Source organism: Zhihengliuella salsuginis (assembly GCF_014651715.1).
Lineage (GTDB): Bacteria > Actinomycetota > Actinomycetes > Actinomycetales > Micrococcaceae > Zhihengliuella > Zhihengliuella salsuginis.
On sequence record NZ_BMXK01000012.1, the window covers coordinates 1 to 57,671 of the forward strand.

Consider the following 57,671-nt stretch of genomic DNA (forward strand, 5'->3'; position numbering starts at 1 on the left):
TGCGCCCGTCGAACACCGAGCCGTTCCTGCGCTACAACGGCGAGGCCGCCGAACGTGACACCATGGAAACGATCCGCGACACGGTTTTGGGAATGGTGAGAGGCTAACGACATGGTGGACCTGCCAGATGATTTCTTTGAACTCGACGCACACTATGTGCCGCGACTTCGATTCGGATCGGAAGGAGTTTCGGAAGCTCTGTCTGACCAACTCCTCTATGGGCACGACGAGATCACCAGATTAATTCGTGTCAGTAACCAGGCGATCTCCGCGGGTGGCCAGTCGCCCAAGTTGAGTTCGCCACTTGACGGCGCACAGGCTGTGACGGCATTAGTCAGGAAGGGAGATTATGATGGAGCGATGCTCTGGGCCTGCATCCTGGCTCCAAAACATTGGAATCACATCTCATTCCTCAAGGCACTTCGCGACTTGTTCACGAAGAGAGGAATGCCGGAAGCGGCCCTTGCTATGACGAATGCGGTCGCAAACAAAGACCAGGGGATTAGCCCGCAGGCGATTCGCCGTGTTGAAGGGCGCCTGCGTGAAACGTCAGGGTGGTATCCGCGTCTTGCAGGTCCCCTTGTTCGCGTGGCTGACCCAGTCGCTGGCCGTGTCCTGCATTTGGTCAAGGAATCACGCCCATACCTGTCCAATGGCTTTACCTCGAGAAGTCACCAGAACTTCTTAGCTGAGAAGCGTGCTGGGCTGGAACCCATGGTCCTTACGGAGCCTGGTTTCCCACGAAGCGTGACCGGTAAGGAATCCCGTTCTAGTGAACTAGTAGATGGCATTTACCATTCGCGCTTGGACGTGGGAAACATCGAGTACTCGAGTATGCCGAATGATACTTTTCTTCAACTATTCGCGGAGCTCGCCTATCAGCGAATTCAGGAGCTACGTCCATCCATCATTCATGTCAGCTCCGGACGACGCGGGTACGAGACGGCGCTCGTCGGTTTGGCATTACAGGAGAAGACAGGCCTGCCGCTTGTCTATGAGGTTCGGTCGTTCTTCGAGGCAAACTGGACGGCGGATATTGAGTGGGAGACTCGCGGTGAACTCTTTAGTAGGCGCATAGAGGCGGAACGAATGTGCATGGAAAGAGCGGATCGGGTTCTAACAATTGGTTCGTCGATGAAAGGCGAACTTATTGCTAGGGGGGTGCCAGCCGAGAAGATCGGCGTGATCCCTAACGCCGTCCAGGTGGAGAGTTTCACAGTTCGTCAACGTTCGAGAGCTCTGGAAGATCAACTAGGAATACGCGGTGTGCCCACATTTGGATATGTTTCCAATATGGACCACTACCGCGAATCGCAAGAGACGTTAATTGAAGCGGCTTCTCTTCTCAAACGCGCAGGGTCTAAAATGCATTGCATCCTCGTGGGTGACGGGCCTAGGCGCGCCCATCTCGAAACGCTTGCTTCAGAACTCGGCGTAAGGGACCGTGTCCTGTTTGTTGGAGCGGTTGACCACGAAGTGATCCCAGACTATTACGGTTTAATCGATATATTCGTTGTCCCGAGGATCCGCGAACGCGCAGCGACGTACGTCACGCCCCTTAAGCCGTTCGAAGCTATGGCATTGGGGCGTCCGCTCGTGGTCGCCGATCTACCTGCCCTACTTGAGATTGCGGAGCCGCCTCTTCGCGGACACTCGTTCGAGTCTGGAAACGCGGCCGACCTTGTGGAAGTTATATTGCGTCTCAGCGCCGACCACGAAGAGACCGAGCGGTTGAGCGTGGCTGGCCGTGTTTGGGTGGAGAACGAACGAACGTGGGACCACAACGGAGAAAGGTATGTCCGTGAGTTTTCTGAGGTGGCGGAAGCCTTGAAGGGTACTGATTAATGCGAGTCAACTACGCAGGGTTTCAAGCAACGAATCATAGCCCGGCTGCCGAACTCCTTGGCGGGCTCCGCCAAGTTTCGCACACACACGCGAGACCTCATTTACTGGGCTACACACCCGTAGCTAGGATGAATCCTTATCAGGCATTGACGTACAGGCGATTTGCGGAGGAGGGGATCGCCGCAGCACCGATCCTCAAGCCTGCCGATTTTCGTGATTTGCGACATATCGCACCCTTGGCGAGTCGAACTACTTTGCACCTTCATTGGAATTCATGGATTATTGGCCAGCAGGCGGATGAGGAAGCGGCGCAACGTGTTGGGCGCGGGATGATCGGGCGCATGGAGGCGTTACGGGCGGCCGGCATCAACCTAATGTGGACGGTCCACAACGTATTTCCGCATGATGCGCGATTCCCAGACCTCGAGGTCGAGCTCCAGAATTCTATTGCGGAGTCCTCTAACATCATTCATCTGATGTCGCCTGGCACTATTGAAGATATTGAACCCTACGTTAATATCGATAAACGTAAGGTTATATGTTCACCGCATCCGAGTTATCTCGGCGCCTACCCAGATGTCACAAGTCGCGCAGAAGCGCGATTGGTACTCGGTATCGACCCTGATGAATACGTTTTCGTCATGTTCGGCGCTATCAAGGCGTACAAAGGCCTTGGGCGCCTACTGGATGCATTTCACGAGGCCACGAAGCGTGCATCAGAACAAGGGCAACGGCTGCGACTGGTAGTTGCTGGAGGTGCCGATCAAGATGAAGAGTGTCGCGAGTTTATTGCTCGCGCTCGAGTACACCCTCAGGTTCTGATTGAAACTAACAAGATCCCCGCGGATAAAATTCAGTATTTTTTGCGGTCTGCCGACTGTGGGCTCGTTCCATACGAGCGTATGTTAAACAGTGGGGCCGCCCTGCTGTATGGTACGTTCGACCTTCCAATAGTCTCCAGTGATCGCGCCACGATCAGGGGAATATTTGGTGACGACATTGTGGAGTATATGAAGACACCCGATATCGAAGGATTGACCGCTGCCCTATTGTCGGCCACCGAGCGATTCCCATCGGGGAGTTCCCCTGTCGACTCAATACGTCGGGTTATGAGCTCGTACGATCCCGACCGAGTGTCGCTAGATTTCGCACGACAAATCACGGAAAAGGTCCTCCAGCAGTGAGTATGATTTCTCCCGCTCCGACGGTCTCCATCGGAACGGTTCCTCTCCAGGGTTTCCCAGCGCTCCGAATGTGACTACCATGGTCCTGGAGGCTAAAATTTCGCAGAGGACCGGAAACTAAGTGGTCAGGGTTGCGTGAAGTTCTCTAATCCGGATGGATTCTGCAGGGGTGGATAAGGGACGATTCGTTCGTCCTTCGCGAATGGGGGGAATATTGTCTAATTACTTGTTGCTGGTTGCTCGACGAGAGTGGCGTGACCGGTGTCGTTCTATGCTCGGTGGCGACTCGGAATCAACACAACATGTGACACTTTCCTTGAATGCAGGATTCGACCTTCATTATGTTTCTAGGGGAGCACAGGGGGAGCTGGATGCAGACGCTAGGATGATCTTTCGGGGTCACGCAATCGATGCGGATCACGAGAGTATGGTCTTCGGCCTGCCAGGTGTCCAGGAGTTCGAGGCCTCGACTGGCCTCAGATTTGACCTTCAGTCCTATGAGGGCTGTTATGTGCACGCTCGATGGAATGAGACCAAGCTGACGGTTGTCAATGACCTTTTTGCTTTATGCTCGATGGCGCATACGGCCGGGAGCGGCTTCGCTGCGATTTCTGATTCTGTATTCACGCTGACTCGAGTTCGCGAAGCATTCGGCGCAGGTAACAAATTAAACGCCTCGTCGGCTATTGCCAGAACGTGGGGCAACGCCATGGGCGGCCAGTTGTTGAGCGATAGCACCGTTTTTGATGCGGTTAATTATTCATCTGTCGGATCCAAGGTAGTAATTGAGGCGGGATCTGACGCGAGTCTGCATGTCGTACGGCTCCCTTGCGACAACGTCTTTCCGCCCCTCGAGGGTGATTACAGCGAGTCGCTCCGTCGAGCAGCCATCAACTTCTCTGCCACGTTGCGTGCGGCGGCTTCGACGGGTGAGTATGCGCTGAGGTTGGCATTATCTGGTGGCCTGGATTCTAGGGTCTGTCTCGCCGCCGTACTGCTAGACCAGCAGACTCGCAAGAATACGGTGTTGAACTGTACAAACACCAATCCATCGCATCGGCGTGACTATGAGGTTGTCTCGGCTCTCGCGACACATTTCGATTTCCAGCTCGGAATGCCAGATGGAGCGCCGCGCCCGGCACCGGTGAAAAGGTTCAACGAAACACTGGGTTTATGGTATCTCTCCAACGCAGGAATATACGACTTCTTGGTATTGCCCGGATATGAATCTTCCGGAGCTGGAACATTTACGGTGGGCGGGCATGGCGCCGAACTACATAAGGGTAACTTCGGATGGCGGCCGGTACAAAGGATAATCCAGAATATCGGAGAGCCGAACGTGGCTGCCGCCGTTGGCCAAGAGGTTGAAACGGCCTTGGCTGCCTACGGCGTCGATCCGTATTCGGATATCGGATCCGAGTGGCATTACCTCTACTATCGAAATGCTCTCCATTCAGGGAGATTCAGTGTGACGAGTATGACGGGGCTCCGGCCGTTCATGAGTCGAGAGCTTGTGCGACTGAGTAGATCGGAGCGAGCGCCCTATTCGAAGCCGACCAAGGCAGATTTGAGCGTCATCAACGAAATGCTCCTGCTCCTTTCACCTGACGCTGCTGCCTTTGAGTTCGATGATCGAGCGAAGAATATGGACCATGATTTCGTGAGAACCCGCGTCCGTGAGCTTGGTGGGCCGATCGGTCTTGGCGAGATACCCGAGTACCGTACTTATGGGGATCCAGCGTCGGTTAACAGCGGCTTTGCTCAACCGCTCGCCCGACTGGTGAGTGATGTTGGACTCTGGCACCGGGCTACGCGGGAGCAACTGACTGAGGCTTGTCGGGACGGATTCGACGGGATTACGGTGCCCGAGATTAGAGAAGCATATGAACCTGTTCTCCGAGAGGCCGAGGCTAAGCTGGGCGATGAGGGCCTGTCCTTTATGCAAATGCGCGGTTCAGTCGGAAAGCTGCTAACTCTTGGTCTCGCTAATTCTTGACATACTGGGGCCGAGTAAAGGCGAACGACCGGTCACCGGTTCACTTAACTCCGAGGTGACCGGTCGTGCTTGCTCTAGACGTGCTGGTTGATGGCGTGCGCAACTGAATGAACGCCTTCGAAGGCCTCCATGCGCATGAGTTTGAGTGCATCGGGGGAGTACGGCATACGCGCCAACTTGACCTTTTCGTACATGGATTCATCGTTCGGACCCGAGAGCAGTGGCGCGCGTCCGAGGCGGCGGTACAGGTTCTGTGATTTGGACGTCGCGGAGAGAACCACAGAACCGACCTGGTACGTCGTCGCGACGACAGTCCCGTGAAATTTGTTTGAGATCAATGTGTCTAGACCGCCAATCGTTGCGCTAATGTCGTCGACGGTCTCGCTCTCGTAGATCTGCTGGCCTTTGAGAGGAAATGACTCGGCGACTTCGAGGTCTGCTGCTCGGGTCTTGCCTGTGCCCATGACCACGTTGGCGATGTCGAACCCTTCGGCCTGGAGTCGCTGACAGGTGTCAAGCAGGACCTTAGGATCTGCGTTGGCCGAGTGGGTCCGGACATTGATTCCCACCGTAGGATTCTGGAATTTGCGGGCGGGCGGATAGAAGTTGGCGTAGGCCAGATCTGCGTGGTGCAGCACGGGAATCCGTGGCCGCAGCTTTTCACGGATCCACTCCGCGCTTTCCGCATCGCGCGTCGAAATGTACTTGACGTTGGGGTGCTGGAAGAAATTTCTCAACCTCTCCATGACATGGTCATCTTCGACTTTGACCCAGCGAGGCACACCGATACCGGAAATGAAAATCGGCTTTGCTAGCCATGCCCGATTCCAGTAGAGCGGGGAAATCTTGTTGGGTATGACCAAATCGCCGCCTCCGATAACAATCGCGTCGACGCCTGCAGCTACTTCCTTTGCCGGTCGACTGAAATAAGGGTTCTGCGTGAGATCGTTGAGAACGGTCGTTTCGTGAATCGATCCCAGGGACCGTTCCCACACCATACGAAAGATTTCATCGCCGTAGTTGCCCCAACCGAAGAATCCTACCAATCCTACCTTTGCCATACTGCTCCTTAGCTGGTGAGTTCGTTGAGAATTTGTCGAGCGTATACGTTCCCGTATGAACGATTCATGTGATAAAAGTCACCTCGTTCGTAGAAGGCTCTGGTGGAACCGTTCGGGTCGCCCAGTGAGTACTCGTCCCGGGTGAACCAACAGTCTGTGATCGTGTCGATCGGCTGTTCCGCGACGAGGAAGCCGGACTCAGAGATTCGCTTCGTCTGCCTCTGGTATTGGGAGAGCAAGAACTCCCTGGCCGACTCATTTTCTGAAAGAAGTCCGTAGGCAAGCGAGCGTTCTCGGGTATCAGAAGCGACCCAGCGCGCCGGGTGAGGGGCTGGAACAAGGACAATGTCGGCGGTGGTGTGTGCGCGTAGCCGGTCCAGGATACTTCGGGCTGTGGTCGTCGTGAACGTGTGGTCGACATAGTCGTCGAAATCGCTGTCCGCGAGAAGCTGAGGTGCAAGATCCAGGGACATGGATTCCGGCTGGTACAACTGAACTGCCTCTATCAGGTGGATCAAAGAGAACTGGAATCCGCAGACGTAGAAGCGGTCGTAAACGCGCGTATCAAGTACGTCAGGAACGCCGTTGTCGACGTCGAGCTGGACGTCCTCGACGATGTCTGCGTGGGTGCCGGAGACGATCTTGAGTTGCTGCTGGCCGTACGTGCGTGAGATGAAGTACGTGGCATTGACGTCGTAGGCGTCGGTCCTTGTGAGTCCTGCAAGTTCCGGTGCGATGGGGCCAAGGTGGGAATTACCTATGAGGGCGATTTTCATTGGGCGAAGTTCTCCAGTAGGGCTTCTTCGCAGAATAGCTGCTCGTGGTCGACCGCTGCCTCTTCCTTGCGTTTCCGTTGGGGGTGATGTTCGGCGAAGAAGTACGTCATGACATTATTTACGACTTCCGGGCGAACATTGCGACCAGTCGAATCGAACGGTTGATTGGTGATGTGATTTGTGGTCACGAGTTCGTATGAGGGGAAGTAATCGACATCCGGACAACGTCGGTGGATTTCTGATGCAACCGTCCGGAGAACTGCCTTTGAGTGTGTTGTGGCAGTCAAGACGTGCTCACCGGTTGCAGTCGCAGCGAGTGGTACAGGCGAAACTGTGATCACGAACTTGGCGCGGCGGTTGACGCGCCGAACTAGTGTACGGAACGCGAGGAAGCTGGCTAGGACATCCTGGTATCCGTAGTTGACGAACCGATACTTGTCGGAATCGTAGTCCCCGGCGATAGTTCCGGGCGCTGTGGGATAAGCGGTACCGTCGGTCACCGACTCCCACCCTTCGGTGAGGCCGAACGTGAACACGAAAACGTCCATGGTGGTCAGCATCTGCCTGACGGCTTCTACGTGGCGCTTGCGGTGTCGGAGAACGAGATCCGGTGACTTGAAGCCGTTTGGAAAGATGTTGGGTCGAAGGGCGTCGTAGTACCGTCCGCCGCTTTCCCAGACGACCTCGTTGGGTTCTCGCCCCTCGAGGGCCTCTCGTGCCAGCTGCTCGAGCTGCTTGGCGTAGTAAATGTTACCGAAGCGGGCGGAGTAGATCCCATAGCCTTTGGCAAGGGACTCTTGTAACGAAAAGTGACCCGGGGCCGGTTCGGCGTCGATGACAGAATATCCGTTGGCCCGGAGGTGCCTTGAGATGTGCTGGGCAAAACAGCTGCCCGCGGTCGCAATACGTTCCAGGGGACGGATCTCGAAACGCTTCTGGTAGAAGTCGGGGACGTCGGCGACGGAGCGGCCGGTCATGGCCGACTTCCAGTAGGTTCGGGAAGGATTGCTGCGGTAGGGTGACGTCGGATTTCGAGATGCGCTCATTACGTCCGGTTTCTCCTGTACTTTCCTGACTCGGCGGACAATGTGAAATTCTGGCATAGATCGGCCGATTCCTCGTTATTCTGACCTAAGGATTTCGGAGGTCTGCCTCAGTGCAGCACTCAACTGAGAGGCCCCTTTGACGACCGTCTCGGCGTGGATTTTGCCAGGTTGACGGGTGAGTCGTTCAATCGGACCCGAGATGGATACGGCTGCGATCACACGTCCGTTGGGTCCTCGGACGGGCGCCGACACGGATGCTACACCGGGCTCGCGCTCTCCAAGGGACTGTGCCCAGCCACGCCGTCTCACGCCGGCCAGGATCGTCGGTGTGAAGCGGGCGCCGTGCAAGCCGTCGAGCAAACGTTGGTGGTCCTCCCAGGCGAGGAGAACCTGGGCGGCGGATCCAGCCCGCATCGACAGTTGTGTGCCGATAGGGATGGTGTCGCGCAACCCGACGGGTCGTTCGGCGCTGGCCACGCAGACGCGGTTGTCGCCCTGTCGCCGGAAGACCTGCGAGCTTTCACCCGTCGTGTCGCGGAGCTGCACAAGCAGGGGGCCCGCGGCCGCGATCAGTCGATCCTCACCGGCGGCCGATGCCAGCTCTACGAGGCGGCTGCCCAGGACGAATCGACCGTGGATGTCCTTGCCGAGGAGGCGGTGATGGACCAGGGCCTGAGCGAGACGGTGCACCGTAGGTCTGGAGAGTCCCGTAGCCGCAACCAGTTGCGCCAGGCTCGTGGGCCCGGCTTCCAGCGCGTCCAACACCATGGCGGCTTTGTCCAGCACGCCGACTCCACTAGATCCGTCCATGCTTTGATATTAGCGTCTCAACATCTGAGATGCACGCCGAAAAACTAGCGCCATGACGGGGCTGGTGTTTGAGTTGAGTCATCGGCACTACCTGACGGAGGAAATCATGGGCGATAGGCAAACCAGTCTGACGCTGGCGGAGAAGGTCTGGAACTCGCACGTGGTCAAACAGGGCGAGGGTGACGGAGCTGGACGCAAGCCCGACCTCGTGTACATCGATCTTCACCTCGTCCACGAGGTCACCTCCCCTCAGGCGTTCGAAGGGCTGCGATTGGCAGGCCGTCCTCTTCGACGGCCGGATCTGACGATCGCGACGGAGGACCACAACACCCCGACGCTCGACATCGACAAGCCGATCGCCGATCCGACGAGTCGCAAGCAGATCGAGACCTTGCGAGCCAACTGCAAGGAATTCGGTGTTCGGCTGCACCCGCTGGGGGACGCCGAGCAGGGGATCGTGCACGTCGTCGGACCGCAGCTCGGGCTGACGCAGCCGGGCATGACGGTTGTCTGCGGCGATTCGCACACGTCGACCCACGGCGCATTCGGCGCACTGGCCATGGGCATCGGCACCTCCGAGGTCGAGCACGTCATGGCGACCCAGACGCTCTCACTCAAGCCGTTCAAGACCATGGCGGTCAACGTCGAGGGCAGCCTGAAGACAGGCGTGACGTCCAAGGACATCATCCTCGCCGTGATCGCGAAGATCGGCACCGGTGGCGGCCAGGGCTACGTTCTGGAATACCGTGGATCGGCGATCGAAGAGCTCTCGATGGATGCCCGGATGACTATCTGCAACATGTCCATCGAGGCTGGTGCCCGTGCCGGCATGATCGCTCCCGACCAGACGACGTTCGACTATGTTCAGGGACGTCCCCATGCGCCCACCGGGGCCGACTGGGATGCTGCCGTCGAATACTGGAAGACCCTGCGGACGGACGACGACGCGTCCTTCGACGCCGAGGTGTCCATCGATGCGGACGAGCTCGAGCCGTTCGTCACGTGGGGGACCAACCCCGGTCAGGGCGTCTCGCTCTCCGAGTCTGTGCCGGACCCGGAGGATTTCGGAGACGAGAACACGAAGCTCTCCGCGCAGCGGGCGCTCGAGTACATGGATCTGAAGGCCGGAACCCCGATGAAGGAGGTCAGGGTCGACACCGTGTTCCTCGGTTCGTGCACCAACTCGCGGATGGAGGACCTGCGGGCTGCCGCCGAGATCATCCGCGGGCGAACGAAGGACCCGGACGTGCGGATGATCGTCGTCCCGGGATCGGCACGCGTGCGTCTCGAGGCCGAAGCCGAAGGTCTGGACAAGGTGTTCGAGGAATTCGGCGCGGAGTGGCGTTTTGCCGGATGCTCGATGTGCCTGGGCATGAACCCCGATCAGCTCGAGCCCGGTGAGCGCTGTGCGTCGACCTCGAACCGCAACTTCGAGGGCCGCCAGGGCAAGGGCGGGCGAACCCACCTCGTCTCGCCGCTGGTGGCGGCTGCGACGGCCGTCCGAGGCACCCTGAGTTCCCCGTCCGATCTCGACGAAGAGCCCGCTGCTGCGGCAGCCGCGTAAGGAGACAGCATGGAACAGATCATTCGCCATACCGGCATCGGCGTGCCGATGCGCCAGAGCAACGTCGATACCGACCAGATCATCCCGGCGGTCTACCTCAAGCGGATCACCCGCACCGGGTTCGAGGACGCGCTGTTCGCCGCTTGGCGGCGCAACGACGACTTCATCCTGAACAAGGAGCCGTTCAACCGCGGCTCGGTCCTCGTCGCGGGGTCGGACTTCGGCACGGGGTCTTCGCGTGAACACGCTGTCTGGGCGCTGAAGGACTTCGGGTTCAAGGTGGTGCTGTCGACCCGATTCGCCGATATTTTCCGCGGAAACGCAGGCAAGCAGGGACTCGTCGCCGGCCAGCTCCAGCCAGAGGACATCGAGCTGCTCTGGAAAGAGCTGGAGAACAATCCCGGCGCCGAAGTAAGTGTGGATCTCGACACACGTCAGGTGACGTGCGGCGCGATTACGGCCGACTTCGAGATCGACGACTACACCCGCTGGCGTCTGATGGAGGGTCTCGACGACATCGGATTGACGCTGCAGTCCGAGGAAGACATCACCGCCTACGAGGCGTCCCGCCCCGCGTTCAAGCCGGCTACGCTCCCAGCGAAGCCCTGATCCCTCGAAACTGCACTCGGCCAGGCCTCCGGCCCCCTCACCACGTGCTCAGGTGAAATTGAGCAGGTGTTGAGGGGGCCGGTGCAGTCCGAGTGGTGCCCGGGAATCAGTACTGTCAGTTGTATGCTTACGAGGAGCTCCCGGTGACATCCGGGCACCCAACGAACGCGAGGTTTTCATTCATGGGCAAAGTCCTGACTATTCACGGCGGAGTACCACTCAAGGGCACCGTCAACGTCAGGGGCGCCAAGAATCTGGTGCCGAAAGCCATGGTCGCGGCGCTTCTGGGCGACAGCCCGTCTGTGCTCCGCAACGTGCCGGAGATTCGCGATGTCGAGATCGTCACGAGCCTGCTCCAGATCCACGGCGTGACTGTGGAGAAGGACCCGGAGACGGGTGACCTGACGCTCGACCCGCGCGGAGCCACGCGTGCGCCGTCGAAGGAGATCGACACCCACGCTGGCGACTCACGCATCCCGATCCTGTTCTGCGGGCCGTTGATCCACAGCATCGGCGAGGCGTTCATCCCTGATCTCGGCGGCTGCCGGATCGGCGACCGTCCGATCGACTTCCACCTGAACGTGCTGCGGGCCTTCGGCGCCGTCGTCGACAAGCGTGTCGAGGGCATCGCTATCAGCGCCCCGCATGGACTGAAGGGCGCGAAGCTGGAGCTTCCGTTCCCCTCCGTCGGCGCGACCGAGCAGGTGCTGCTCTCGGCCGTCCGGGCAGAGGGCATCACGGAGCTGAAGAACGCGGCGGTCGAGCCCGAGATCATGGACCTGATCGCGATCCTGCAGAAGATGGGTGCCATCATCCAGGTGCAGACGGACCGTGTCATCCGGATCGAGGGCGTCCCCACGCTCACCAGCTACAACCACATGGCCGTACCGGATCGGAACGAAGCCGCTTCCTGGGCGTCCGCTGCCCTGGTCACCGAGGGCGACATCTTCGTGGCCGGCGCACGCCAGCCGGACCTGACCGCGTTCCTCAACATCTACCGGAAGATCGGCGGCGCCTTCGACGTCCACGACGACGGCATCCGGTTCTACCACACGGGGAAGCCGTTGAAGCCGCTGGTGCTGGAGACCGACGTGCATCCGGGCTTCATGACGGACTGGCAGCAGCCGCTCGTCGTCGCCCTGACGCAGGCAGCGGGCGTGTCGATCGTGCACGAGACGGTCTACGAGAACCGATTCGGTTTCACGGAGGCCCTGATCCGCATGGGGGCCACGATCCAACTGCACCGCGAGTGCCTCGGCTCGGTGCCCTGCCGATTCGGGCAGCGCAACTTCCTGCACTCGGCTGTCATCACCGGACCGGCCCCGCTGGTCGGGCGCGACATCGACATTCCCGACCTGCGCGGCGGCTTCTCGCACCTGATCGCCGCCCTCGCCGCCGAGGGGACGAGCAACGTGACCGGAATCGAGCTGATCGACCGGGGCTACGAGCGCTTCCTCGACAAGCTCCAGGGGTTGGGCGCAAGCGTGGAAATCAGCGAGCGGGGTTAGCAGCTCTTGCCTGTGAGTTTGAGCGAGCGCTGCGCATTCGGCACGCTGGCGGGTCTCGTCCTGCCGGCGCTGAACGCCATGATCGGCAAGCGCTGGGAAGGTTTCGACCGTCTGCCCGAGGGCGGGTTCATCGCCTGCCCCAGCCATTCCACCGAGATCGATCCACTGATCGTGGGGCACGCGATCTACCGGTCGGGCCGCCTGCCCCGGTATCTGGCGAAGGAATCGCTGTTCCGGGTCCCGGTTCTCGGCTGGTTTCTGAAGAAGACGCGGCAGATCCCGGTGGCCCGCAGCTCACAGGGTGCAAAGCGGTCGCTGCAACTGGCCGGAGAGCTCCTGAACGAGGGATCCGTGGCCATCGTCTACCCCGAGGGCACTCTGACGAGGGACCCGGACATGTGGCCAATGAAGGGTCGGACCGGTGCGGCGCGTTTGGCCCTTCAGACGGGCGCGCCCGTGATTCCGATCGGCCATTGGGGCGCTCACGAGCTCCTCCCGCGCTATGGGAAGCGGCTTCACCTCTTCCCCCGCAAGCAGGCGCGGGTCGTCGTCGGCGAGGCGGTGGACCTGTCCGATCTCCGGGGCAAGCCGATGACGAAGGCAGTGCTCGTCGAGGCCACCGAACGCATCATGAACGCTGTTGCGGAGCTGGTGGGCGACCTGCGCGGCGAATCGCCGCCCGAGACATTGTGGGATCCCTCGGCGCACGGCCAGGCGCTCTCCGGGCGTGACTACGAACAACGCGATCCGGGCGCGTCCCGACGGCCATCCGGCACGGATGGGCCGGCCCCCACCAACCGAGCGGGAGAGCAGGGATGACAGTCACTTCGAAAATGGCCGTGATCGGTGCCGGCAGCTGGGGCACGACCTTCGCCAAAGTCGCGGCAGATGCCGCCACGCGGGTTGACGGCCACGGCGATATCGCCCTCTGGGCCCGTCGCGAGAGCGTCGCTGATGAGATCAACAGCTCCCACACGAACAGTCAGTATCTCGGAGACATCGAGCTGCCCCAGAGCATCAGGGCGACCGGCGATCTGCAGGAAGCGCTGGCGGGGGCCGACGTCGTCGTGCTGGCGGTGCCGGCGCAGACCCTTCGGGCCCAACTTCGCCAGATGCGCGACGCCATCAGCCCCGACACCGTTGTGATCTCCCTCATGAAGGGCCTCGAGCGCGGCACCGATGCGCGCATGAGCGAGGTCATCGCGGAGGAGCTCGGACTCGAAGACGCCCAGATCGTCGTCGTCTCCGGCCCGAACCTGGCCATGGAGATCGCGCGCGAGGAACCCACCGCCTCAGTGGTGGCCTGCTCCGACGAGGAGGTCGCGACGCGAATCGCCTCGGCAGTGAGCGCTCCGTACTTCCGCCCCTACACCAACTCCGATGTCGCCGGTGTCGAAATCGGCGGCATCGTCAAGAACGTCATCGCCCTCGCCGTCGGGATCTGCGACGGGCTCGGCATGGGCGACAACACCAAGGCGTCAGTCATCACCAGGGGACTGGCGGAGACGACTCGCCTGGCCATCGCGCTCGGCGGGCAGTTGGAGACCATGGCCGGTCTCGCCGGTCTCGGAGACCTCGTCGCCACGTGCTCGTCCCCGTTGTCGCGGAACCGCACGGCCGGCCGCCTGCTCGGGGAGAACCTCAGCGCCGTCGAGGTCGGCGAAGCGATGACGCAGACCGCCGAGGGGATGAAATCGGCCCACGCCGTCCTGGACCTGGCCCGCCGAAACGACGTCGAGATGCCGATCGCAGAGGCGGTTGTCGGGGTCCTCGACGGGCGCCTCACCATCGAGGGCATGGCGCGCCAACTACTGGGCCGCGATCTGAAATCCGAAACGAACCATGGCCGAGAAAGCGACTAGTATGCCTGCTACCACCAAACCGCGTGTCCTCTTGCTCTTCGGTGGCCGGTCCTCTGAGCATTCCGTCTCCTGCGTGACTGCGGCGAGTGTGATGAAGGCGATCGATCGGCGCAAGTACGACGTCATTCCCGTCGGCATCACCAAGGCCGGCAGCTGGACGCTCGTCGATTCCAGCCCGGGCGACTGGACGCTGACCTCGGGGGAGCACCCGGAGGTGGCGGCAGGGTCGAGTCAGCTCCACCTGAGCGACGGCGAGGGAACCGCGGAGATCAGCGTCGCCAAGGAATCCCGCCTGATGTCCGGCGCGAACGGCGAGATCGAGGACCTGGGGCGCGTCGACGTCGTCTTCCCCCTGCTGCACGGTCCCTTCGGCGAGGACGGGACGCTGCAGGGCATGCTGGAACTGGCCGATCTGCCCTACGTGGGTGCCGGAGTGGCCGCGAGCGCCATCGGCATGGACAAGCACTACATGAAGGTCGTTTTCGAGTCCGCCGGGTTCCGGGTCGGGCCCTACGCAGTCATCACCGACAAACAGTGGCGCCGTGACCCCGAAGCGGCGCTGGCCGGCACGCACGGCCTGGAACTGCCGTTGTTCGTCAAGCCCGCCCGCGCCGGCTCGTCGATGGGCATCACCCGTGTGGATGATCGCGACCAGCTGCGGACGGCGGTCGAAGCCGCGCGCGAGCACGATCCGAAGGTTGTCATCGAGGAGGGCATCACCGGCCGCGAAATCGAGTGCGGCGTCCTCGAGGGCCATGGAGACGAGCCGCCGCGCGCGTCCTTCCCCGGAGAGATCGCCGTCCCCGAAGGCGCCCACGCCTTCTACGACTTCGAGGCCAAGTACGTCGACGACAGCGCCGCCCTGAGCTGCCCTGCAGATCTGCCGGAGGAAGACGGGGAGGCCATCCGCCGCCTCGCGGTCGCGGCCTTCGACGCCGTCGGCGCCGAGGGGCTGGCGCGCGTCGACTTCTTCTACACTGACGTCGGCGAGTGGGTCATCAACGAGATCAACACGATGCCGGGATTCACGCCGAGCAGCATGTACCCCCAGATGTGGGCCAAGACCGGGATCGCCTATCCGGACCTGATCGATGAGCTGATCGAGCTGGCGCTCGAGCGTCCGCTCGGCCTCCGCTGACAGTCAGGGCAGATTGGTTTCCTGTTCGGTGGACAGGCACTCCGTCTCTGCGGGATTGGCCTGTACAGCTGCCGCGAGCTCGGGCAGGACGTTGCTCGATGGAACTTCCAGCGGATCGAACAGGACCTCGGTCGCAGGGGTCCGGCCGAACGTCGTCAGCGTCCAGGCGGTCTCGCCCTCCCGTGCGATCCAATCGACTCCATTCGCAGTCACGCACGGATCGGTCGTCACCCGGCTCGGGCTCGCCACCCCGCAACGCAGCACGATTGCGGCCGGATCTCCCCAGACGGCCGTCGCCTGACTGTTGGTATCACGGCGTTCGTGGCCCGAAACCTCGTCCGGCAGGATGACCATCGTGTCTGCACACGACGGATCGTTGGCGTTGGGTGCCGGATCGACATCGACGGCGGGGGCACAGGCCGACAGCGACATGACCACAAGCACTAATGCGCCCGTGCGTGTCAAACCGGTGTATCGTTGCCGCGCTGATGCTTTGGCGGATCTGACAGGAAAGCTGAAGGAAAGCACTTTAGGATTCTATCCGGATCGTCTGACTGGTTGCGCCCACTCCTGGGGGCGGTCGACGGCGTGACGGAACCGTATACAAGGAGCGAAACATGGCCGGTCTTGACGGCATGGGGGATGGGTACAACGACGAGCCGAAGCGGCGGAAGCGGCGTTCCGGGGTCATTGCGCTCATCGCCGTACTGACGGTGGTCGTGATGGCCGCGGGACTGGCCCTCGGCTATCTCTTCAGCCTCAAGAACAGCTTCGATCAGAAATCGCAGTCCATCGAATCCGCATTTCCTACCGCGGATCGGCCAGATCGTTCCGAGGAGAGCGAAGACGCGATCAACTACCTCGTCATCGGCTCCGACAGCCGCGGCGGGAGCGGCGAGACCGAGAACCTGCCTGATGTGCCCAACGGCGGACGTGCCGACACGATGATGCTGGTCAACATCCCCGGTGACCGCAAGAGCATCAACGTCATGTCCATCATGCGCGATACGTGGGTTGAGATCCCCGGTCATGGGGAACACAAGATCAATGCGGCGCTCGCCCTGGGTGGCGTCCCCCTGCTGGTCCAGACGATCGAATCCGTGGTGGATGCTCCCGTCGACCACATCGCGATCATCGACTTCGAAGGCTTCAAGTCGTTGACGGAATCCCTCGGCGGCGTGGAAGTGAACAATCCGCGGGCCTTCACCGTCAGCGGGGGCGAGCAGTCCTACTCCTACGAGGCAGGCCCCATCACACTCGAAGGCGATCGTGCCCTTCGCTTCGTCAGGGAGCGCAAGCAGTTCACGGACGGCGACTATACGCGGGTCGCGAACCAGCAGCTCTTCCTGAAGGCCGTCATGGCTCGATTCCTCACGCAGGAGACGCTGACCGACCCCGGTAAGATCTCGAGCATCGTCGACAACTTCTCGCCCTACGTGACGGTCGATGAGGACGTCGACGCGTTCGGGCTCGGTCAGCTCGGTTTGAGCCTGCGGAACGTCCGGACGGGCGATGTCCACACCTTCACCCTGCCGAACCGGGGGACCGGCCGTTCGTCCGATGGGCAGTCGATCGTCCTCCATGACCCCGCGGCTACACACCAGGTCTCGGAGGCTCTCAAGTCGGACACGTTGACGACTTACATCGAGAATCAAGGTCTCGAGAACTAGTCCCCGGGGTGGCCTATCTGGCCGTTCTCCGAGACGCAAGATATTCTCGACGAGTTGCTGTGACACGAAAACGGCAACTGGAGGCCGTCCTCATGTCGATACGGCCGTCAACGGAAGGCAGTGCGCTACACGTGCTTGAACACGAACGAGGCCGGGAGATTCCGGGCCGAGGTGATGGCCCCCGATGAAACGGTTGCTGGCCAAACGGCACACCCTTCGTCGTCACTGGAAAGAGGATTCCGTCGCGTTCGTCGAACGTCTCTGGCGCAGGCGGGCGACGCCCACCGCGGAACGACTTCTCGGGTTTTTCGACGCGGGTTTGGGATCTTTCCCATCTCTGACGGCATCATCGATGGTCTCCTTGTTGGCCGGTAACGCCGACGAGATCGCCCATCGCCTGCGGACTGCTCTTGCAAAGGGGCCCCGAGGTGCGAAGGCCCGAAATCTGGCTAATATCGCTTTGGCGGCCGATCAGCCGCAGATTGCCGGCATTTTCGCCGCCCGCATGGATGATGTCGAGGGCAGAGACCTCACCCTGGCGAAACTCGAGTTCTACAACGGCCACACTACTGCGGCGATCCAGCGTCTCAATCCGACGAGCCGACGTCTCAGCCGCCTCCGGGACCGCTACGCAGCCGAACGTGATGTCTTCGGCGATTGGGCTCCATCCGTTGCCCCCGTAGATGATTACACACCGCGGGATCAAGTTGTGCTCCACCTCCTGACCAATTCCCTTCCCTACACGGCGACCGGATACACCCGGCGATCACAATCGTTCCTGAAGGCACAGGCCGAGGAAGGGTGGGAGGTCCACGCGGTAACGCGGCTCGGATATCCCGAATCGCTCGGATTCGTGCAAGCCCCTCGGAAGCAACGCATCGACGACGTCACCTACCACAGATTGGTGGTCAAGGGCGCTGTCCCCAACCTCCGCGATCGTCTCCAGGCGGAGACGGAACGCCTGCTTGATCTCGTCCGGGTGCTCAAGCCGGAAGTTCTGCACACCACGACTCACTTCGTGAATGGATTGGTTGTCCGCGCAGTCGCGGAAGCCGTGGGAGTCCCGTGGGTGTACGAGGTCCGTGGCCAACTTGCTGATACGTGGGCGTCGAAGCGCGGGCCGGAGGCAGTGTCCTCCGAACGCTACAAGCGTTTCAACATCCGCGAAGGCGAGGTCATGAGGGACGCCGACCTGGTGCTGACACTGGGGGCGTCCATGCGCGACAGGATCGTCGAATATGGTGTTCCACGAGAGCGCATCCGTCTGGTGCCGAACGCGGTGGGGGCGGACTTTCTATCAACTCCAACAAGTGCCCGACAAGCCAAGGCGAAGCTCGGCATCGACCCGGACAAGCTGTACATAGGCACGGTCTCGTCCCTTGTTGCCTATGAGGGAATCGACGATTTGCTGACCGCCTATTCGCTCCTTCGTCGACGACGGGACGACGTACGCCTTCTCATCGTCGGCAGTGGTGCCGCTATGCAGGAACTGCGGCTTCACGCAGCGGAAGTCGGTCTGGACCCGGCGGACATCTTCGTCGGCCGGGTATCGACGTCCGATGCAGTCCGGTATCACGGGGCGTTGGACATTTTCGTCGTACCTCGCAAGGACTTTGCCGTCACACGTTCCGTCACGCCTCTGAAACCGGTCGAGGCGATGGCATCCTGCCGTCCGGTCGTCGCCTCCGATCTCCCGGCATTGAGGGAGACTGTCGACGACGGCATCAATGGGCTCCTCGTTCCGGCGGAGGACCCTGAGGCCTTGGCCCGCGCCATCGATAGACTCGCTGACAATGCAGAACTGCGGGAGCGCATGGGATTCACCGGGCGCAAGTTCGTCCTCAGCACGCGGACCTGGAAGCGAAACGCCGAGCTGTGCGTTGATCTTTACGCGACGCTCAGACACCATCAGGAGTCTTCATAGTGGAAGTTGGAAGCGGCGACGGGGCACCCTCGTCTGTGCCGACATTGGTGGACGTCACGGGGATGCACGAGCGCGGAGGCCGTCCCGCGTTCGTGGACTATCTTGTACGCGTTTGGGACGCTCGCAGTTTCATGCTGCACGAAGCACGGTCGAAAGTGGACGAAGCGGGCAAGCGGCAGTACCTGGGCAATCTCTGGCTCATCATCAACCCGATCCTCGACGGTGCGATGTTCTACTTCGTCTTCGGCGTCATCCTGAACATTGAGAAGGGCATTCCCAACTTCATCGCCTTCCTGCTCGTCGGCGTCTTCTTCTTCCAACTGACGTCCAAGTCGGTAAATTCCGCCGCCGCAACTCTCCTGAATTGGAAGAAGAACACCTCCGGTGCCCCACTACCGCCAATCACCGGGCCACTGAGCGCCGTGGTAAGGGTCTGGTTGACGGGATTTCCGAGCTACGTGGTCATGGTCGTCATGATCTTCGCTATTTCTCCGCCGGAACAGATCAGTTGGATTGTCCTCCTGGTCTTGCCGGTCATCGGGCTGCAGATCATGTTGGCGACCGGCATCGCTCTGGTCTCGGCCCATTTTGTCGGCCTTGTGCCCGACGTGCAGAATCTCCTCCGAGCGGCGACTCGGGCCTGGATGTTCGGGTCGGGCGTCATGTTCGCTGCTGATCGGTTCCTCGGCGTACATCCCATCATTGATTTCTTGGTGCATTGGAACCCCATGTACTGGGTCCTCGAATACGTTAGGTCTGCATTGGTCTACAACGAAGTACCCGTGGGCGAGGGCTGGTACATCATGGCGTTGTGGGCGGTGCTTCCCTTACTCGTCGGGTCATGGTTGATCTGGCGCCAGAGCGACAACTACGGGATGAACGGGGGCTGACGTGAATCGACAGACAAGAGTCCGTCCAACGCTGCTGCTGCACGAAGTCTCCGCGTCAAAGCATCAAGGGCGCGGCAAGAGTGAGTTCACGGCCAAACTGAACACCTTGACATTCATGGCATTGCCCGGCGAATCGGTAGGGATTCTCGGCAGTCGACGCGACGGCGCCCAACTGGTGACTGAGCTTGTCGCCGGCAGCAAAGACCCCGAGCAGGGAAAGATCTATATTGATGGTGACCCCGTCGTCCTGGACGCTCCCGGTGCCTTCCTCTCCGAGGAAACGTTGCGGTTCAATGCCGTCAGGTTCGCCATGGCTCACGGGATGAGCGGGCAACGCGTCCGGAGCGCTGTCGCCATCGTGGCTCAGGAAGCGGCACTCGACGACGCGGTTTTCGATGACCAAGTTCGCAACATCGACCATCAGACTGTAGAGCGGGTGCGGTTCTACTTGGCGTTGGCCACGGGAACCAAGGCACTCGTCATCGACGACTCTGAGGTCCTGTTTGAACTGCTCCAGAACGAGTGGGAGCAGAAGAAGGTGGAGGCCTTCTACGGACGTGGCGGCTCAATGATTCTGGTCAGCAATGACATTCGTCACTTGAGTCCATTGGCGGGGCGTATTTGCTGGCTCCACGAAGGGAACTTCATCATGGATGCGGAGACTGCCACCGTTAAGCGTTGGCGAACTCAGTTGGCAAAGGCCGAACGCGAAAAGGACACCAAGCGCGCGGGTCAGCTGGTGCGTCGATTCCAAGCTGAGTACGAACCACCGGCGCTCTCGCTCAGGGGGAACGCCAGAAGGCGCACGACATAGACGATCGGTATATCTGCTGACAGCGGATCTTCATTTGACCCGGCTGCCGGCGACCGGGGCAGATTCTCCTCAACGCCATCCGTATCTACGACGACAGAAAGCCTCATGAGTATCGACAAGTCCTACTCCGGTTCTCCTCTCGACCGAGCGCTGGCCTACAGCCTGACCGAGAACAAAGATTCGGTCGTCGAAGAGTTCCTTCGGTTGCGTTCGAGCGAGGCCTCTCTGGCCAAGCGTGCGCAGTCCCTCGAGCGTGCGCTGCAGCAATCCAAGGCCGATCAAGCGCAGCTGAAGCAGGATCTGGAGAGACTCTCCCGCCGAAACGAGCGGCTTCGGGAGCTGTACGACAATCAGACGGCACGCGTCGAAAAGTTCAAGGCGGCCTACGAGAGGCTGCGCGACGATCCCGCGATCAAAGTCTCGAAGGCCGTCGCGCGCCCTCAAGCGATTGCGGCCAGGCTCTGGACGAAGGCCCGGGGTGCTGGCAGGTCGGCACCAGGCAACCAAGCTGAAAAGCCAATGTCCGTGACATCAGGCCCCCCGTCCGGCGGTATCCACGCTGCCTCGTCGAGTTCGGTTCCCTTTGCACCCAGTACCGGCGGCGGCCCGGCTGAAGTCACGTGCAAGTCTCTGCTGGCCGACGCTCGACAGGCTTACTTCGTTCGCGGCGGCGTTCTCGCAGCCCGCGACATACTGGCACGGATGCCTGACGATGACGGATTCGAAGGCTCCGGCTATGAACCGACTGATCGCGATCGCTCGTTTATCGATCAAGTCCACGGTCTTGCGCGTTTCGTCGACAGTCTGCCGTACGTCCCGCCGCAAAGCAGCACACCCGGATATCAGCCCGTCGCGCGGCGCATCATGTACTGCGCCCACAGCACCGGCGAATTCAATTCGAACGGATACTCGACCCGAACCTCGGGGCTGGTCAGCGGGCTCGCCGCCAACGGCGAAGACGTGTTCGTCGCGGCCCGGCCGGGATATCCGTGGGACAGCAAGACAAGTGGCCCCTCGCTGGAGACGAAGCGGTCCAACCGGATTCACGAGGGTGTGCGATACGTCTACAACCCGGGGCCGAATGTCGCCCGGACCCCGCTCGACACATACCTGCATCAGGCGGCGGATGCGTACGTCCGCGAAGCTGTGATCAACCGGCCCGCACTTATCCAGAGCGCCTCGAATCATCTCACCGCGCTGCCGGCCCTGCTGGCGGCCCGCCGCCTCGGTGTTCCCTTCGTCTACGAAGTCCGTGGCCTCTGGGAGATCACCGAGGCGGCCGCCAAGGGCGAGGCATGGACGTCGACCGAGAAGTTCGGCATCGCCCGTGACCTCGAATCGCTCGTGGCCCGGGAGGCGGACCAGGTCCTGGCCATCACGGAGGAGGTGCGTGACGAACTCATCCGTCGGGGTGTTTCAGCGGACCGCATCCGGTTGGTCCCGAATGCCGCGGACCCTGCCAAGTTCGTTCCCGTCTCCCGCGACCGGTCGCTCGCCGCGAGGCTCGGGATCGAACCGGGGCACTTCGTCATCGGCTACGCGGGCAGCATGGTGTCCTACGAGGGTCTCGATCTCCTCGTCGATGCCTTCGCAGAGTTGGCTGATCGAAATCCGGATGCCCGACTGCTCCTGGTCGGTGACGGGCCTTCCCTGGAGTCCTTGAAGCGACAGGTCAGGGAGCTGGACCTGATGTCGAGGGTCGTGTTCACGGGACGGGTCGATTCGGGCGACATTCCCGCATACCTGAGCCTCTTCGATGCGGCGCCGTGCCCCCGTGTGAGCAATGTCGTCACGGAGATGGTTTCACCCTTGAAACCCCTCGAGGCGATGGCCGCAGGCATCGCCGTCGTCGGCTCCGACGTCGCTCCGCTGAGGCATCTCCTCGGTGCAGTTGGGGAGAGGGGTCTCCTGTTCGACGCCGGGAACGCGGCGCACCTGGCGGAACGGCTCGCGGAGTTGATGGATGACGAATCGCTGAGAGCCGACCTGGGCAGAGCCGCACGGTGGTGGACGGTGCACGAACGTTCGTGGGAGGCCATCGCCGACCGGGTCGCCGCGGCCCACGCTCCGCTTCTCGCGGCCGTGGAAACGGGTGGGTCCCGCCCCGGCCTGGAGTCGGGGCGCGAGCGGCCTCTCGCCTCCATTCGCCTCGGCATCATTGCTGACGAGTTCACGACCAAGAGCCTCGAAGCAGAATGCGATCTGGTCCCCATGGACCGGGACACCTGGGGCCGGCAGCTCGATGAGGACGGGATCGACGCCCTGCTGGTCGAATCGGCGTGGGAAGGCAACGGCGGCCAGTGGCGACGGGGTGTCGGCTTCTATACCGACGAAGAATTCGAACCGCTGCGCTCACTCCTCGCCACCTGTCGCGAACGGGGGATCCGGACGATCTTCTGGAATAAAGAGGACCCGGTCCACATCGACCGGTACGTTCCGACTGCAGCGCACTTCGACCACGTCTTCACGACGGATGCCGACTGCATTCCGCGGTACGCGTCCGGGAGAGATACCAAATCGATCGCCGCACTGCCGTTCTTCGCGCAACCGCAGCTGCACAATCCGACGCCGAGCGCACGAGACTACGATCATTCGGTCGCCTACGGCGGTTCCTACTACGGTGACCGTTACCCGGACCGCTCGAAGGAGCTGGCTCGGATGCTCGGAGAGATCAGCGAGCACGGTCTGACGATCTACGACCGCCAGGTGAACCATCCGGGAAGCCCCTACCAGTTCCCGGGCGCGCTCGCTCCCTTCGTGCAGGGCGGGTTGCCGTATGCGGAGATGGTGGAAGCGTACAAGTCCCACCCCGTGCATGTGAATGTGAATTCCGTCGCCACGTCGCCGACGATGTTCTCGCGACGGGTGATGGAGCTTGCGGCGTGCGGAACTCCGATCATCACGGGATCGGGGACGGGGGTGCCGACGTTCTTCGCGCCCCACCTGCCCTTGGCAACGAGCCCGGGGGAGGCGGGCCTCCTCGCGAACTACTGGCTGAACAACGAAGGTGGACGGAACCATGACGCGTGGGTCCTCCACCGGCTGGTCTACCGGGCGCACCTGGCCGGGCACCGGCTCGCGCTCATGCTGCGCACGGCGGGAATCCCAGTCGCGGGCCCCCGTCTGGACGACTACGCCCTCATTCTCGACGACGTGTCGGAGCAGACCGCTGGGGACGTGCTGCGCCAGACCCACCGGCCTTCCGTCGTCGTCTGCGCAGGCGGCGACGGCCCCGGGGCTGACCTGCTGGTGCGTGCCGGCGTTCAGGTCCTGTCCGAGGTCCCGGAAGGGCTGCTGACGGCGTGGTTCGGCCCGTATCTCGGTGACGACCTCCTCGGGGAGGACCTCTGCCGCGGTGCATGGCTGAAGTCCCTCACCGGCGATTCGACTACCCGAACGGTCCAGGCCGGACCGCGTGACCTGTCGACTCCCGGGCATGCGCTCATCGAGGAAGGTATCGCGGAAGAGGGGTGGCCCTGGCTGGGGGCAGAACCGGTCGACGGGGAACGTGTCGTCCTGCTCCGCCGCGAGTTGACCACGCGAACGTCGGCGGAGGAGGCCGCCGCCGAGGTGTCTCAGCCGGCGTCGCAGACGATCCTCGTCGCCGGCCACGACCTCAAATTCGCGGGGTCGCTGATCGGGCGCCTGCGCGGGCGCGGCCACAGGCTCCTGTTCGACGAATGGGAGGACCACGGGAAACACGATCCGGAGGTCAGCCACCGGCTGCTCGAGCAGGCGGACATCGTTTTCTGCGAGTGGTCGCTCGGAAATGCCGAGTGGTACGCCCGGAACTGCAGGGACGGCCAGCGTCTGGTGGCGCGCTTCCACTCGCAGGAGCTTTTCACTCCATACCCGGAGCGCACCCAGCTCGGACGGATCGACCAGACCGTCTTCGTCGGCGGTCTTGTGGAGCAGATGGCGACGTCCCGGTACCGGTACGCCCGCGGGACGACCGTCGTCGTACCTAACGCCGTCGACAGTTCCTACTTCGGGTCGGACAAGGCGGACGGGGCACGGTTCAACCTCGGACTGGTCGGCATCGTTCCGATGCAGAAGCATCTCGACCGCGCGCTGGATGTGCTCGCCGAGCTGCGCAGGCACGACGACCGCTACCAGTTGTTCGTCAAAGGCCGGACACCAGAGGACTATCCGTGGATGCTCAAACGCGAACGCGAGATGGCCTACTACGATGCCCAGCAGTCCCGAATCCAGAACGACCCGCTGCTGCGCGGAGCCGTCCATTTCGACGGTCACGGTGATGACATGCCCGAGTGGTACCGGAAGATCGGGATTGTGCTGTCGGTCAGCGATTTCGAGTCGTTCCATCTGACCCTGGCCGACGGCGGCGCCTCCGGGGCGCTGCCCGTCTCCTTGGCATGGCCCGGCGCGGAGCAGATCTATCCTGAGCACTGGCTCCACCTCACGACGGACGATATGGCCGCCACCATCGCCGCCGTGGTGGGCGACGATGAGGCCTACGCCAGTGCGACGGAGCACGCCCGCCAGTACTGTCGTCGGTTCGAGGAATCAGCGGTCCTCGACCAGCTGGAAGCCGTGGTTGTCGGCCCGTAGCGCCAGCGGGGCGGGAAGCCGGCTCAGGAGAGGTACAGGCCGAGGGCGACCAGCGGGACCGCGGCGACCGCGATGATCAGGATCGCCCTTGCGACGAGGCGCTTGCGCGCGATCTTGTCCGCCGTAGGTGCCTGCGAGATCAGCTTGATGAAGCCGGTGTCCTCGTGCGGTTCCGCGGGCCCGGCGCTATGCCGCGTCGTGCCGAGCAGCGGGGCCGCATCGAACGGCGGCAGGAAAGGGTCCGGATAGCCCGTCCGGATGGCGAACCGGCCCTCCTGCCGTGCATGGCGCGCCCCGGGGACGACGCCGTCTGCGTCGGTCCTGGAGCCCTGCGAAGCCTGACGGCCCATCAATTGCCCTTACTGTCGGTACGGTCCTGCCCGTCCGATCTTACGCGCGGGTAGAACAGGGCCGGAATTCGGCACCGCGGCCGCGTGTCAGCAACCCGGCTACCAGCGGTGCCATGGGATAGGCTGGAACGAGCAGAGTCTGCGGTGAGAATGCCGCGACGGCCGAGGCGAAGACGCCCAACCCTCCTGTGGCAGCGAAGGGTGACGGCCGGCGAATCGTGAATTGAATGGGATAGACGTGCAGCAGAAACTCGCCACCGGCGTGTCCGGTGCCAAAGCGTGGTTGAAGCAGGCCGAGACGGTTCTTGCCAACCACAGTGACCGCCTCGATGCGATCAACGTCTTCCCCGTTCCCGACGGCGATACCGGAACCAATCTCTACGAGACCGTGAAGGTCGCCTCCCAAGCGGCGCAAGCGGTCGAGACGGACTCGGATCTCGGCCTCGTCTTGTCCGCGGCCGCGCAAGCGGCCCTGGAGGACGCCCGCGGAAATTCCGGCACACTCCTGTCGGTCTTCCTCGTCGGGTTCGCCGAACCCCTGCAGGGGCAGGCGCGCCTGAACCTCACGTTGCTGGCCGAATCCCTGGATCGCGGGCAGCTCCGCAGCTGGTCCGCTCTGACGGACCCGGTTCCCGGGACCATGCCGACGGCGATGACGGCAGCCAGCCGGGCGGTGTTCTCCGCGTTGCAGGAGGCGGAGGCGAGCGCCGAGCCGCATTCCCGCGCCGCGCTGCTGCACGGGCTGGACGCCGCCATTGACGCGACGAGGACCGCGGTCGTCCAGTCCGAGGCGCAGATCGATTCGCTGGCGGCGGCCCGCGTGGTCGACTCGGGGGCCGTGGGCTTCCTGCTGGTGCTCGAGGCGATGAAGGCGGCGGTCGCCGGATCTGAAGTCGGCGAAGAGGTATTGGACGGGTTCCCCGGCTACGGTATCCAGGACCCGCACGTGCACCGTTCAGTGCCGGTCGAGGAGGGGGTGGAGGTCATGTGCAGCATGAGTCTCAGCCCGCTCGATGCCGCCCTCCTGCGCGCCCGGCTCGACGACGTGGGCGAGTCCGTGATCATCAGCGCACTTCCCGGCGGCGAGGAGGACGAGGCCCGCTGGCGCATCCACGTCCACGTCCCGGAGGAAGAGACGACCCTGGAGATGCTGAAGACCTTCGGCGAGCCGGAGAACGTCAGCGTCACCGCCCTGAGCACGTCGGACTCCTGCGCCTGAACGCATGGTCACCGAGCAGCTGGAGGCAGCGGGGCGGATGCTCCAGAGCCCCCTCGAACAGATCCTCGCCCCCAAGACCGCCTTGTCCCTGGCCGAGACGCTCGGGCGCGCGACGGTCGGCCAGCTCCTGGGTTATTTCCCGCGCAGATACGCCGAACGGGGCGCGCTCGCGGAGATTTCGACGGCGGCGCCCGGGGAGAGCGTGACGCTCGTCGGCTACGTGGTCGACGCGCGCAGCCGCTACATGCGGAGCCGCCGCGGCAAGATCTACGAATTCCTGCTCGCCGCCGATCCGTCCGACACCGGGGACGTCATCACGGTGTCCTTCTTCAACAACCGGTCGCTGGAGCGGGTCCAGCGGGGGACCCGCCTGCTGGTCTCCGGCACCGTCTCCGTCTACCGCGACAAGCGCAGCCTCAGCCACCCCGACTTCGAGATCCTGTCCGACGACGACGGGTCCGCCGAGGGTGCCGTCGACGTCCGCCCGGTCCCGATCTACCCGGCGACGAAGAAGGTGAGCAGCGAGCTCGTCCGGAAGAGCATCCGCAAGATCCTGGCCGCCGGGCTGCCCGAGACACTGCCCGACCCGCTGCCGGCCGAACTGCGCCGGGCCGAGGGGCTCATGCCCTACGGGGACGCACTGCGGACCATCCATTCCCCGGACGAGGTCAAGGACGCCTACCGTGCCCGGCACCGTTTCAAGTTCGAGGAGGCGTTCCTCCTCCAGACGGTCCTGGCGACGCGACGCGCGGCGCACCAGTCCGAACCGGCCTCGGCGCGCCCCGGCCGCCCCGACGGTGTGTTGGCCGCCTTCGACGCGCGGCTGCCGTTCGCGCTCACCTCCGGCCAGCAGGAGAACGGAGAGGTGATCTCCGCCGAGCTGGCCACGACCCGACCCATGAACCGGCTCCTCCAGGGCGAGGTCGGATCGGGCAAGACGGTCGTGGCGCTGCGGGCGCTGCTGCAGGTCGTCGATTCCGGAGCGCAGACCGCGTTCCTGGCCCCCACCGAGGTCTTGGCGGAGCAGCATTTCCGGTCCATCAACGAACTGCTCGGCGACCTGGGCGGCGCCGGCACGCTGGGTTCGGACCCGCTGGCCATCCGCGTCGAGCTCCTCACCGGATCGATGACCCAGTCGACCAAGAAGCGGGTGCTGCTGGGTCTGGCCTCGGGGGAGGTCGACCTCGTGGTCGGCACCCACGCGCTGCTCTCCGAGCACGTCGGCTTCGCCGAGCTGGGGATGATCGTCGTGGACGAACAGCACCGGTTCGGGGTCGAGCAGCGGGACGCCCTGCGCCAGCGCGCATCCACGGCCCCGCACGTCCTGATCATGACCGCGACGCCGATCCCGCGCACCGTGGCGATGACGAGTTTCGGCGACCTGGCGGTCTCCACGCTCACGGAGCTGCCGGCCGGCCGGCAGCCGATCCGGTCCCACGTCGTCGCCCTGGACAGCCACCCCGGCTGGGAGCAGCGGATCTGGGAACGGGCGCGTGAGGAGATCGACGCGGGACGTCAGGTCTTCGTGGTGTGCCCGCTGATCGACGAGCCGTCCTCCGACCCCGGCGACGGCCCGCCCCGGGCCTCGGTCGAGAGCACGTTCGGGCACCTGCAGCAGCAGGCGGACCTCGCCGGGTGCCGCATCGGGAAGCTCCACGGGGGCATTCCCGGCGATGAGAAGGAGGCGGCGATGCTGGCCTTCGCGGCCGGCGACATCGACCTCCTGGTCGCGACGACCGTGATCGAAGTCGGCGTCAACGTGCCCAACGCGACGCTGATGATCGTGCTCGACGCCGACCGGTTCGGCATCGCCCAACTGCACCAGCTTCGCGGCCGGATCGGCCGGGGGAGCCACGAGAGCCTCTGCCTGCTCGTCACCGCGCTGCCCGAGGGGCATCCGTCCGTGGAACGGCTGACGAAGGTCGCGAGCACGACGGACGGCCTCGAGCTGAGCGAGTACGATGTCGAAACGCGCAAAGAGGGCGATATCCTCGGAGCGGCGCAGAGCGGCGGCGTCAGCAGCCTCACCCTGCTGCGCGTCGTCCAGGACCGCGCATTGATCGAACGGGCCCGCCAGGCCGCCTTCGAGCTCGTCAGCCGCGATCCGCAGCTCGCCGGCGAGCCCGTCCTCCGCCAGACCATCGCCTCCCTGGATGAGGAGAGCAAAGAGTACCTCGAACGCGCCTGAGAGATCGGCGCGCGCGAAACACCGAAGGGAGACGTCAAGACATGAGCCGCATCATCGCCGGCACCGCGGGTGGGCTGTCGCTGGGCAACGTCTCAGGCGACGGCACCCGTCCCACCACCGACCGGGTCAAGGAGTCGGTCTTCTCCCGGCTGGAGCACTGGGACGCCTTCAGCGGCGCCAGCGTGCTGGACCTGTTCGCGGGCAGCGGCGCGCTGGGGCTGGAGGCCATGAGCCGGGGCGCCCACCACGCCGTCCTCGTCGACGCCGCGTCGGCCGCCGTCAAGGTATCCCAGGCCAACGCCCGGCGGGTGGCGAAGTCGCTCGGCCGGCCGGACGCGATCCGCGTGGTGAAGGGCAAGGCGCCCGGCGTCCTCTCCAGCATCGACGGCGACTGGGACCTCGTCTTCGTCGATCCGCCCTACCCGATGGCCGAGAACGAGCTCGCGCACGTGCTGGAGACGATCGCACCGCGCCTGCGTCCCGACGCCGTCGTCGTGGTCGAACGCTCCAGCCGGTCGCCGGAACCGGTCTGGCCCGCGGGGCTCAAGCCGCTCTCCGAGAAGAAGTACGGCGAGACCCGCGTCTACTACGTCGAACCGGTCGCCTAGCCCGAGAAGCGGTCCAGATCCGGGCCGGACAGCGTCGTCGCCGGGTGCGGGCCGGCTGCCGCGATGGAGTCCCGCGCCGCGACCGGGATCGGCGCCTGCGCGGCCGCGGCGATGATGTTCCCGGCGTACCGGGTGGTGAAGAGGTTCGACGCGCCGGTGGCGAGGACGTCGCCGAAGACCCCCTGCAGGGCGCGCAGCTGGCCGCGCGCGAAGTGCATGCCCTCGTCGTCGCCCAGGTTGACGATCAGCAGGCCGTCCGTTGCGAGCAGGCGGCCCAGCAGCCCGTAGAACTCGCCGTTGGCCAGGTGCTGCGGCGAGTCGCCGCCGGTGAAGATGTCCAGCACGACGACGTCCCAGGGCTCGCGTGGGCCGCCCTCCGCGAGCAGGTCCTCGACGTGGTCCCGCGCGTCGGCGACGACGGAGTCGACCCGCGCACCGGCGGGCAGCGGCACGTGGGTCAGCACGAAACTGACCAGTTCGCGCTCGATGTCGACGACGCACTGCTCGCTGCCCGGCCGCGTGAGGGCCAGCCGGCGCGGGAGGGTCAATGCGCCGGCGCCCAGATGCAGGGAGCGGAGCGGCCGGCCGGGTTCGAACAGGGCGTCGATCACGTGCGCGGCCCGGGCGAGGTACTCGTAGAAGATGTCCTCCTGCCGGTTCAGCAGCACGTGCGACTGCTCGGCCCCGTCGACTTCGAGGATGACCGCGTCCGGGTCGAGCGGATCGGGCAGGATCCGGGCGACGGTTCCCGACGCCATCGAGAGGGAGCGGGTCACACCATCAGCTCCGGCAGGCGCTTCAGGCGCTCCGCGGCCTCCTGGAGCACGTCCTCGCGTTTGCAGAACGCGAACCGCAGCAGCGACGAGTAGTGGCGGGCCTCGTGGGGTTGGACGAATGCGCTGACCGGGATCGCCGCGATCCCGAGCTCCTCCGGCAGCCGGTAGGCCAGGGCGGAGGCGTCCTCGAAACCGAGCGAGGAGACGTCGGCGATCGCGAAGTACCCCGCAGCCGGGTCCGACACGGTCAGGCCCGCCGAGCGGAGGGCGGCTACCAGGACGTCCCGGCCCGCTCGGAGTCGGTCGGCCTGCCCGCGGAAGTAGGCGTCGTCGTACGCGAGACCCTGTGCGACGGCGGCCTGGAACGGGCCGCCCGACGAGTAGCTGAGGAACTGCTTGACCGAACGGACGGCCGTGATGAGCTCCGCCGGGCCCGTGACCCAGCCGACCTTCCACCCGGTGAGGGAGAACGTCTTGCCCGCCGATCCGAGCGTCAGCGTGCGCTCGGCCGCGCCCTCGATGGCGGCGACCGGCAGGTGGGGGCCGTCGAAGACCAGGTGCTCGTACACCTCGTCGCTGAGGATCAGTGCGCCGACCTCGGCCGCGCGGGAGACGATGCGCTCGAGGGTGCCCCGCGAGAGCGCGGTGCCGGTGGGATTGTGCGGGGTGTTCACGATCACGAGCCGGGTCCCGGCGGTGATCGCGGCATCGATCTCCTCATCCGCCGGGGCGAAGTCCGGCCACCGCATCCCCACCGTGGCGTGTTCGCCGCCGGCCAGCCCGATCATCGCCGCATAGGAGTCGTAGAAGGGCGAGAGGGTCACGACCCGGTCGCCGGGGGAGACGAGAGCGAGGATGGAGGCCGCGATCCCCTCGGTGGCACCGGTGGTCACGAGGACGTTGCGCCCGGCGTCCAGATCACGGCCGTAGAACCGCCGCTGGTGGTCGACGATGGAATCGCGCAGCGCGGGCAGGCCCAGGCCCGGGGCGTACTGGTTGAGGCCGCCGTCGCCGAAAGCGGACCGGATGGAACGCTCGGCGATCCGCTTGAGCTCCTCGGGACCGTCGGTGTCGGGAAACCCCTGGCCCAGGTTGATGGCCCCGTGCTCGAGAGCGAGGGCGGTGAGCTCCTCGAAGATCGTCGGCTTGATGGATCCGTCGGCGCCGAGAAGGTTGGCACCGGTGGCGGCTCGCTGCCACGGCGCCGTTGTCTGCGGGGTGGGCTGGTGGTTCACGGTCGGATCCTTCGCAGTCAACGGTCGGGTGCTGGGGTGCGCCCGGCCGGAGGCCGCAACGCGCTACTCGAGAAGCTTAGGCGCGGCAGGAAACAGATGCATGCTGCGCGCGCCGGAGACCGCCACCCGGCCCGGCCGGGGACGCGCGCGGCAGCCGCGGAGGGCGGTTGTCACGCCGGGTGTCGGCTGAGACGAAATCATTGCTTGTCGGGTAGATTCGATGAGTATGAGACGAGCTGTCTGCCCGGGATCCTTCGACCCGATTCACAAAGGGCACATCGAGATCATCGCGCGGGCTACCGCGCTCTTCGACGAGGTCATCGTGGCTGTATCCACCAACTACGCCAAAAAGTACCGTTTCGACGAAGACGAGCGCATCGGCATCGCCCGGCAGACCCTGTCCTCGCTCGCCGGGATCACCGTGCAGCCGATGGGGGACGGCCTGCTGGCGGAGTACTGCCGGGAAGTCGGCGCCAACGCCATCGTCAAGGGGCTGCGCAACGCGACGGACTACCAGTACGAGGCGCCGATGGCGGCCATGAACCGGCACCTGACCGGTGTGGAGACGGTGTTCCTGCTGGCCGACAACCAGTACACGCACGTGTCCTCGACGCTCATCAAAGAAGTTCACTCCCTGGGCGGGGACATCGCGGACTATGTTCCGCGCGCGGTGTTGAGCCGCTTGAACTCCTCGCGCTGACAGCCCGCGCCGGGGCTGCGGTACCCGGTGCGCACCGAAATTCATGTAGACGACGGAAGGACCTGGAGAATGGCGCAAGCCCGACAGATTACCAAGGCAGTCATCCCCGCAGCGGGACTGGGAACGCGATTCCTGCCGGCGACGAAAGCCATGCCGAAGGAGATGCTGCCGGTCGTCGACCGTCCCGCCATCCAGTACGTCGTCGCGGAGGCGGTACGGGCAGGGCTCGAAGACGTCCTCATGATCACGGGCCGCTCGAAGCGGGCCCTCGAAGACCACTTCGATCGCGTGCCGGGACTCGAGGCCAGCCTGATCGCCAAAGGCGACGACGCGAAGCTCGCCCTCGTGAACGAGGCCACCGCGCTCGGCGACATCCACTTCGTGCGCCAGATCGATCCACAGGGCCTCGGCCACGCGGTCCTCTGCGCCAAGCGCCACGTCGGCGACGAGCCGTTCGCCGTCCTGCTGGGTGACGACCTCATCGGCGAGCAGGAGGCTCTGCTCGAGGAGATGATGGAAGTGCAGCTCGCCACCGGAGGCTCCGTCGTCGCACTGATGGAGGTCGACCGCGAGGCGATCAGCTCCTACGGCTGCGCGGACGTCGAAGCGGTCGACGGGCAGGACTACGTGAAGGTCAACGGGCTCGTCGAGAAGCCGGCGCCGGAGGACGCTCCCTCCAACCTTGCGGTGATCGGGCGCTACGTCCTCTCGCCCAAGGTGTTCGAGGTGCTGGAGAAGACCGGCCCGGGCCGCGGCGGCGAGATCCAGCTCACCGATGCCCTCGAGACCCTGGCCCAGGACGAGGGGCCGGGCGGCGGTGTCTACGCCGTCACGTTCACCGGCCGCCGCTACGACACCGGCGACAAGCTCAGCTACCTGAAGGCGGTCGTCGAACTGGCCTGCGCCCGCGAGGACCTGGGGTCCGGCCTGAAGCCGTGGCTGAAGGAATTCGCCAAAGAGCTGTAGGTCACGGAGCACAGCCCCTGTCTGGCCTGCGCCGTCGGGTGCCGCCGTGGGAGAATAGGCGCAGCCCGACGCGCCGTGTCGGCCGAGTTTGGGCGAACCGCCAATAGCGGCTACGATGTAATGTCGGTCTATGTTCTACAGGAGTTCCCATCAGCGACAAGCGAAATGATCACCCGTCGTCACACGGAGTCGATCGCAGCTCGCCGTTGACCTTCTCGGTCAAGGACCTCGGGCGCAGCCCGGGGAGCATGAGAACTCTGGAGGACACGATCGCCGCACCGGCAGAACTCGGTGTGGCCCTGATCGGCGCAGCAAAGGGATCGGATGTCGATCTCGAGCTGCGTTTCGAGGCCGTGCACGAGGGGGTCCTCGTCACCGGAAAGGCATTCGTCGAGATCACAGGCGAATGCGGTCGGTGCCTCGGCCCCATCGAGTACGAGCTGGAGGCCGATTTTCAAGAGCTCTTCTACTACGACGCCGCCGAGGCGTCGGAAGACGAAGAAGCAGAACAGTATGTGGTCCAGGACGACTTCGTCGACGTGGAGCCCTTGCTGAGGAACGCAGTGGTGACCGCACTGCCGTTCCAGCCGGTGTGCCGGGAAGACTGTGAAGGCCTCTGCCCTGAATGTGGGATACGCCTTGATGAGGATCCGGACCACCACCATGAGGTCCTTGATCCTCGCTGGGCAGCCCTGAGCGGATTGCTCGGCACCACCGCCGATGAGGCGGATCAGAGTAACGATTCAGTCGAGAGAGAAGAGAGTTAGCCGTGGCTGTTCCGAAGCGGAAAATGTCTCGCGCCAATACCCGCGCACGCCGTTCCCAGTGGAAGGCCACCGCGCCGAACCTGGTCAAGACCGTTGAGAACGGCCGCGTCACGTACAGCCTGCCGCACCAGGCCAAGGTCGTGACCGATTCTGCTGGCACCGAGCTGTTCCTTGAGTACAAGGGCCGCAAGGTAGCAGACGTCTAAATACGTCTGATGCCAGCATCAGAAGACCTGTTGAAGCGTCTCGGAGTCGATATCGACTCCGAGACGCTTCGTCTTGCCCTGACACACCGCTCCTACGCGTACGAGCACGGCGGGATCCCCACGAACGAGCGCCTGGAATTCCTCGGCGACTCGGTGCTGGGATTCAGCGTGACCGAATACCTGTACGCGCGGTACCCCGACCTGCCCGAGGGCGACCTGGCCAAGCGGCGGGCCGCCGTCGTGAGCACGCGCGCCCTCGCCCGCGTGGCGCGCGAGTTGTCGCTGGGCCAGTTCGTCTACCTGGGCCAGGGGGAGAAGCTCACCAACGGCGCCGACAAGTCCTCCATCCTCGCCGACACCACCGAGGCCCTCATCGGCGCGACGTTCCTCAGCCAGGGGATCGACGTCGCTAAGGACTTGGTCCTGCGCCTGATGGCGCCGCTCATCGACGAGGTGGAGAACCTGGGCGCCGGGATCGATTGGAAGACCGCGATCCAGGAGATCGCCGCGGCCCGCAAGCTGGGACAGATCCAGTACGTGGTCGAGGGCTCCGGTCCGGATCACGCGCGAGTCTTCGTCGCAACGCTGACGATCGGCGGGACCGCCTACGGCACCGGCACCGGCCCCTCCAAGAAGGAGGCGGAGCAGGAAGCCGCCGCCTCCAGCTGGCACCTGCTGAACCCGGACGCCGCGGCCTCCGCGCAGTCGTGACCCGCTGACATGCCGGAACTCCCCGAAGCCGAGGTCGTCCGCCGCGGCCTGGCCCGCTGGTTCGCCGGCCGCAGCATCTCCCATGCCACGGTCCTCGATCCCCGCTCGCTGCGCAGGCACGACGGCGGCGCCCCCGCCTTCACCGCCGAGCTCACCGGCCGCCGTGTCCTGGCCGCCGTACGCCGCGGCAAATTCCTCTGGTTCCCCCTCGCTCCCGAGAACGGCGACATCCCGCGGCGTGCGCTGGTCGCCCATCTCGGCATGAGCGGGCAACTGCTCATGCAGTCCTCGCACCTGGCCGAGCCGAAGCACCTGAAAGTCCGCCTGCTGCTGGGGGAGGGCGCCGCGTCCCCGGAGCCGGACCCCGCGGACCTGCCGGACGAGCTGCGCTTCGTGGACCAGCGGATCTTCGGCGGCATGCACATCGCCGACCTCGTGCCCACGGCGGACGGCGGCCCAGGCGGCGACGGCGCGCCGCTGCCCCTGCTTCCGGCGCCCGCCTCCCACATCGCGCGGGACGTGCTCGACCCCCTCTGGACTGCGGGGGGCTTCCACGGCGCGCTGACCCGGCTCCCCAGCGGACGGGGCCGGACGACCGGCATCAAGCGCGTCATCCTCGACCAGGGGGTCGTCTCCGGGGTCGGAAACATCTACGCGGACGAGGCCCTCTGGGAGGCCCGACTCCACTACGACAAGCCGGCGGCGGGCCTGCGCAGGCCGCAGAGCGAGGCCCTGCTGGAGGCGCTGATCGAGGTCATGCAGCGGGCCCTGGACGAGGGCGGCACGTCGTTCGACGCGCTCTACGTGAACGTGAACGGCGAGAGCGGCTACTTCGCCCGATCGCTCCAGGCTTACGGCCGGGAGGGGCAGCCCTGTCGCCGGTGCCAGCGGGCGATGGTCCGCGAGCCCTTCATGGGCCGTTCCTCGTACCGCTGCCCGCACTGCCAGCGCCGCCCGCGCCTGCAGAGTTCTCACAGCAAAAAGGTCTAGAGTAGAACGGTTCGCTTTTCAATCGGTGACTGCTGGCAGGGGGAACCAGCGACGGCTTGTGCCGTGCGCCCTTCTCTCCCGCGCCGACGTCCTTCGACATCTAGGAGTCTTGCGCGTGCCACGCCCCGACCTGCCGGCGAAATACACGCCGCGCCACCAGGCCGTGCCCCGGCGCCGCCGCGGGCGGACGGCGCTCTTCGTCAGCCTCGCCGTCGTCCTGGTGCTGGTGCTGGGCGCGGGCGGATACGTTGTCAGCCTGATGAGCACGTTCTCGTCCAAGACGCAGACGATCGACGCCGGCCTCGGCACTCGACCGGTCGACGAGAAGGAGCTCGAAGGGCCGCGGAACATCCTGCTACTCGGCTCCGACTCACGCGGTGACGGCAACGATCTGGCCGCGGTGAAGGGCGAGGACGGGCTGCGGTCGGACACGATGATGATCGTGCACATCCCCGAAGACCGCGAGGACGTCTACATCATGTCGATGGTCCGCGACCTCTACGTCGAGATTCCCGGACACGGCCAGCGCAAGGTCAACGCGGCGCTGAACCTGGGCGGCTACCCGCTGGTGGTCGAAACCATGGAGGAGCTCATCGGCGCGCCGATCGACAACGTCGTCTCCGTCGACTTCGAGGGCTTCAGCGCCCTGACGGAGGCCCTCGGCGGTGTCACGGTCGACAACCCCAACGAGTTCTGCACAGGTCACGCCCGGCCGACCTGCTTCGAGAAGGGCGACATCCATCTCGAGGGCAACGACGCGCTCCGCTTCGTGCGCGAACGCAAAGCCTTCCTCGAGGGCGACTTCCAGCGCGTGGCGAACCAGCAGCTCTTCATCAAGGCCGTCATGCGCCAGTTCCTCAACACGGAGACGCTCTCCAACCCGGTGCGCATCTACGACATCGTCGACAAATTCTCCGAATACCTCACCGTGGACGACACCCTGGACTCGGCCACCATGGTCGGTCTCATCAGCACGGTCAAGGACGTCCGAACGGATGACGTCCACTTCTTCACCATCCCGACGGGCCCGCCAGACCAGGTCGGCGGCGCGGAGATCATCACCCAGGACCCCGAGGCGATGACGGCCCTCAGGGAGGCGCTGCTGTCCGACGACCTGCGCGGCTTCCTCGAGGACGGGGACTGGACGAACGCCTACGGGAATCCGATCACCGGTGGAACGAGCGGCACGGAGGCCCCCAGCACCCCCGGGAGCGAGGCTCCCGCAGGAGACGGCACCGGCGTGGGAGAGTAGAGGACGTGAAAGTTCTGCTCCTGACGCATTCCTACGACCCCGAGGTCACCGCCCCGCAGCGTCGTTGGAACGCGTTCGTCTCGGCCTTCCGCGCGCGTGGATGGGACGTGGACGTCGTCGTACCGGCGGCCCACCCCGAGCGGACGCCCACGCACGTACGACCCGGCGCCTACGGCCGCGTCCTGCACCGGGAAACCGGACGCCACGGCGAACGGATCCTGCGGGTCCCGCTGGCGCGGCACACCGAATCCAGGCTCAGCAAGCTCGTGTCCAACCTCGCGAGTTCGGTGCTGGCCGTTCCGCGGTCGCTGCTCGCGGGACGGCCCGACGTCGTGATCGTCACCGTGCCGGCCCTGCCGAACATCGCTGCCGGGTACGCCGTTTCGCGGATCTGGCGCCGTCCCCTCGTCGTCGACATGCGCGATGCCTGGCCCGACCTCGCCCGGGACGCCAACGTCGTGACATCGCCGGAGCCGGGTGTCATGGAGACGATCGTCTCGTTCGTCCAACGGCGGGCGGAGGCTGTGGTCTCGGTCACCAACGGGTTCGCCGATCTGCTCCGGGCACGCGGGGCCCGGCGGGTCGCGGTCGTGCCCAACGGCGTGCTCCGGAATCGGATGCCCCGGCTTGCGGAGCCGTCCTCCGCGTCGCCGGAGCGTCCGCTGCGGGTCCTGTATCTCGGCAACCACGGGGAGAGCCAGGGACTCGAGGTCCTGATCGACGCGGCCCGCCGCTGCGGCGACGGCGTCCACCTGCGGCTGGTCGGCACGGGGACCCAGAAGCAGCACCTGCAGGACTACGCCGCCGGGACGGGATCCCGGGTCGAGTTCCTGGACGCGACCCACGACGACCAGACTCTGGCCCAGTACGACTGGGCGGACACCACCGTGGTCTCCCTGCGGGACGACTGGCCGAGCTTCGAGTGGACGATCCCCTCGAAGACCTACGAACTGCTCGCCGTCGGCAAGCACATCACAGCGGTCGTCCGTGGGGAAGCGGCGGACGTCCTCACCGAGGCCGGCGGGGCCGACGTCGTTCCTGCGGACCCCGAGGCCGTCGCCGAGCTCTGGCGAGGCCTGCACCAGCACCCGGAACGGCTCCAGGTCGGAGACCGGGGCCGTGCCTGGGTGGCGGAGCACCGCAACCTGGCCCACCTCGGCGCGGACTTCGCGGACCTCGTAGCGGAGACCGTTTCGAAGCGGAAGGCCGATTGATGAAGTCCACCCTGGAAGGGCGTCACGTTGTGTCGCAACGAGCACTCAACCTGAGACTCGCCGCTTCGACTGCGCGGCAACACCTCGGAGACGACCCCGCCGGACTTGTCCTGCAGATCTCGCGCCGACTGCCTGCCGGACTGGTACAGCCTGCCGCCGGACTCATCGCCAAGGGGTTCATCCGACATGACTCGGTGGTCGGCGGCATCGCGCGCACCGTGCAGGGCCGCGACCGAGAGGTCCACGAGGACCTGCTCCGGGCAGTTTCGGAGATCCGCGACGGAGGTCCCGCGAGGGGCTCGGCATCGGTGCGGGCCGTGCGCCTCGCGGATGTCGCCGTCGGCATCGGTGCGTTCGATATTGCTCGGGAGCTGCTGGATCTGGCACCGGATTCGCAGGCGCGCGCGGTGACCCGCGCGCGCCTGCACTGGCAGCAGGGCGATATGAGCGAAGCGATCGCCGCGCTTGCCACCGCCGGCCGTCGAGGACGGAGACTGCGCGCCCGGTACGCAGCGGAGAAGAGGGTTTTCGATGGTTGGGAACCGGTGCTTCCCCAGACGTCGACCGCGGGTGGGACGCGTGCGGGCAGCGTCCTGCACGTACTGACCAACTCGCTGCCGCACACAGGATCCGGCTACGCGCAGAGATCCCATTCGATCCTGACGGCCGAACGCGATCTCGGCTGGAGTGTTTCGGCGGTCACGCGCCTGGGGTGGCCGGTTCTGGTCGGCAGGCCGATGGCCGGCAGCAGCGATGTCGTCGACGGCGTCCTCTACCGGCGGCTGCTGCCAGGACGGATTCCGGAGGAGCTGGACGGCCGGCTCCAGCTCTACGCCGAGGCCCTGGCCGACGTGGTCCGCGAAGCCAAGCCGGCGGTCCTCCACACGACCACTGACTTCTTCAACGCCGTCGTCGTCCGCGCCGTGGCCCGCGCGTTCGGCCTGCCCTGGGTGTACGAGGTCCGCGGTCAGCTCGCCGACACGTGGGCCTCGACCCGGGGACCGGACGCCTACGACTCGGAGAAGTACCGCCTGTTCAGGGACCGCGAGGCCCAGGCGGCCAAGGACGCGTCGGCCGTCGTGACGCTGGGCCGGGTCATGCAGTCTGAGCTCGTCTCCCGGGGTGTCGACGAGTCGCAGATCTCGGTGTGCCCCAACGCTGTCGGGGAGTCTTTCCTCCTGGAACCGGTGGATCGAATGGAGGCGATCCGGCAGCTCGGCCTCGACCCCCAGGCCACCTATGTCGGCACCGTCAGCAGCATTGTCAGCTACGAGGGACTCGACGACCTCCTCGAGGCCTTCGCCATGGTCGCCGCAGACCACCCCGACGCACGTCTGCTGATCGCCGGCGACGGCGCTGCACTGCCCGGGCTGAAGCAGCTCGCCGCACGGCTGGGGATCGAGGACCGCACCCACTTCGCGGGTCGCGTCTCCCGCGCCGATGCACACCTCTACCACCGGGCGTTGTCTGTGTTCGCCGTGCCGCGCAAGGACCTCTCGGTGACCCGGAGCGTGACGCCGTTGAAATCCGTCGAGGCATCGGCCAGTGCCAGGCCGGTGGTCGCGACGCGCCTGCCGGCTCTGGAGGAACTCGTCCACGACGGGGAGACGGGCCTGTTGTTCGAGCCGGGCTCCGTGGACGATCTGGCCTCGAAGGTGGGCAGACTCCTGGCAGATCCCGTGCTCAGGGACGGGCTCGGGCAGCGAGGCCGGGAGTGGGTCCTCGAGGAGCGGACCTGGGCGGCCAACGCGGCAAGATATGACCGGGTCTACCGCGACGTGTTGCGGTGAGAATTCCCGCTTCAGTCACGAGGCCCACTTGCGGCGATTCCCGCCCTTCCACGGGTCTCGCCTCGGGGCGAACTAGACTATGACAGGCAATGACAGCTCAGCCGGCTCAGGACCTGCCGATTCAGAGGAGAACACCACGCGCATGAACCTGCGTCGATATTTGGGCAAGTCAGCCGGGATCGTCCGGCGGAAGCTCTCGCCGGAGCAGCGCAAAGAAATCAAGCGGGTGCTGCGCCGCGGCGCAAAGACCCTGCCCGGCCCCGTGCAGCGCCGCCTCAAGGCGGCGCTGCCCATCGGGCGGGGTGTGGCACGCTCCCGTGGCCGCAGCGCCGCCCGCCCCGCTGATCCTCTCGGGCTGGCCGTCGACGCCCGGCCCGCCAATGCCGTCGCACGCTCGGGACGCGCCGCAGGGGCCGGCGGCGAGGACCCCGACCGCGCTGAGCGCCTCGTCTCCGCACTGCGCACGGCCGGACCACTCCGGCCCACTGGGCGGCGCCGCATCGCGGGAGTCCTCGGCCCCGATCTTTCCGACGCGCTGGCGGACGCCGGGTACGACGTCGTGCCGCTGGCTCCCGGGACCGCGGCGGCCACCGCGGGGGAGGCGAGCGCCGAAGTCCTCCTGATCGACCTGGAGGGGTTCACCGGGCTCTGGGCCGGCGGGCTCACGGCCGCCGGCACGGGCCTGTTCTCCGAAGTCCACGCGGCCATCGACCGCGCCCGCAGCCACGGCGCCACCGTCTGGGTCGTCGCCCGTGGGGCCGGACGGTTCACACCCGGCGGCACGGCCCTGCGTCAGGATGGACGGGTCGACCTGATCGAAGGCCCCCAGCAGGCAGAACACCCCACAGAGGACCCGGGAGACGCGCCGCGCGGAATCCTCGACATCGTCCGCAACATCATGGGAATCACCGTATGAACCAGCAGAGCCGAACCTCCGAGAAGCCCCGCGTCCTGTTGTACGGCGACGTCGACCTCAACGTCTTGGACGGATCGGCCGTGTGGCTGACGTCCATGGCGGAGGCGTGGGCGGCAGCCGGCGTCAGCGTGGACGTCCAGCTCAAGGCGTCCGAGAACCGCGACCTGCTCTCGGGCGTTCTGCGCAATCTGCCCGGCGTCGCGGTCCTCCCGGCCAGGGTCCGCGCTGGACACCAGACGATGAGCTGCGCCGAAGCCGCGGACGTGCTGGAGGAACTGGACGAGCGTGCGCCGTACGACGTCGTCTTCGTCCGCGGCATCCACATGTGCGCCGAACTCGCCGAACGCGACGCGTTCACCGGCCGCCTGTGGTCCTACGTCACCGAATTCTCCTATCCGGCCGAGTCGATGGACGCCGAACGGCGGGCCACCCTCGGCGGAATCGCCGAGGCCAGCCGTCTGGTTCTGGCGCAGACCCCGCAGGCCCGCGCCGTGCTCGAGGCCACCATTCCGGCTGCGGCCGGCCGGACCGTTGAGCTCACGCCGATGATTCCCGATGCTCTCGGCCGCGCTGGTGGCCCCGGTGGCGTCGAAGGCAGTCACGAACACGCCGACGGAGTGGCCGGCGACAGCTCCATCAACCTGGTCTACACGGGCAAGTTCGCCCGCGACTGGCGCACCGACCTCATGCCCGAGATCGTCGACGAGCTCAGGGCTCTCGGTCACGATGCGCGGCTGACGATGGTCGGCGACAAGGTGCAGCGGTCCGCGGAGGAGCCCGAATGGCCCCACCGGATGCGCGAGGTCATGGAGACTCCCCGCACCGGCGTCGACTGGGCCGGAGCGCACGACCGTGCCGGCGCGACAGCCCTCACCCGGGCCGCCGACATTTCGCTCGGCTGGCGCTCGCCCGCTCTCGACCTCAGCGTGGAGCTCTCCACCAAGGTCCTCGAGAGCTGCGCCCTGGGCGTTCCACCGCTGCTCAACCGCACGTCCTTGCACGAGGAGCTGCTCGGCGCCGATTACCCGCTCTTCGTCGACGCCGTTCACGACACTCCGGCGGATATCGCCAGGACCATCGTCGCCGCGCGGTCCCAGCTCGCCGAGCTGTCCGAACGGGTTCGCGGGCTTGCAGCCCCCTACCGCATCGCCGCCCGGGCCGACGTCCTGCGCGGCTATCTGGACCGCGTCCTGCCGGACGTCGCCCCGCAGCCGCCGGGCTCGAGTGGCGGGCGGCTGCCGCGACGTGTCCTCGTCGCCGGGCACGACCTCAAGTTCGCCGGAGAACTGATCGACCTGTTGACCTCGCACCCGGACATCGAGGTGCGTTTCGACCGGTGGACGAGCCTGCACCACCACGACGAGTCCGCGTCCCGCAGCCTCCTGGAGTGGGCCGACGTCGTCATGTGCGAATGGGCCGGGCCGAACGCCGTCTGGTATGCCCGGCACAAGAGCGACGGCCAGCGTCTGGTGGTCCGCATGCACATGTTCGAGCTCCGCGGCCGCTGGTTGGAGGACCTGGACACGACGCGCGTGGATCAGTTCGTGGCCGTTTCGCAGCTGTACAAGGAGTTGCTGATGGAGCAGCTCGAGGTCCCGTCCGAGCAGGTCACAGTGGTCCCGAATGCCGTCAGTGTTGCCGACTTGGCCCGGACCAAATCCGAGGGCGCCGAATTCCGGCTCGGACTCGTGGGTATCGTGCCGCTCCGCAAGCGTTTGGACCGCGCGTTCGACACGCTCCGCCTCCTGCGTGAGCGGGACGACCGCTACACGTTGCACATCCGGGGCAAGCTGCCGTGGGAGTACCCGCACGAGTGGCGCAAGACCGAGCAGCGCGAGGCCTACCTGGACTGGTTCGCCCGGCTGGGCCGGAGCGATATCGCCGGCGCCGTCGCCTTCGAGCCGTTCGGGGCGGACATGGGGAACTGGCTGTCCAAGATCGGCTGGGTCCTCTCGCCGAGCACGACCGAGAGTTTCCATCTGGCACCGGCCGAGGGCATGGCGAGCGGAGGCCTGCCGGTGCTGTGGGAGCGTCCGGGCGTGGAGGGGATCTTCGGGAGCGACTTCGTCGTCCCCGACACGGCCGCAGCAGCGGACTTCATCCTGCGGACCGATTCCGACCCGACGCGACGCGCCGAACTTGTCGAGCGGGCACGCCGCGTCGCCGACGGATTCGACGAACTCTCCGTGAACCGCCTCTGGCTCGGATTGCTGCTCCAACGGTGATGAGGACCTCGCTACCGGCCCTCATCCGCCGGTTCCTGTCCAGAGCCTGTGCCGACGGGGAGCGTAACTCTGAAGCAACAACGGGGACTGCGACCACGACGGGAGCAAGCGGGACGGACTGGCGCCGTCAGCTGCCGAGCACGCTCACCATGGAGCAGGCGGTCACTGCGCTGACGGTCGACAACGAATTTCTGCGCTCCCGCCAGACTGCCCGGCCTTGGGACGGTCCCGCCGTCGCCGAGAGTGATGAATCCCAGCGGGAACTGGCCGCCGAGTATCTCCTCGGACAGCATCGTGCCCAGCAAGACGGCCCTCGCCACCTGGTGATCGTGCACAACTACCCGCGTCCCGGCGCCGAGTACGGCAACGGGTTCGTCCACCGTCGCGTGAAGCTCTACCAGCAGGCCGGTGTCACTGTCGACGTCGTCGTGACGGGTCCACGGGTTGCACAGCGAATCTACGAGTACGACGGCGTCCGCGTCCTCTCCGGCAGCAGTCCTCTCCTGCGAGCCTTCTTGGCTCTGGTGGACCACGGCGGCGTGCGGGAGGCCGGCGGAGACCGCCGGACCAAGGAGGGGCCCGGTGGGTTGCGACGAACCTATTCCAGCGCCAGCACCCACTTCCTCAACGATCAGATCTGGGCAGCGGTGGGGGACTACCGGAAACAACTCGACTGGTACGTCTACGTCCACGGATTCGAGGCACGGCATTGGGTGCGCACACTCTGCAACATCGGGCTCGACGATCCTGCGTTGCCGAAACAAGTCGCTGCCACCGCGAGACGCCAATGGTTCTGGCGCCACGTTCTCGAAGCCGACGACGGACCTGCGGGCTACATCTTCGTCTCCGACTGGTGGCGGCGGGCCTGTCAGCAGGATATGCACGTAGTCTTCCCGGCCGGGCGCACGAGCGTCATCAACAACGTCATCGATGACAGGCTCTTCTATCCCGGCACCGGCAGGCAGCAGCGGATGGCAGACGACCGCTTCCGGATCGTCTGGGTGCGCTCTGCGAGCCGGCCCAACTACGGCGCCGATTTGGCTGCCCGGGCTCTAGAACTCCTGCGGGCGACCCCCTATTGGGATCGTCTCCAGATTTCCATCATCGGCGAAGGGCCGTGCATGTCCGAGTTCACAGACCGGTTCGGCGAGGACGCCAACGTGGGAATTGAAGAGCGCTTTGCATCTCAGCAGGAGGTGTCAAACCTGTACCGCGCCCACGGCATCGCTCTGGTTCCGTCCCGGCTGGACACGCAAGGAGTCTCCCGTGACGAAGCGATGGCCTGCGCGTGCGTACCGGTCACCAACGCCGTCGCGGCAATCCCGGAGTTCGTCGACGGCACGGAATCGGTGCTTGCCCCAGCGGAGGATGCAGAAGCGATGGCCGCAGGAGTCATTGAACTTTTCGACGATGCCGAGGAGTACTTGCGACGTTCTCAGCGGGCCGCCGAGAACGTGCAGAACCGTAGCCTGCCGGCGCAGACCATCGCCCGTGAACTCCTCTTGATGGGTCTGGGAGAACAGTAGTCGCGAGGCCCTTCGCACCGGATCAGCTGACGCCGAATGTGATTCTGCACCGCGCGTTTGTCGTGCCGGAGCCAGTGCCTTGCCCGGTGCTAGTCTGGTGGAGATCGACGCGCGCAACGCGCCCGGGCGCAGAGCGGATGCGATTCTAGGCCCGGTTTTTCAACGTGAAGGATGGAACGTACTGGTGAAGATCGCAGTGATCGCACTCGGCAAGATTGGGCTGCCGCTGGCGGTGCAGTTCGCCACGAAGGGCCACGAGGTAGTCGGCGTGGATGTGAACCAGAACGTGGTTGATCTGGTCAACGAGGGGCGGGAGCCGTTCCCGGGCGAGTATCAGCTGCAGGAGAAGCTGGCTGAGACCGTCGGCAACGGTTCCTTGCGTGCTACGAGCGACTACGGCGATGCCGTTCCGGGCGCAGACGCCGTCGTTCTCGTGGTTCCGCTGTTCGTCGACTCCGATGCCAAACCCGATTTCGGGTGGATGGACGCAGCGACGACGGACCTGGCCGAGCACCTGACTCCCGGCACGCTGGTCTCCTATGAGACGACCCTGCCGGTGGGCACCTCTCGTACCCGGTGGAAGCCGATGCTGGAGGCCGGGTCCGGCCTGGTCGAGGGCGAGGATTTCCACGTGGTGTTCTCACCGGAGCGTGTACTGACGGGCCGCGTCTTCGCGGATCTCCGGAAGTACCCCAAGCTCATCGGTGGACTGGGCGATGCCGGTGCACTGCGGGCGAAGGAGTTCTACGAGTCCGTGCTGGACTTCGACGACCGCGAGGACCTGGCGCGGCCCAACGGCGTGTGGGACCTCGGCAGCGCCGAGGCATCTGAACTGGCGAAGCTCGCCGAAACGACGTATCGAGACGTGAACATCGGCCTGGCCAATCAGTTCGCGCGGTATGCCGGCGAGAACGGCATCGACATCTACAAGGTCATCGAGGCCTCGAATTCGCAGCCGTACAGTCATATCCACCGTCCCGGCATCGCCGTCGGAGGGCACTGCATCCCGGTCTACCCCCGGCTGTACCTCTGGAATGACCCCGAGGCCTCGATCGTGCGGACCGCCCGCGCCGCGAACGCGGATATGCCGGCCTTCGCCGTCGGCATGTTGGCGGGTGTCCACGGCGACCTGGCCGGTCAGCGCGTCGTCGTCCTGGGTGCTGCCTATCGTGGAGGCGTGAAGGAGACCGCGTTCTCCGGCGTATTCGCCACGGTGGACTCGCTCAAGGAGCGCGGGGCGGTGGTCCTGGTGCATGATCCGCTCTACACGGATGAGGAGCTCGAGAGCCTCGGCTTCACTGCCTACCATCTGGGGGAGGCGGCCGACGCGGCCGTCATCCAGACCGATCACGCCGACTACAGGGAGCTGAGTCCGGCGGATCTTCCGGGCGTTCGATCGCTCGTGGACGGGCGCAACATGACCGACCCGCAGAAGTGGAGCGGCGTCGCGCATCGCGTCATCGGGCTGCCACCGAAGAACGCTTAGCGACGAGGAGCATCACGTGAGTGAATCGGGCGTTTTCGCTGCAGACGGGGCCGACGTCTCGGCCGATGCCAGCATCGGCGCGGGAAGCAAGATCTGGCATCTGGCCCAGGTCCGGGAGCAGGCGAGTCTGGGCCGCAACTGCATTATCGGCCGGGGTGCCTACGTCGGCACCGGCGTGAGCATGGGGGAGAACTGCAAGGTCCAGAACTACGCGCTGGTGTACGAGCCGGCGCTGCTTGAAGACGGCGTCTTCATCGGCCCGGCCGTTGTGCTGACCAACGACACCTACCCCCGCGCGATCAACGCCGACGGGTCCCAGAAGTCCGCGTCCGATTGGGATGCTGTGGGCGTCACCATCCGCCGTGGCGCGTCCATCGGCGCGCGTTCGGTGTGCGTCGCCCCCGTGGAGATCGGCGCCTGGAGCCTGGTCGCCGCCGGTTCCGTGGTCACGGCCGACGTACCCGCGCACGCGCTGGTGGCCGGCGTTCCGGCCCGCCGAATCGGCTGGGTGGGGACCACCGGCCGCAAGCTTGAAGAACATGATGGTCGCTGGATCTGCCCGGACACGGGCGAGACGTACCGCGAGGTCGGCGACGCACTGGTGAAGGAAGAGGAGACACCATGACTGAATTCATCCCGCCGGCCAAACCGATCATCGGCGACGAGGAGCGCGCGGCCGTGGACCGGGTGCTGCGCAGCGGAATGGTCGCCCAGGGCCCCGAGGTAGCCGCGTTCGAGGAGGAGTTCGCGCGAGAGCTCGTCGAGGGGCGGGACTGCGTGGCCGTGAACTCGGGCACCTCCGGTCTGCATCTGGGGCTGCTGGCAGCGGGGATCGGCGAAGGTGACGAGGTCATCGTTCCGGCGTTCACGTTCGCTGCAACGGGAAATTCAGTACGTCTGGCCGGAGCGACACCTGTCTTCGCGGACATCGAACTGGACACCTACACGTTGGATCCGGCCCATGTCGAGTCACTGATCACGGGCCGTACCAAGGCCATCATGCCGGTGCACCTGTACGGTCATCCTGCCCGGATGGACGAGCTGGCCGCGATTGCCGAGAAGCACTCGCTGATGCTGTTCGAGGACGCGGCCCAGGCCCACGGTGCGAAATGGAGAGGCCGCGCGGTCGGCACGTTCGGCGCGTTCGGGATGTTCAGCCTCTATCCGACGAAGAACATGACCAGCGGCGAGGGCGGCATGGTCTCCGTGGACTCGGAGGACATGCGCCGGCGGATGCGCCTGCTGCGCAATCAGGGCATGGAGACCCAGTACCAGAACGAGCTCATCGGGTTCAACAACCGGATGACCGACATCCACGCCGCGATCGGACGCGTGCAGTTGACCAAGGTCGCGGCATGGACGAAGCAGCGCCAGGAGAATGCGGCTGTTCTCGACGCCGGTCTCAAGCACGTCAAGACGCCGGTGGTGCTCGAAGGCGCGGTACACGTCTACCACCAGTACACCGTCCGCCTGCCCGAGGATCTGGTCTCGAAGAGGTCGGAGATCCTGTCCCGGTTGAAGGATGAATTCGGTGTGGGCACGGGCGTGTACTACCCGGTGCCGACAAACGAGCTTCCGTCCTTCGGAGTCGAGGCGGACCTGCCGGCGACTCGTGAGGCGACGCGGTCCGTGTTCTCCCTTCCCGTGCACCCGTCCTTGAGCCCTGAGGATCTGCAGCGGATCATCCACGCCGTCAATACCGTCCTCGAGGAGGCGAGCGCATGAGCATCAGGACCGGCCTGATCGGCCTGGGCATGATGGGTCGCCACCACGCCCGTGTCATGCGCAGCATCGAGGGGACCGAGCTGGTCGCCGTCGCCGACCCCTTCGGCGACAAGCACGGTGCGGCAGCCGGCCTGCCGCTGTTCCAGACGGTCGAGGAGCTCATCGCCCACGGCGTGGACGCGGTGGTCTGCGCGGTCCCGACCGGACTGCACGAAGAGGTCGGGCTGAAGCTCGCCGCGGCGGGCGTGCACGTCATGGTGGAGAAGCCGATCGCCGAGAACGTCGAGGCCGGCCAGCGGCTGGTCGATGCGTTCGACTCCGCCGGGCTCGTCGGCGCGGTTGGTCACATCGAACGCTTCAACCCGGCCCTGCAGCAGATGAGGAAGCGGATCGAGTCCGGCGAGCTGGGGGACATCTACCAGATCGCGACCCGTCGTCAGGGCCCCTTCCCGGCCCGTATTGCAGACGTCGGCGTCGTCAAGGATCTTGGAACCCACGACATCGACCTCACGGCGTGGATCGCCCAGTCCCCGTTCGCCGAGGTGAATGCCAAGACGTTCACTGCCTCCGAGCGTCCGCACGAGGACATGATCGTCGCCACCGGCCGTCTTGCTTCCGGGGTGATCACCAACCACATCGTGAACTGGCTGTCGCCGATGAAGGAGCGCCTGACGATCGTCACCGGCGAACGCGGCGCGTTCGTGGCGGACACTGTGACGGCGGATCTGACCTTCTACGAAAACGGCAGCGTTCCGACCGAATGGGACGCTTTGTCCGCCTTCCGTGGCGTCTCCGAGGGCAACGTCACCCGCTATGCCTTCGCCAAGGCCGAACCCCTCAAGACAGAGCACGAGGCTTTCCGCGACGGCATCCTCGGCAACCGGAACGCCTACGTGTCCATGCGCGAGGGCCTGGATACGCTGCGCGTTGCCGAATCAATGCTCGAATCGGCTGACTCCGGCAGTAGTGTCCACCTATGAGCCCCCAAGTCCCCAGACCGATTCGCAGCAGCGGACGGCAACTGGCCGGGGCCGTCGGCCGTGCCGCCCGCCGCTTCCCCAAGCCCGTCAAAAACGCTGGACGAGAATTTTTTGACCTGTTGCCCGACAGCGACATGAAGCACCGCCTCGGACACGTCCTTCGTGGCACGCCAGCGGCGGGTCGGAAATACGCTCGCGGTGCGGCGTACAGCGACACCGACGTCCCCCTGGTCAACCGAGGCAGCACATACACCGCCGGCGAGGTCTCCACCTACCTGCAGCTCGAGGCCGCGTACCTGCGCCGTCGCCTGTTCGCCGTACAGGCGACCGCCCGTGCAGTCGGGAACGCAGCCGGCAGTCATGAGGACGACGCTGCGGCCGGTGTGCTCGTCGACGAATACCTTCGGCTGGTTGACGTGGGGGAGGAAACGGAGGCCGGGGCGCACCTCGTCGTCGTGAACGTCTACCCGAGCGTGGGCAACGAATACGGCAACGGATTCGTCCACCGCCGCATCAAGTACTACCTCGAGGCTGGTGCAAGGGTCCACGTGGTGGTCATCGGCCCCGAAACCGAGTCGTCGGTATACCAATACGACGGCGTAACGGTCATCACAGGCGACGGTTCGGAGGCGCGGGAGCTGTTGCGCCGGACCACCTACCGCAGCGTCGGCGTCCACTTCATGGGCCGCTACATCTGGGACCAGATCCAGGACGACCTCAAGGAGCAGACGTTCTTCTGCTTCATGCACGGGTTCGAGTCGCGCCGCTGGGTCCGCACCCGGTACAACTACCGTTCGCCGGACCAGGTCGATGCTGCCATTGCCGACACCGTGGATCGGCAGGCCCTCTGGCGCGAGGTACTCGCCCACCCCTGGGGGCCGGTCAAGTTCGTGTTCGTTTCCGACTGGTGGCGCCGCGCTTCCCAAGAGGACATGGAGCTCGTCTACCCGGCAGCGCGCTCCGAGGTGGTGCACAACGTCATCGAGACCAAGTTGTTCCGCTACGTGCCCAAGGACCCGGAGCAGCGGTTCAGGCTCCTCTGGGTGCGTTCGGCCAGCAACTTCAACTACGGCAGCGACATCGCTATCGAGGTTCTGACGAAGCTGCGCGAGACCGCACACTGGGACCGGATCGAGGCCCGTATCATCGGTGACGGACGCCACTTCGGCGGATTCGAGTCGGCCTTCGAGGACGACGCGAACATCACGGTCGAACGCCGGTTCGCCGCCCAGGACGAGATTGCTCGACTGCACCGCGACTACGGCGTCTTCCTGGTGCCCAGCCGGCTCGACTCGCAGGGTGTCTCGCGTGACGAGGCAATGGCCAGCGGGCTGGTTCCGGTGACCAACACGGTCAGCGCCATCCCGGAGTTCGTCGATGAGACCTGCGCCGTCCTTGCCCCGGGCGAGGACGCTGACGCCATGGTCGCCGGTCTGATCCGCCTGTTCGAGAACCCGGAGCTGTTCCGCCGGATGTCGTCCGCCGCAGCAGAACGAGCAGAGCGCCAGAGCGGCCCCGACGCGACCATCCGCAAGGAGATGAGGATGCTCGGTATCACCGCCGAGACCGTGGACCCGTCCAGTGAAGGGAGCCAGGCGTGAAGATCCTCCTGCTCACATCCGGGATGAGCCCGGCCGAGGCGATGTGGGTCGACGTGCTCGACGACGCCGGCCACACCGTCGACGTATTCGACGCGCCTAGCGCTCAGTGGCTGCGTCGCCGCGCCTACCACCCGGCGAAGGTGGTCCCCGATTGGGTCCGATCCTGGACCTACCGAAGCACCGGCAACGCCATCAACAGCTTCTACCGGCTGCTGGTGGAGGGCGGCGATTATGACGACGTCGTCACCTCCGGGATCGCGGCCGGCGGGGCGATGGCTCGGCACTGCGAGCGTGGTTTCACGCCGCTGCTCTGGCGTGGGGACCTGGACTTCTCCTCGGCACGTGTTGTCCTCACCGAAGACTTCGAGGCCTTGACCAGCGCCGCCGGGCGCATCCTCCTAGAGGACGAGTACGAGTTCGACAAAGCACTGTCCAAGGGGTCCAACAGTGCTCATCTCCTGCACTCGACGCGGCCAGTGGACAGCTTGCGGCCATTGCTGCAGCCACCGTCGGCCGCAGGCGCGGGACAGTACCCGAAAGTCGCGGTGCTTCATCCCGAGCGCATGTCCGAGGCGCGCTTGGAGGCCTACCGCCGTATGCTCGACGCCGTCGCCCAGCGTTACGGCGGAAGCGCAGAGGCCGTCTCGGCCGCTTCCTTGTACCGGCTGCGCGATGCGCAGCGGAATCGCCGGTTCGACGACATCGCAAGCACGCGCCTCGAGGGGTTCACCCACGCCGTTCTCATCGGCGTCTCGCGGGACCACAGCTCACTCGCGGATGCGTTCGATGCACCAGCGACTCGAGACCGATTCGTCGTCGAGGACACCATCGGCATGGGGTTCTGGGCGGATCGTGCCGGTTTCGGGCGAACCGGACGCGGCGCACGGCTCGGCGAAGTTCTCGACGAGGTGCTCTCCGGCGGATCCGAGTCAGGCGCTGACCCGGTCCAGCCTGCAGACACGGTCACGCCGCCCACGACCTCGGACGATCCGATGGTACCGCTCCGTCGCATCATGGAGCGTCCTGTCCCGCGTCTCTACGAAGAACTGCGCGCCGTCGAAGCTGACGGCCCGCTGGATGTCTTCTTCTCCACCTCACCGCTGGAGGACCGGACCAACGGGGCGCGTCCGCAGCGCGTCCGGAACATGGCTGAGGCACTGGACGAACGGAGTCCAGCAGTCCGGGTCTACTCGACTCCTGGGGTCTTCGAGCGCCGGGCGGATCTGATCCACCGGCTGCTCCGTGGTGGCCGTGCGGCCGGCCTGCTCTACGCCGAGAACTCGACGTCTCCGATCCCGTTCGACACCACCTTGAACGGCCTCGAGCGCCTGTTCGCAGAGTTCCGCGCGGCCGGCGGACGCAGCGCCTGGTTCGTGCGCGATCTGCACTGGCTGGAGAAGGACGCCGACTTCCTCGACGACCCCGAGCGCAAGCAGGAATTCATCAAGCGCGGGCTGCGCGAGTTGTCCATCGCCGGCCAAGGCACGGACGTGCTGCTGGCTCCGTGCGATGCATCCGCGGTCGGCTTCGAAAGCCTGCTCGCCGGACTCGACGACGCGGAGTACCGCTGGGCGGCGATGCCGCCCGCTGTTGCCGATGCCAACGCTGTCACCCCCCACGCCAACGCTTCCGAGACCACCACGCTGCTCTACGCTGGCGGTGTCGGTTCCTTCTACGCGATGGACAGCTATCTGCAGGCCATCACGTCTCTCCCAACGGAGCGCTTCCGCTTCGACTTCCTCGTCCGCCCGGCTGAGGTTGAGAACCTCGTGGGGTTCTTGGCTGCACACGGTCTCGAGGACGACGCCCGGGTCGCGATCACCACGGACGAGTTGGACGTGTACGCGCCCAGGGAGGGTGTCACCATTGGGACCGTCCTCCTGGACAGCGAGTATGCGCGATTCGCCTTCCCGTACAAGACCGTCAGTATGCTCGAAAAGGGCTTCCCGCTGCTGACGTACAGCGACATGGCCATCGCGGACTTCGTCGAGTCCAACGAGATCGGCACCACCTGTGAGCGCACTGCCGCCTCGGTCGCGGAGGCCCTCGAGGCGATGAGCCGGCACGACTACACGGACGCGATCCGACGTGCCCGCGTCACCGAGAGCTGGACGGCACGAATCCGCCAGCTGGAAGCGCTCCTCGACTCTGAGCGCGAGGGCTCGCAGCCGGCGTCGACTTCTTGACAGGCGCCGGCCCGCGGAAGGCGGCCTGCGCCCATCAGGGTATTCGGATGCGAATTCGCTGCCCGGCTGCGGCGCCCTGCGCTCAGTCGGTGCCGAGTGCCCGGCCGAGTCGTGCCAGGGATTCCTGGCGGTGCACGCGCTCGACATAGGCGGGACCCTCCGAGCGGCGGGCCTGCGCCGCCGCACCCTCGGCCGGCTCGTTGGCCAGAGCAGCAGCGATGCTCAACACAGTCTCGCCGAGTGCGTCGAGCCCGCTGATCCGCAGCGGAGCTGTGCGGGAGAGATCCTCGCGCAGCGGATGCGGAGGCCCGCCGACGACCGTCAGACCGTGGGCCCACGCCATAACCGCGTAGGGCGTGGGCTCACCCGAAGCCAGAGCGTCGACCAGAATCGCGGCACGGCCGGCGGCCACCACGAGGGCCTCGGGCGCTGGCGCACCGGGTACGAACGGCGGGAGTTCGACGACGTCGAGCCCTTCGGCCCGCCAGATCTCGACGGCGGAGGCAAGCACCCGGTTTTCCGCGGCCGAACGTCGAACCCCGGCGATGAGGATCCTCGGATTGCCTGCGGTTGCCGTGCCGTCCGTTGGCGCGGCCTCGCCGACGCTACCGGTCGCATGTGGAAACCAGCTCAGGGGCGCCGGGTAGGGCAGCCAGACGGCATCGGGGAACTGTCGCGCCGCGAGTTCGCCCCACGTCAGGACCGGCCACTGTCCGTGACGGAGGCCGTCGCGGACCCGGCCCGTCTGTCGGTCGTACCGGGTCGCACTGGAACCCTGGAGATCGAGCAGGGGATGGTCGGGTTTCACCTCCGCGAGGTGGCCGCGCGAGAAAAGGGCATCGGGATCGAGGATGGCCGCCGTGCGCACGCCCAGATCGTTCAGCGCGAGGCGCTCGGCCTGCGGAGAACCTGCGTGCCCGTTCAGCGCGGGTAGCGCGTCCCCGACGACGACCGCACGGACGTCACGGGCCGCCTCGGTGACTATTGCCGTCGCCTCCTGGAGCCCCGGGAGCCGGCCGAACAGGTCGGGCTTCTCCGGCGCGGCCGGACGCTCGATGGACCTGAACACGGGACCGGTGTGGTCGGTCCCGGCCAGTTCGGCCACAGTATCGAGAACAGTTCGCACTGCCGGGGTGACGGGTCCTACAACCAGCCATTTCGAGGGATTGCTGTGCCTGTCGGCAGTATCGGGAACCCGATCGGGTGCCGGGCGGAGGCCTGCCCAGACGCGATGGAGGACGGGCTCGCTGCCCTCCCACGTGTGGGCCCGTGCGAACGTTTCTGTGAGCCGTTCGGCGAATCGGTCGACGTCGTCGAGCACAGTCCTGATCGCGTGGGCGAGATCTTCCGCGTCACCGGGCCGGTGAACCGTGCCGAGACCGTGGCCGCGCACGAAGGAGGCCTGGGCGGCGAGGTCGGAGACCACCACCGGCAAACCGGATTGGATGTATTCGCGAATCTTGGTCGGCAGTGCGGCCTCGTGTGCCGTCGTCGGGTGCAGTGGGCTCAGGCCGGCCGTAGCCGACGCGACGTACCACGTGACGTTGCGGGCGGGGACGTAGTCGTGGATGTGCACTCGATGAGCCACACCGAGTTCGGCAGCTACTTCGCGTAGCCGACCCCGAAGCTTCGGGTCCTTGTTGGCCACGAATGCAAGGTGTGTCCCCGGCAGGAGCGGCAAGGCAGCGACAGCGTCGAAGATCCCTCGCGACTCCGAGAGTTTGCCCACGTAGACCAGGAGCGGCGTGCTCTCGTCCAGTCCGCACTCCGCGCGCAGGGTGCAGCGGTCCGCCGGGTCCATGGGGTGGCGCCCTGCTGACGGGGCGTTGACTACGACGGAGGGGCGTTGGGCCAGGTGGTGGCGCTTCATCATGCGCTCCGCGAGCTCGTCCGAGACGGTGATGACTGCGTCGGCGCGCTGAATCAAGTCGCGTTCGGCGGCGAGCCAGGCACTCCGGGGTTGGGATCCACCGGAGAAATCAACGCCGGGCAGCCATTCGTGGGCGTCGTAAACCCACCGGACGGGGCGCCCCTGAACGGCACGCCAGGACGCATAGGTATCGGCCGCCGCCATCGGGTGCCGGTCGTGCACATGAACCAGGTCCGGATCGAGGGCGACGAGCGCGCGAAGGAACCCCTCCTCGTAGTCTTCGATCTGCGGCCACACCTCCCGGTACTTCTCCCCGAAGGTGCTGGCGTTCTCGCGTATTCGGCCGACGGCGTTCGGCCATTTCTCGGAGCCGGCGTCGAGTAGGTTCCGGGCGGCGCGTGACGCCGAGGCGCCGGTGCGGTGGCCCAGTCGCGTGGCGAGACGCACGGGTATGCGGGTCCACGCGGCCGAGCCGTTCAATGGCGGCAGGACCTCGCGGTGCTGCCGGGCGACCGCCGCCGAATCGACCGCGTGGCCCTGGAGCATGTCGGCTAGCAGGGGTGTCCGCCAGGCGTTGGAACGCGAGCCGTAGGTATTTTCCTGCTGCCAGCGTATGGTGCGCTCGAACGGCATCGAGATGCGGTAGATGGGGATGTCGTCGTGGGCACTGAACGACGTGACAGTGCGATTGCGTTCACCCACGATTGTGACGCGGTATCCAGCTTGGGCGGCGCTCTCTGCTGCTTTGAGTACGCGTGAATCGCCGACGACCAGATTTCCGACGAGCATGGCCATGTGGGGCCCCTGCGCCTGCGTCAATTCTTGCTCCTCGTTCAGTATCCTGCGTGTCGGGGATCGTTCGCGGTCGAGTCTAGCCAGATCTCGATCACGAGCAGACGGCTGCGCCTGCGTTGCCGCGCAGCACCGCCATCGGTCAGTGGGTCGGGCCGAGCAGAGTTCGTACGAACTGTTCCACGACGACGTCTGTCCCGTAGCGTTTGCGGCAGTAGTCGTCTGCCTCGGCGACCGCCGCAGCATGGTTGTCGGGGTCTCTCAGCGACAGTATGGATTCGGCCACGCCGGAAGCATCAGCCTCGAGCCACTGCTGCGGATACAGCAAGTCGCTGCCGGGCCAAGCGATGGAGCGCGGAGCTGCGCCCCTGACGGCTCCGTCGGGAAGCGTGAAATGGAATGACTCGAAGTCGCTGGTGGAGAGGGCAATGCCGATCCCGGCGTACCAGGGATCCAGATCCGCACTGTAGCCATCCCAGTGGACTGCGCCTCGGAGTAGCTGGGACCGTTCGATGCGCCTGTACTGCTCTTGGAAATAGTCTTGTTCGGTGGAGCGCTCGCGGAACCACGCGTAGTCGGTGGGCCTATGCCCCTTCAGGTGCAGTTCGTAGGCCGGGTCGATCACTCGGAGCTCCTCGAGCACGTCCAGGCCCGTGGACAAGCCTTTGCGTGCCGGCGTCACGCCAACCATGCCGATCTTGTGCGGATCGCCGAGAACGGACTGTGCGGGGACTTTCACTGCATTCGTAATGGTGCTGGACTTCATACGCGCCCAGCCGAAGTGCCGATTGGCCTCACGGCGGATGTGCTCGCCGACGAAAATCATGTGGCGGTCGCCTTCGAAGCTGATGTGCCGGGGGAAGCTCGTGGTGAGCTCCTGCAGATGGAAGCGGGTCACCACTCGGGTCGTGGCAGGGAGGTTGCGGGTGAACCAGACCGAGTTGCCCAGAGCCCACTCGCACCACACCACGTCGACCTCTGCCGCCAGGCCCCGCGAACGGTCAGTCTGGTGCCGGTTGTGCCCCTCCCACTGATCGACGAGGACCTGGTGACCGGCGGATTCGAGTGCGGCAACGATCTCGTGCGTGAACTTGAGGTCGTGACCGGCCAGGAGGATGCGGCGCGATTCCCGGACCTGCAGCCTCGACTCACCAGATGCGTCGCTGGATGGGTAGCCGAGGGAAGCGCCGGGACCGCCCTGCAGTGCATCAAGCTCCCGGAGGGCCGACAACCGCGTTCTGCGGCGCTCCGCACCCCAGAGGCCGCCCCCGTAGCCGGGCTCGTCGTGGTATCGGTGCACGGGCTCGAGTCGCGTGCGCCGGTTGACGCGTCGGACCGGAACCCCAGCGAGACGGGAGCCGAGGATCCAGGGGGCGAAGGTCTGCTCGTCAGCGGATTCGGGCGCCCAGACCGCCGCACAAGAATTCAACAGGGCCAGGTACTGTCCGGCGTCCGGTTGGGCAGCATAGAGCACGCGAGAGCCTCGGGGGAGCGGTGCCGGCGCGGGGATCCGAGTTCCGTCGACGGATACCACCACGTAGAGGCGAGGGAGCCCGATCGCGGGTATTTCGGGTGCTTTCGCATCCGAGGCGAGGACGAGCACGGCGTTGTTCCGAGCATCCGGTCGCAAGACGGGACCCAAGCGCCATGGTTGCGCAAGGGGCAGGAAGTAGGACGCGGGGTCGTCGACGTCGGGAACGGCGCGGTGGTCCCGCGTGCCAAGCCGGGGCCAGGCGCGCTGCGGGATGCTCTCCCGCCACGTCGGGGTGGCCGCCCGGAGAGCCAAGTGCGTGGCGCGGTCAGTGACGCGGTCGGCGACCCGCCGTCCCAAGGCCTGACCAGCGCGGCCGAGTTTGCGGGCGCGGGCCGGGAAGCCCGAGGCATTGGGCGGACCCACTACGGGCTCCACACGACTTCGGTCTTGACCAACTGCTCCATCAAGGCATTGCGCTGCTTGCGCGGCGCTTTGACTCGACCACGGCCCATCTGGCCCGCGTACGAGTCGTACTGCTCGGTGACTTCCTCCGGGTCGCCGTCCATGATCAGGACGCCGCGCTCGATCCAGAGCACGCGGCTGCACATCTCGCGGATGGTGCCGAGCGAGTGGCTGACCAGGAACACGC

The 57,671-nt window shown here is 65.3% G+C and carries 46 protein-coding genes (1 of these 46 running past the window's edge); 35 read left to right on the forward strand and 11 right to left on the reverse strand.

Annotated elements, in window-relative coordinates; all coding sequences use genetic code 11:
• Positions 1-111: 111 nt before the first annotated feature.
• From IE069_RS13220 to IE069_RS13230, 3 genes are all read left to right on the forward strand, one after another.
• Complete coding sequence (locus IE069_RS13220; RefSeq protein WP_189351043.1) at positions 112-1,845, forward strand: glycosyltransferase family 4 protein; 1,734 nt, start codon at positions 112-114, stop codon at positions 1,843-1,845.
• 128 nt (positions 1,846-1,973) lie between these two features.
• Complete coding sequence (locus IE069_RS13225; RefSeq protein WP_189351044.1) at positions 1,974-3,029, forward strand: glycosyltransferase; 1,056 nt, start codon at positions 1,974-1,976, stop codon at positions 3,027-3,029.
• Positions 3,030-3,456: 427 nt separating this feature from the next.
• Positions 3,457-5,025: a hypothetical protein gene (locus tag IE069_RS13230; protein ID WP_189351045.1), complete on the forward strand. Its 1,569-nt coding sequence runs from the start codon at positions 3,457-3,459 to the stop codon at positions 5,023-5,025.
• Positions 5,026-5,099: 74 nt separating this feature from the next.
• Here the strand turns inward: IE069_RS13230 and IE069_RS13235 are convergent, their stop codons facing one another.
• From IE069_RS13235 to IE069_RS13250, 4 genes are all read right to left on the reverse strand, one after another.
• Complete coding sequence (locus IE069_RS13235) at positions 5,100-6,086, reverse strand: polysaccharide pyruvyl transferase family protein (RefSeq protein ID WP_189351046.1); 987 nt, start codon at positions 6,084-6,086, stop codon at positions 5,100-5,102.
• Positions 6,087-6,094: 8 nt separating this feature from the next.
• Positions 6,095-6,862: a hypothetical protein gene (locus tag IE069_RS13240; protein WP_189351047.1), complete on the reverse strand. Its 768-nt coding sequence runs from the start codon at positions 6,860-6,862 to the stop codon at positions 6,095-6,097.
• Entirely contained in the window at positions 6,859-7,908 is a 1,050-nt protein-coding gene (locus tag IE069_RS13245) for a GSCFA domain-containing protein (protein WP_189351048.1), read from the reverse strand. The genes IE069_RS13240 and IE069_RS13245 overlap by 4 nt, the downstream gene beginning before the upstream one ends.
• Positions 7,909-7,983: 75 nt before the next feature.
• A complete protein-coding gene (locus IE069_RS13250; protein WP_189351049.1) occupies positions 7,984-8,718 on the reverse strand; it encodes an IclR family transcriptional regulator in 735 nt (244 codons plus the stop codon).
• A 106-nt stretch (positions 8,719-8,824) separates the two neighbouring features.
• Between IE069_RS13250 and leuC the strand changes: the two genes are divergently transcribed.
• The 6 genes from leuC to IE069_RS13280 all read left to right on the forward strand — a co-directional run bounded on the left by leuC (position 8,825) and on the right by IE069_RS13280 (position 15,399).
• On the forward strand, positions 8,825-10,282 hold the full coding sequence (gene leuC, locus IE069_RS13255) for a 3-isopropylmalate dehydratase large subunit (RefSeq protein WP_189351050.1): 1,458 nt from the start codon (positions 8,825-8,827) through the stop codon (positions 10,280-10,282).
• A gap of 9 nt (positions 10,283-10,291) precedes the next feature.
• On the forward strand, positions 10,292-10,891 hold the full coding sequence (gene leuD / locus IE069_RS13260; RefSeq protein WP_189351051.1) for a 3-isopropylmalate dehydratase small subunit: 600 nt from the start codon (positions 10,292-10,294) through the stop codon (positions 10,889-10,891).
• Positions 10,892-11,073: 182 nt separating this feature from the next.
• Positions 11,074-12,399, forward strand: a complete 1,326-nt coding sequence (murA, locus tag IE069_RS13265) for a UDP-N-acetylglucosamine 1-carboxyvinyltransferase (RefSeq protein ID WP_189351052.1) — start codon at positions 11,074-11,076, stop codon at positions 12,397-12,399.
• Positions 12,400-12,411: 12 nt separating this feature from the next.
• Entirely contained in the window at positions 12,412-13,218 is an 807-nt protein-coding gene (locus IE069_RS13270; RefSeq protein WP_373287823.1) for a lysophospholipid acyltransferase family protein, read from the forward strand.
• On the forward strand, positions 13,215-14,261 hold the full coding sequence (locus IE069_RS13275) for an NAD(P)H-dependent glycerol-3-phosphate dehydrogenase (protein ID WP_189351053.1): 1,047 nt from the start codon (positions 13,215-13,217) through the stop codon (positions 14,259-14,261). Before IE069_RS13270 ends, IE069_RS13275 begins: the two co-directional genes overlap by 4 nt.
• The gene (locus tag IE069_RS13280) at positions 14,242-15,399 is read left to right on the forward strand and encodes a D-alanine--D-alanine ligase family protein (RefSeq protein WP_189351054.1); all 1,158 of its coding nucleotides are present in this window, start codon (positions 14,242-14,244) and stop codon (positions 15,397-15,399) included. Before IE069_RS13275 ends, IE069_RS13280 begins: the two co-directional genes overlap by 20 nt.
• 3 nt (positions 15,400-15,402) lie before the next feature.
• Here IE069_RS13280 and IE069_RS13285 read toward each other — a convergent pair whose 3' ends face one another.
• On the reverse strand, positions 15,403-15,927 hold the full coding sequence (locus tag IE069_RS13285) for a DUF3515 family protein (RefSeq protein ID WP_229791156.1): 525 nt from the start codon (positions 15,925-15,927) through the stop codon (positions 15,403-15,405).
• Positions 15,928-16,016: 89 nt separating this feature from the next.
• Here IE069_RS13285 and IE069_RS13290 point away from each other — a divergent pair, with 89 nt between their 5' ends.
• The 5 genes from IE069_RS13290 to IE069_RS13310 all read left to right on the forward strand — a co-directional run bounded on the left by IE069_RS13290 (position 16,017) and on the right by IE069_RS13310 (position 25,269).
• Complete coding sequence (locus IE069_RS13290) at positions 16,017-17,069, forward strand: LCP family protein (RefSeq protein WP_229791157.1); 1,053 nt, start codon at positions 16,017-16,019, stop codon at positions 17,067-17,069.
• A gap of 184 nt (positions 17,070-17,253) precedes the next feature.
• Positions 17,254-18,993, forward strand: a complete 1,740-nt coding sequence (locus IE069_RS13295) for a glycosyltransferase family 4 protein (protein ID WP_189351055.1) — start codon at positions 17,254-17,256, stop codon at positions 18,991-18,993.
• A 131-nt stretch (positions 18,994-19,124) separates the two neighbouring features.
• Positions 19,125-19,883 (forward strand): ABC transporter permease, encoded by a 759-nt coding sequence (locus IE069_RS13300; protein ID WP_189351056.1) that lies wholly within the window; start codon positions 19,125-19,127, stop codon positions 19,881-19,883.
• Position 19,884: 1 nt separating this feature from the next.
• Positions 19,885-20,697: a hypothetical protein gene (locus IE069_RS13305; RefSeq protein ID WP_189351057.1), complete on the forward strand. Its 813-nt coding sequence runs from the start codon at positions 19,885-19,887 to the stop codon at positions 20,695-20,697.
• A gap of 105 nt (positions 20,698-20,802) precedes the next feature.
• Positions 20,803-25,269, forward strand: coding sequence for a glycosyltransferase (locus IE069_RS13310; protein ID WP_189351058.1), 4,467 nt, complete (start codon positions 20,803-20,805; stop codon positions 25,267-25,269).
• 23 nt (positions 25,270-25,292) lie between these two features.
• Here the strand turns inward: IE069_RS13310 and IE069_RS13315 are convergent, their stop codons facing one another.
• Positions 25,293-25,619, reverse strand: coding sequence for a hypothetical protein (locus IE069_RS13315; RefSeq protein WP_189351059.1), 327 nt, complete (start codon positions 25,617-25,619; stop codon positions 25,293-25,295).
• 238 nt (positions 25,620-25,857) lie between these two features.
• Between IE069_RS13315 and IE069_RS13320 the strand changes: the two genes are divergently transcribed.
• The 3 genes from IE069_RS13320 to rsmD are packed head-to-tail and all read left to right on the forward strand — an operon-like array spanning position 25,858 to position 29,634.
• On the forward strand, positions 25,858-26,838 hold the full coding sequence (locus IE069_RS13320; RefSeq protein ID WP_229791158.1) for a DAK2 domain-containing protein: 981 nt from the start codon (positions 25,858-25,860) through the stop codon (positions 26,836-26,838).
• A 4-nt stretch (positions 26,839-26,842) separates the two neighbouring features.
• Complete coding sequence (locus IE069_RS13325; protein ID WP_229791159.1) at positions 26,843-29,026, forward strand: ATP-dependent DNA helicase RecG; 2,184 nt, start codon at positions 26,843-26,845, stop codon at positions 29,024-29,026.
• A gap of 41 nt (positions 29,027-29,067) precedes the next feature.
• Positions 29,068-29,634: a 16S rRNA (guanine(966)-N(2))-methyltransferase RsmD gene (gene rsmD, locus IE069_RS13330; RefSeq protein WP_189351060.1), complete on the forward strand. Its 567-nt coding sequence runs from the start codon at positions 29,068-29,070 to the stop codon at positions 29,632-29,634.
• Here rsmD and IE069_RS13335 read toward each other — a convergent pair.
• Entirely contained in the window at positions 29,631-30,410 is a 780-nt protein-coding gene (locus IE069_RS13335) for a spermidine synthase (RefSeq protein ID WP_189351061.1), read from the reverse strand. The genes rsmD and IE069_RS13335 overlap by 4 nt on opposite strands.
• On the reverse strand, positions 30,407-31,645 hold the full coding sequence (locus IE069_RS13340) for an aminotransferase class I/II-fold pyridoxal phosphate-dependent enzyme (protein WP_189351062.1): 1,239 nt from the start codon (positions 31,643-31,645) through the stop codon (positions 30,407-30,409). The genes IE069_RS13335 and IE069_RS13340 overlap by 4 nt, the downstream gene beginning before the upstream one ends.
• 226 nt (positions 31,646-31,871) lie before the next feature.
• Here IE069_RS13340 and coaD point away from each other — a divergent pair, with 226 nt between their 5' ends.
• From coaD to IE069_RS13430, 18 genes are all read left to right on the forward strand, one after another.
• Positions 31,872-32,345 (forward strand): pantetheine-phosphate adenylyltransferase, encoded by a 474-nt coding sequence (gene coaD / locus IE069_RS13345; RefSeq protein WP_189351063.1) that lies wholly within the window; start codon positions 31,872-31,874, stop codon positions 32,343-32,345.
• Positions 32,346-32,414: 69 nt separating this feature from the next.
• Positions 32,415-33,311 carry a UTP--glucose-1-phosphate uridylyltransferase GalU gene (galU, locus tag IE069_RS13350; protein ID WP_189351064.1) on the forward strand — a complete coding sequence of 299 codons (897 nt, stop codon included), beginning with the start codon at positions 32,415-32,417 and terminating at the stop codon, positions 33,309-33,311.
• Between the two features lie 206 nt (positions 33,312-33,517).
• Positions 33,518-34,078, forward strand: a complete 561-nt coding sequence (locus IE069_RS13355; RefSeq protein WP_189351065.1) for a YceD family protein — start codon at positions 33,518-33,520, stop codon at positions 34,076-34,078.
• A gap of 2 nt (positions 34,079-34,080) precedes the next feature.
• Positions 34,081-34,284, forward strand: coding sequence for a 50S ribosomal protein L32 (gene rpmF / locus IE069_RS13360; RefSeq protein ID WP_013348816.1), 204 nt, complete (start codon positions 34,081-34,083; stop codon positions 34,282-34,284).
• A gap of 9 nt (positions 34,285-34,293) precedes the next feature.
• Positions 34,294-34,995 carry a ribonuclease III gene (gene rnc, locus IE069_RS13365; protein ID WP_189351066.1) on the forward strand — a complete coding sequence of 234 codons (702 nt, stop codon included), beginning with the start codon at positions 34,294-34,296 and terminating at the stop codon, positions 34,993-34,995.
• Between the two features lie 9 nt (positions 34,996-35,004).
• Positions 35,005-35,985 (forward strand): bifunctional DNA-formamidopyrimidine glycosylase/DNA-(apurinic or apyrimidinic site) lyase, encoded by a 981-nt coding sequence (mutM, locus tag IE069_RS13370; protein ID WP_189351067.1) that lies wholly within the window; start codon positions 35,005-35,007, stop codon positions 35,983-35,985.
• Between the two features lie 115 nt (positions 35,986-36,100).
• Positions 36,101-37,237 carry an LCP family protein gene (locus IE069_RS13375; RefSeq protein WP_189351068.1) on the forward strand — a complete coding sequence of 379 codons (1,137 nt, stop codon included), beginning with the start codon at positions 36,101-36,103 and terminating at the stop codon, positions 37,235-37,237.
• 5 nt (positions 37,238-37,242) lie between these two features.
• A complete protein-coding gene (locus tag IE069_RS13380) occupies positions 37,243-38,451 on the forward strand; it encodes a glycosyltransferase family 4 protein (protein ID WP_189351069.1) in 1,209 nt (402 codons plus the stop codon).
• Between the two features lie 194 nt (positions 38,452-38,645).
• Positions 38,646-40,241, forward strand: coding sequence for a glycosyltransferase (locus IE069_RS13385; RefSeq protein ID WP_229791160.1), 1,596 nt, complete (start codon positions 38,646-38,648; stop codon positions 40,239-40,241).
• Between the two features lie 142 nt (positions 40,242-40,383).
• Positions 40,384-41,157, forward strand: a complete 774-nt coding sequence (locus tag IE069_RS13390; RefSeq protein WP_189351071.1) for a hypothetical protein — start codon at positions 40,384-40,386, stop codon at positions 41,155-41,157.
• Positions 41,154-43,382, forward strand: coding sequence for a glycosyltransferase (locus IE069_RS13395; protein ID WP_189351072.1), 2,229 nt, complete (start codon positions 41,154-41,156; stop codon positions 43,380-43,382). Before IE069_RS13390 ends, IE069_RS13395 begins: the two co-directional genes overlap by 4 nt.
• A gap of 149 nt (positions 43,383-43,531) precedes the next feature.
• The gene (locus IE069_RS13400) at positions 43,532-44,908 is read left to right on the forward strand and encodes a glycosyltransferase family 4 protein (protein WP_189351073.1); all 1,377 of its coding nucleotides are present in this window, start codon (positions 43,532-43,534) and stop codon (positions 44,906-44,908) included.
• A 184-nt stretch (positions 44,909-45,092) separates the two neighbouring features.
• Positions 45,093-46,394: a nucleotide sugar dehydrogenase gene (locus tag IE069_RS13405; protein WP_189351074.1), complete on the forward strand. Its 1,302-nt coding sequence runs from the start codon at positions 45,093-45,095 to the stop codon at positions 46,392-46,394.
• Positions 46,395-46,410: 16 nt separating this feature from the next.
• Positions 46,411-47,019, forward strand: a complete 609-nt coding sequence (locus tag IE069_RS13410) for an acyltransferase (RefSeq protein WP_189351075.1) — start codon at positions 46,411-46,413, stop codon at positions 47,017-47,019.
• Positions 47,016-48,119 (forward strand): DegT/DnrJ/EryC1/StrS family aminotransferase, encoded by a 1,104-nt coding sequence (locus IE069_RS13415; RefSeq protein ID WP_189351076.1) that lies wholly within the window; start codon positions 47,016-47,018, stop codon positions 48,117-48,119. The genes IE069_RS13410 and IE069_RS13415 overlap by 4 nt, the downstream gene beginning before the upstream one ends.
• Positions 48,116-49,099: a Gfo/Idh/MocA family protein gene (locus tag IE069_RS13420; RefSeq protein WP_189351077.1), complete on the forward strand. Its 984-nt coding sequence runs from the start codon at positions 48,116-48,118 to the stop codon at positions 49,097-49,099. The genes IE069_RS13415 and IE069_RS13420 overlap by 4 nt, the downstream gene beginning before the upstream one ends.
• Before the next feature lie 119 nt (positions 49,100-49,218).
• On the forward strand, positions 49,219-50,700 hold the full coding sequence (locus IE069_RS13425; protein ID WP_189351078.1) for a glycosyltransferase family 4 protein: 1,482 nt from the start codon (positions 49,219-49,221) through the stop codon (positions 50,698-50,700).
• A 53-nt stretch (positions 50,701-50,753) separates the two neighbouring features.
• Positions 50,754-52,886 (forward strand): glycosyltransferase, encoded by a 2,133-nt coding sequence (locus IE069_RS13430; protein WP_189351079.1) that lies wholly within the window; start codon positions 50,754-50,756, stop codon positions 52,884-52,886.
• 82 nt (positions 52,887-52,968) lie between these two features.
• On the opposite strand, the gene IE069_RS13435 is transcribed toward IE069_RS13430, so the two are convergent.
• From IE069_RS13435 to IE069_RS13445, 3 genes are all read right to left on the reverse strand, one after another.
• Positions 52,969-55,551, reverse strand: coding sequence for a glycosyltransferase family 4 protein (locus IE069_RS13435; RefSeq protein ID WP_189351080.1), 2,583 nt, complete (start codon positions 55,549-55,551; stop codon positions 52,969-52,971).
• A 139-nt stretch (positions 55,552-55,690) separates the two neighbouring features.
• On the reverse strand, positions 55,691-57,022 hold the full coding sequence (locus IE069_RS13440; protein WP_189351081.1) for a glycosyltransferase family protein: 1,332 nt from the start codon (positions 57,020-57,022) through the stop codon (positions 55,691-55,693).
• 422 nt (positions 57,023-57,444) lie between these two features.
• Positions 57,445-57,671: the 3' end of an ABC transporter ATP-binding protein gene (locus tag IE069_RS13445; RefSeq protein WP_189351082.1), read on the reverse strand. Its footprint extends 619 nt past the window's final position; 227 of the gene's 846 nt are visible here — the last part of the coding sequence; the start codon falls outside the window, past its right edge; its stop codon occupies positions 57,445-57,447.

Coding starts and splice junctions, on each gene's coding strand:
- IE069_RS13220 (WP_189351043.1), top strand. CDS start 112: ATGGTGGACCTGCCAGATGATTTCTTTGAACTCGACGCACACTATGTG.
- IE069_RS13225 (WP_189351044.1), top strand. CDS start 1,974: ATGAATCCTTATCAGGCATTGACGTACAGGCGATTTGCGGAGGAGGGG.
- IE069_RS13230 (WP_189351045.1), top strand. CDS start 3,457: ATGGTCTTCGGCCTGCCAGGTGTCCAGGAGTTCGAGGCCTCGACTGGC.
- IE069_RS13235 (WP_189351046.1), bottom strand. CDS start 6,086: ATGGCAAAGGTAGGATTGGTAGGATTCTTCGGTTGGGGCAACTACGGC.
- IE069_RS13240 (WP_189351047.1), bottom strand. CDS start 6,862: ATGAAAATCGCCCTCATAGGTAATTCCCACCTTGGCCCCATCGCACCG.
- IE069_RS13245 (WP_189351048.1), bottom strand. CDS start 7,908: ATGAGCGCATCTCGAAATCCGACGTCACCCTACCGCAGCAATCCTTCC.
- IE069_RS13250 (WP_189351049.1), bottom strand. CDS start 8,718: ATGGACGGATCTAGTGGAGTCGGCGTGCTGGACAAAGCCGCCATGGTG.
- leuC (WP_189351050.1), top strand. CDS start 8,825: ATGGGCGATAGGCAAACCAGTCTGACGCTGGCGGAGAAGGTCTGGAAC.
- leuD (WP_189351051.1), top strand. CDS start 10,292: ATGGAACAGATCATTCGCCATACCGGCATCGGCGTGCCGATGCGCCAG.
- murA (WP_189351052.1), top strand. CDS start 11,074: ATGGGCAAAGTCCTGACTATTCACGGCGGAGTACCACTCAAGGGCACC.
- IE069_RS13275 (WP_189351053.1), top strand. CDS start 13,215: ATGACAGTCACTTCGAAAATGGCCGTGATCGGTGCCGGCAGCTGGGGC.
- IE069_RS13280 (WP_189351054.1), top strand. CDS start 14,242: ATGGCCGAGAAAGCGACTAGTATGCCTGCTACCACCAAACCGCGTGTC.
- IE069_RS13290 (WP_229791157.1), top strand. CDS start 16,017: ATGGCCGGTCTTGACGGCATGGGGGATGGGTACAACGACGAGCCGAAG.
- IE069_RS13295 (WP_189351055.1), top strand. CDS start 17,254: ATGAAACGGTTGCTGGCCAAACGGCACACCCTTCGTCGTCACTGGAAA.
- IE069_RS13300 (WP_189351056.1), top strand. CDS start 19,125: ATGCTGCACGAAGCACGGTCGAAAGTGGACGAAGCGGGCAAGCGGCAG.
- IE069_RS13310 (WP_189351058.1), top strand. CDS start 20,803: ATGAGTATCGACAAGTCCTACTCCGGTTCTCCTCTCGACCGAGCGCTG.
- IE069_RS13315 (WP_189351059.1), bottom strand. CDS start 25,619: ATGGGCCGTCAGGCTTCGCAGGGCTCCAGGACCGACGCAGACGGCGTC.
- IE069_RS13325 (WP_229791159.1), top strand. CDS start 26,843: ATGGTCACCGAGCAGCTGGAGGCAGCGGGGCGGATGCTCCAGAGCCCC.
- rsmD (WP_189351060.1), top strand. CDS start 29,068: ATGAGCCGCATCATCGCCGGCACCGCGGGTGGGCTGTCGCTGGGCAAC.
- coaD (WP_189351063.1), top strand. CDS start 31,872: ATGAGACGAGCTGTCTGCCCGGGATCCTTCGACCCGATTCACAAAGGG.
- galU (WP_189351064.1), top strand. CDS start 32,415: ATGGCGCAAGCCCGACAGATTACCAAGGCAGTCATCCCCGCAGCGGGA.
- rnc (WP_189351066.1), top strand. CDS start 34,294: ATGCCAGCATCAGAAGACCTGTTGAAGCGTCTCGGAGTCGATATCGAC.
- mutM (WP_189351067.1), top strand. CDS start 35,005: ATGCCGGAACTCCCCGAAGCCGAGGTCGTCCGCCGCGGCCTGGCCCGC.
- IE069_RS13390 (WP_189351071.1), top strand. CDS start 40,384: ATGAACCTGCGTCGATATTTGGGCAAGTCAGCCGGGATCGTCCGGCGG.
- IE069_RS13395 (WP_189351072.1), top strand. CDS start 41,154: ATGAACCAGCAGAGCCGAACCTCCGAGAAGCCCCGCGTCCTGTTGTAC.
- IE069_RS13400 (WP_189351073.1), top strand. CDS start 43,532: ATGGAGCAGGCGGTCACTGCGCTGACGGTCGACAACGAATTTCTGCGC.
- IE069_RS13415 (WP_189351076.1), top strand. CDS start 47,016: ATGACTGAATTCATCCCGCCGGCCAAACCGATCATCGGCGACGAGGAG.
- IE069_RS13420 (WP_189351077.1), top strand. CDS start 48,116: ATGAGCATCAGGACCGGCCTGATCGGCCTGGGCATGATGGGTCGCCAC.
- IE069_RS13435 (WP_189351080.1), bottom strand. CDS start 55,551: ATGGCCATGCTCGTCGGAAATCTGGTCGTCGGCGATTCACGCGTACTC.